General features: G+C 44.5%; 61 protein-coding genes, 1 tRNA gene and 1 pseudogene (2 of these 63 running past the window's edge). 39 read left to right on the forward strand and 24 right to left on the reverse strand.

The window, feature by feature from the left end; all coding sequences use genetic code 11:
- The 6 genes and pseudogenes from pheS to IEX60_RS06935 form a co-directional block, all read right to left on the reverse strand.
- Nucleotides 1-962 carry the 5' portion of a phenylalanine--tRNA ligase subunit alpha gene (gene pheS, locus IEX60_RS06910; RefSeq protein ID WP_188748868.1) on the reverse strand. It extends 76 nt beyond the left edge of the window, so only the first 962 of its 1038 coding nucleotides appear in the window; the start codon lies at nucleotides 960-962; its stop codon lies off the left edge, out of view.
- A 90-nt stretch (nucleotides 963-1052) separates the two neighbouring features.
- Nucleotides 1053-1502, reverse strand: a complete 450-nt coding sequence (locus IEX60_RS06915; RefSeq protein WP_188748869.1) for a single-stranded DNA-binding protein — start codon at nucleotides 1500-1502, stop codon at nucleotides 1053-1055.
- 22 nt (nucleotides 1503-1524) lie between these two features.
- Nucleotides 1525-2577: an A/G-specific adenine glycosylase gene (mutY, locus tag IEX60_RS06920; RefSeq protein WP_188748871.1), complete on the reverse strand. Its 1053-nt coding sequence runs from the start codon at nucleotides 2575-2577 to the stop codon at nucleotides 1525-1527.
- A gap of 13 nt (nucleotides 2578-2590) precedes the next feature.
- Nucleotides 2591-3442 (reverse strand): glutamate--tRNA ligase family protein, encoded by an 852-nt coding sequence (locus tag IEX60_RS06925; RefSeq protein WP_188748873.1) that lies wholly within the window; start codon nucleotides 3440-3442, stop codon nucleotides 2591-2593.
- A gap of 279 nt (nucleotides 3443-3721) precedes the next feature.
- Nucleotides 3722-4582 carry an alpha/beta hydrolase gene (locus IEX60_RS06930; protein WP_229717456.1) on the reverse strand — a complete coding sequence of 287 codons (861 nt, stop codon included), beginning with the start codon at nucleotides 4580-4582 and terminating at the stop codon, nucleotides 3722-3724.
- 64 nt (nucleotides 4583-4646) lie between these two features.
- Nucleotides 4647-5859, reverse strand: a pseudogene (locus IEX60_RS06935) (alanine dehydrogenase).
- Between the two features lie 230 nt (nucleotides 5860-6089).
- On the opposite strand from IEX60_RS06935, the gene IEX60_RS06940 reads away from it, so the two are divergent.
- The 4 genes from IEX60_RS06940 (at nucleotide 6090) to IEX60_RS06955 (ending at nucleotide 10255) form a co-directional block, all read left to right on the forward strand.
- A complete protein-coding gene (locus IEX60_RS06940) occupies nucleotides 6090-8018 on the forward strand; it encodes a polysaccharide biosynthesis protein (protein ID WP_188748877.1) in 1929 nt (642 codons plus the stop codon).
- 73 nt (nucleotides 8019-8091) lie between these two features.
- On the forward strand, nucleotides 8092-8769 hold the full coding sequence (locus IEX60_RS06945; RefSeq protein ID WP_188748879.1) for a tetratricopeptide repeat protein: 678 nt from the start codon (nucleotides 8092-8094) through the stop codon (nucleotides 8767-8769).
- Complete coding sequence (gene ribH, locus IEX60_RS06950; RefSeq protein WP_188748881.1) at nucleotides 8769-9254, forward strand: 6,7-dimethyl-8-ribityllumazine synthase; 486 nt, start codon at nucleotides 8769-8771, stop codon at nucleotides 9252-9254. The genes IEX60_RS06945 and ribH overlap by 1 nt, the downstream gene beginning before the upstream one ends.
- A 251-nt stretch (nucleotides 9255-9505) precedes the next feature.
- The gene (locus IEX60_RS06955; protein WP_188748883.1) at nucleotides 9506-10255 is read left to right on the forward strand and encodes a hypothetical protein; all 750 of its coding nucleotides are present in this window, start codon (nucleotides 9506-9508) and stop codon (nucleotides 10253-10255) included.
- Here IEX60_RS06955 and IEX60_RS06960 read toward each other — a convergent pair.
- On the reverse strand, nucleotides 10252-10650 hold the full coding sequence (locus IEX60_RS06960; protein WP_188748885.1) for an RNA-binding S4 domain-containing protein: 399 nt from the start codon (nucleotides 10648-10650) through the stop codon (nucleotides 10252-10254). The two genes, IEX60_RS06955 and IEX60_RS06960, sit on opposite strands and share 4 nt — an antisense overlap.
- Before the next feature lie 212 nt (nucleotides 10651-10862).
- Between IEX60_RS06960 and IEX60_RS06965 the strand changes: the two genes are divergently transcribed.
- Genes IEX60_RS06965 through folP form a run of 3 tightly spaced genes read left to right on the forward strand, consistent with a single transcriptional unit; the run spans nucleotide 10863 to nucleotide 13159 of the window.
- Nucleotides 10863-11681: a 2,3,4,5-tetrahydropyridine-2,6-dicarboxylate N-succinyltransferase gene (locus IEX60_RS06965; RefSeq protein ID WP_188748887.1), complete on the forward strand. Its 819-nt coding sequence runs from the start codon at nucleotides 10863-10865 to the stop codon at nucleotides 11679-11681.
- Nucleotides 11682-11724: 43 nt separating this feature from the next.
- Nucleotides 11725-12300: an L-threonylcarbamoyladenylate synthase gene (locus IEX60_RS06970; protein WP_188748890.1), complete on the forward strand. Its 576-nt coding sequence runs from the start codon at nucleotides 11725-11727 to the stop codon at nucleotides 12298-12300.
- 52 nt (nucleotides 12301-12352) lie between these two features.
- Nucleotides 12353-13159 (forward strand): dihydropteroate synthase, encoded by an 807-nt coding sequence (gene folP / locus IEX60_RS06975; RefSeq protein WP_188748891.1) that lies wholly within the window; start codon nucleotides 12353-12355, stop codon nucleotides 13157-13159.
- A 6-nt stretch (nucleotides 13160-13165) separates the two neighbouring features.
- Here folP and metG read toward each other — a convergent pair whose 3' ends face one another.
- Nucleotides 13166-15241, reverse strand: a complete 2076-nt coding sequence (gene metG, locus IEX60_RS06980) for a methionine--tRNA ligase (RefSeq protein ID WP_262892310.1) — start codon at nucleotides 15239-15241, stop codon at nucleotides 13166-13168.
- 151 nt (nucleotides 15242-15392) lie between these two features.
- On the opposite strand from metG, the gene IEX60_RS06985 reads away from it, so the two are divergent.
- The 5 genes from IEX60_RS06985 to IEX60_RS07005 all read left to right on the forward strand — a co-directional run bounded on the left by IEX60_RS06985 (nucleotide 15393) and on the right by IEX60_RS07005 (nucleotide 19123).
- Complete coding sequence (locus IEX60_RS06985) at nucleotides 15393-15800, forward strand: DoxX family protein (RefSeq protein ID WP_188748893.1); 408 nt, start codon at nucleotides 15393-15395, stop codon at nucleotides 15798-15800.
- A gap of 6 nt (nucleotides 15801-15806) precedes the next feature.
- Complete coding sequence (locus tag IEX60_RS06990) at nucleotides 15807-16460, forward strand: class I SAM-dependent methyltransferase (RefSeq protein ID WP_188748895.1); 654 nt, start codon at nucleotides 15807-15809, stop codon at nucleotides 16458-16460.
- A 111-nt stretch (nucleotides 16461-16571) separates the two neighbouring features.
- Nucleotides 16572-16643 (forward strand) — tRNA-Glu (locus IEX60_RS06995).
- A 314-nt stretch (nucleotides 16644-16957) separates the two neighbouring features.
- On the forward strand, nucleotides 16958-18178 hold the full coding sequence (locus tag IEX60_RS07000) for a site-specific integrase (RefSeq protein ID WP_188748897.1): 1221 nt from the start codon (nucleotides 16958-16960) through the stop codon (nucleotides 18176-18178).
- A gap of 60 nt (nucleotides 18179-18238) precedes the next feature.
- On the forward strand, nucleotides 18239-19123 hold the full coding sequence (locus IEX60_RS07005; protein ID WP_188748900.1) for an RpnC/YadD family protein: 885 nt from the start codon (nucleotides 18239-18241) through the stop codon (nucleotides 19121-19123).
- Nucleotides 19124-19141: 18 nt separating this feature from the next.
- On the opposite strand, the gene IEX60_RS07010 is transcribed toward IEX60_RS07005, so the two are convergent.
- From IEX60_RS07010 to IEX60_RS07040, 7 genes are all read right to left on the reverse strand, one after another.
- Nucleotides 19142-20128, reverse strand: coding sequence for a DUF5712 family protein (locus IEX60_RS07010; RefSeq protein WP_188748902.1), 987 nt, complete (start codon nucleotides 20126-20128; stop codon nucleotides 19142-19144).
- 3 nt (nucleotides 20129-20131) lie between these two features.
- Nucleotides 20132-20686 (reverse strand): BfmA/BtgA family mobilization protein, encoded by a 555-nt coding sequence (locus IEX60_RS07015; protein ID WP_188748904.1) that lies wholly within the window; start codon nucleotides 20684-20686, stop codon nucleotides 20132-20134.
- Nucleotides 20679-20930, reverse strand: coding sequence for a hypothetical protein (locus IEX60_RS07020; RefSeq protein ID WP_229717457.1), 252 nt, complete (start codon nucleotides 20928-20930; stop codon nucleotides 20679-20681). Before IEX60_RS07020 ends, IEX60_RS07015 begins: the two co-directional genes overlap by 8 nt.
- 64 nt (nucleotides 20931-20994) lie before the next feature.
- On the reverse strand, nucleotides 20995-21270 hold the full coding sequence (locus IEX60_RS07025; protein WP_188748909.1) for a helix-turn-helix domain-containing protein: 276 nt from the start codon (nucleotides 21268-21270) through the stop codon (nucleotides 20995-20997).
- 111 nt (nucleotides 21271-21381) lie between these two features.
- Nucleotides 21382-21585, reverse strand: a complete 204-nt coding sequence (locus IEX60_RS07030; RefSeq protein WP_188748911.1) for a hypothetical protein — start codon at nucleotides 21583-21585, stop codon at nucleotides 21382-21384.
- Nucleotides 21586-21674: 89 nt separating this feature from the next.
- The gene (locus IEX60_RS07035; protein ID WP_188748913.1) at nucleotides 21675-22424 is read right to left on the reverse strand and encodes a hypothetical protein; all 750 of its coding nucleotides are present in this window, start codon (nucleotides 22422-22424) and stop codon (nucleotides 21675-21677) included.
- 23 nt (nucleotides 22425-22447) lie between these two features.
- Nucleotides 22448-23521, reverse strand: coding sequence for a tyrosine-type recombinase/integrase (locus IEX60_RS07040; protein WP_188748915.1), 1074 nt, complete (start codon nucleotides 23519-23521; stop codon nucleotides 22448-22450).
- Nucleotides 23522-23774: 253 nt separating this feature from the next.
- Here IEX60_RS07040 and IEX60_RS07045 point away from each other — a divergent pair, with 253 nt between their 5' ends.
- The 9 genes from IEX60_RS07045 to IEX60_RS07085 all read left to right on the forward strand — a co-directional run bounded on the left by IEX60_RS07045 (nucleotide 23775) and on the right by IEX60_RS07085 (nucleotide 33110).
- Nucleotides 23775-25196, forward strand: coding sequence for an AAA family ATPase (locus tag IEX60_RS07045; RefSeq protein WP_188748917.1), 1422 nt, complete (start codon nucleotides 23775-23777; stop codon nucleotides 25194-25196).
- A gap of 44 nt (nucleotides 25197-25240) precedes the next feature.
- Nucleotides 25241-25540 carry a hypothetical protein gene (locus IEX60_RS07050; protein ID WP_188748919.1) on the forward strand — a complete coding sequence of 100 codons (300 nt, stop codon included), beginning with the start codon at nucleotides 25241-25243 and terminating at the stop codon, nucleotides 25538-25540.
- Nucleotides 25533-26027, forward strand: coding sequence for an exonuclease domain-containing protein (locus tag IEX60_RS07055; RefSeq protein ID WP_188748921.1), 495 nt, complete (start codon nucleotides 25533-25535; stop codon nucleotides 26025-26027). Before IEX60_RS07050 ends, IEX60_RS07055 begins: the two co-directional genes overlap by 8 nt.
- Nucleotides 26017-27708, forward strand: coding sequence for a DUF262 domain-containing protein (locus tag IEX60_RS07060; RefSeq protein WP_188748923.1), 1692 nt, complete (start codon nucleotides 26017-26019; stop codon nucleotides 27706-27708). The genes IEX60_RS07055 and IEX60_RS07060 overlap by 11 nt, the downstream gene beginning before the upstream one ends.
- Entirely contained in the window at nucleotides 27698-29893 is a 2196-nt protein-coding gene (locus IEX60_RS07065) for a DUF262 domain-containing protein (RefSeq protein ID WP_188748925.1), read from the forward strand. Before IEX60_RS07060 ends, IEX60_RS07065 begins: the two co-directional genes overlap by 11 nt.
- Entirely contained in the window at nucleotides 29893-30810 is a 918-nt protein-coding gene (locus tag IEX60_RS07070) for a helix-turn-helix transcriptional regulator (RefSeq protein WP_188748927.1), read from the forward strand. The genes IEX60_RS07065 and IEX60_RS07070 overlap by 1 nt, the downstream gene beginning before the upstream one ends.
- A complete protein-coding gene (locus IEX60_RS07075; RefSeq protein ID WP_188748928.1) occupies nucleotides 30785-31165 on the forward strand; it encodes a hypothetical protein in 381 nt (126 codons plus the stop codon). The genes IEX60_RS07070 and IEX60_RS07075 overlap by 26 nt, the downstream gene beginning before the upstream one ends.
- Nucleotides 31166-31388: 223 nt before the next feature.
- Complete coding sequence (locus IEX60_RS07080) at nucleotides 31389-32276, forward strand: SDR family NAD(P)-dependent oxidoreductase (protein WP_229717458.1); 888 nt, start codon at nucleotides 31389-31391, stop codon at nucleotides 32274-32276.
- Between the two features lie 15 nt (nucleotides 32277-32291).
- Entirely contained in the window at nucleotides 32292-33110 is an 819-nt protein-coding gene (locus IEX60_RS07085; protein WP_188748932.1) for a helix-turn-helix domain-containing protein, read from the forward strand.
- A gap of 264 nt (nucleotides 33111-33374) precedes the next feature.
- On the opposite strand, the gene IEX60_RS07090 is transcribed toward IEX60_RS07085, so the two are convergent.
- Entirely contained in the window at nucleotides 33375-33722 is a 348-nt protein-coding gene (locus IEX60_RS07090) for a winged helix-turn-helix transcriptional regulator (protein WP_090975041.1), read from the reverse strand.
- Nucleotides 33723-33818: 96 nt separating this feature from the next.
- Between IEX60_RS07090 and IEX60_RS07095 the strand changes: the two genes are divergently transcribed.
- Genes IEX60_RS07095 through IEX60_RS07105 form a run of 3 tightly spaced genes read left to right on the forward strand, consistent with a single transcriptional unit; the run spans nucleotide 33819 to nucleotide 35438 of the window.
- Nucleotides 33819-34202 (forward strand): DoxX family protein, encoded by a 384-nt coding sequence (locus IEX60_RS07095; RefSeq protein WP_188748933.1) that lies wholly within the window; start codon nucleotides 33819-33821, stop codon nucleotides 34200-34202.
- Complete coding sequence (locus tag IEX60_RS07100; protein ID WP_188748935.1) at nucleotides 34199-35086, forward strand: pirin family protein; 888 nt, start codon at nucleotides 34199-34201, stop codon at nucleotides 35084-35086. The genes IEX60_RS07095 and IEX60_RS07100 overlap by 4 nt, the downstream gene beginning before the upstream one ends.
- 13 nt (nucleotides 35087-35099) lie before the next feature.
- A complete protein-coding gene (locus IEX60_RS07105; RefSeq protein ID WP_052258987.1) occupies nucleotides 35100-35438 on the forward strand; it encodes a GNAT family N-acetyltransferase in 339 nt (112 codons plus the stop codon).
- A gap of 88 nt (nucleotides 35439-35526) precedes the next feature.
- On the opposite strand, the gene IEX60_RS07110 is transcribed toward IEX60_RS07105, so the two are convergent.
- Nucleotides 35527-35697 carry a hypothetical protein gene (locus IEX60_RS07110; RefSeq protein WP_188748937.1) on the reverse strand — a complete coding sequence of 57 codons (171 nt, stop codon included), beginning with the start codon at nucleotides 35695-35697 and terminating at the stop codon, nucleotides 35527-35529.
- A 96-nt stretch (nucleotides 35698-35793) separates the two neighbouring features.
- On the opposite strand from IEX60_RS07110, the gene IEX60_RS07115 reads away from it, so the two are divergent.
- The 5 genes from IEX60_RS07115 (at nucleotide 35794) to IEX60_RS07135 (ending at nucleotide 42245) form a co-directional block, all read left to right on the forward strand.
- Nucleotides 35794-35985, forward strand: coding sequence for a cold-shock protein (locus tag IEX60_RS07115; protein ID WP_188505341.1), 192 nt, complete (start codon nucleotides 35794-35796; stop codon nucleotides 35983-35985).
- A 306-nt stretch (nucleotides 35986-36291) separates the two neighbouring features.
- The gene (locus tag IEX60_RS07120; protein ID WP_188748939.1) at nucleotides 36292-37152 is read left to right on the forward strand and encodes a sigma-70 family RNA polymerase sigma factor; all 861 of its coding nucleotides are present in this window, start codon (nucleotides 36292-36294) and stop codon (nucleotides 37150-37152) included.
- Between the two features lie 411 nt (nucleotides 37153-37563).
- Nucleotides 37564-39792, forward strand: coding sequence for a glycosyltransferase family 4 protein (locus tag IEX60_RS07125; protein ID WP_188748942.1), 2229 nt, complete (start codon nucleotides 37564-37566; stop codon nucleotides 39790-39792).
- Between the two features lie 187 nt (nucleotides 39793-39979).
- Complete coding sequence (locus IEX60_RS07130; protein WP_188748944.1) at nucleotides 39980-40744, forward strand: acyl-CoA desaturase; 765 nt, start codon at nucleotides 39980-39982, stop codon at nucleotides 40742-40744.
- Nucleotides 40745-40757: 13 nt separating this feature from the next.
- Complete coding sequence (locus IEX60_RS07135) at nucleotides 40758-42245, forward strand: alpha-amylase (protein ID WP_188748945.1); 1488 nt, start codon at nucleotides 40758-40760, stop codon at nucleotides 42243-42245.
- Nucleotides 42246-42440: 195 nt separating this feature from the next.
- On the opposite strand, the gene IEX60_RS07140 is transcribed toward IEX60_RS07135, so the two are convergent.
- Together IEX60_RS07140 and IEX60_RS07145 are read right to left on the reverse strand one after the other, a co-directional pair.
- Complete coding sequence (locus IEX60_RS07140; RefSeq protein ID WP_188748947.1) at nucleotides 42441-42653, reverse strand: SHOCT domain-containing protein; 213 nt, start codon at nucleotides 42651-42653, stop codon at nucleotides 42441-42443.
- 88 nt (nucleotides 42654-42741) lie between these two features.
- On the reverse strand, nucleotides 42742-43278 hold the full coding sequence (locus IEX60_RS07145) for a hypothetical protein (protein WP_188748949.1): 537 nt from the start codon (nucleotides 43276-43278) through the stop codon (nucleotides 42742-42744).
- A gap of 326 nt (nucleotides 43279-43604) precedes the next feature.
- On the opposite strand from IEX60_RS07145, the gene IEX60_RS07150 reads away from it, so the two are divergent.
- From IEX60_RS07150 to IEX60_RS07160, 3 genes are all read left to right on the forward strand, one after another.
- Complete coding sequence (locus IEX60_RS07150; protein ID WP_188748951.1) at nucleotides 43605-44669, forward strand: response regulator; 1065 nt, start codon at nucleotides 43605-43607, stop codon at nucleotides 44667-44669.
- A gap of 177 nt (nucleotides 44670-44846) precedes the next feature.
- Nucleotides 44847-45356: an RNA polymerase sigma factor gene (locus IEX60_RS07155; protein WP_188748953.1), complete on the forward strand. Its 510-nt coding sequence runs from the start codon at nucleotides 44847-44849 to the stop codon at nucleotides 45354-45356.
- Nucleotides 45357-45418: 62 nt separating this feature from the next.
- Nucleotides 45419-46543, forward strand: coding sequence for a fatty acid desaturase family protein (locus IEX60_RS07160; RefSeq protein WP_229717460.1), 1125 nt, complete (start codon nucleotides 45419-45421; stop codon nucleotides 46541-46543).
- 88 nt (nucleotides 46544-46631) lie between these two features.
- On the opposite strand, the gene IEX60_RS07165 is transcribed toward IEX60_RS07160, so the two are convergent.
- The 4 genes from IEX60_RS07165 to IEX60_RS07180 form a co-directional block, all read right to left on the reverse strand.
- Nucleotides 46632-46823: a hypothetical protein gene (locus IEX60_RS07165; RefSeq protein WP_229717461.1), complete on the reverse strand. Its 192-nt coding sequence runs from the start codon at nucleotides 46821-46823 to the stop codon at nucleotides 46632-46634.
- A 290-nt stretch (nucleotides 46824-47113) separates the two neighbouring features.
- Nucleotides 47114-47317, reverse strand: a complete 204-nt coding sequence (locus tag IEX60_RS07170; protein WP_188748954.1) for a hypothetical protein — start codon at nucleotides 47315-47317, stop codon at nucleotides 47114-47116.
- Nucleotides 47318-47429: 112 nt separating this feature from the next.
- Nucleotides 47430-47972, reverse strand: a complete 543-nt coding sequence (locus IEX60_RS07175) for a helix-turn-helix domain-containing protein (protein ID WP_188748957.1) — start codon at nucleotides 47970-47972, stop codon at nucleotides 47430-47432.
- A 168-nt stretch (nucleotides 47973-48140) separates the two neighbouring features.
- Nucleotides 48141-48716: a YciE/YciF ferroxidase family protein gene (locus tag IEX60_RS07180; RefSeq protein WP_188748960.1), complete on the reverse strand. Its 576-nt coding sequence runs from the start codon at nucleotides 48714-48716 to the stop codon at nucleotides 48141-48143.
- A gap of 385 nt (nucleotides 48717-49101) precedes the next feature.
- Here IEX60_RS07180 and IEX60_RS07185 point away from each other — a divergent pair, with 385 nt between their 5' ends.
- From IEX60_RS07185 to IEX60_RS07205, 5 genes are all read left to right on the forward strand, one after another.
- Complete coding sequence (locus tag IEX60_RS07185) at nucleotides 49102-52284, forward strand: chemotaxis protein CheB (protein WP_188748962.1); 3183 nt, start codon at nucleotides 49102-49104, stop codon at nucleotides 52282-52284.
- A 3-nt stretch (nucleotides 52285-52287) separates the two neighbouring features.
- The gene (locus tag IEX60_RS07190) at nucleotides 52288-52650 is read left to right on the forward strand and encodes a response regulator (RefSeq protein WP_188748964.1); all 363 of its coding nucleotides are present in this window, start codon (nucleotides 52288-52290) and stop codon (nucleotides 52648-52650) included.
- 1094 nt (nucleotides 52651-53744) lie between these two features.
- Entirely contained in the window at nucleotides 53745-54389 is a 645-nt protein-coding gene (locus IEX60_RS07195; protein WP_188748966.1) for a hypothetical protein, read from the forward strand.
- Nucleotides 54390-54745: 356 nt separating this feature from the next.
- Nucleotides 54746-55294 (forward strand): dihydrofolate reductase family protein, encoded by a 549-nt coding sequence (locus IEX60_RS07200; RefSeq protein WP_188748968.1) that lies wholly within the window; start codon nucleotides 54746-54748, stop codon nucleotides 55292-55294.
- Nucleotides 55295-55329: 35 nt separating this feature from the next.
- A complete protein-coding gene (locus IEX60_RS07205; RefSeq protein WP_188748970.1) occupies nucleotides 55330-55776 on the forward strand; it encodes a zinc-binding dehydrogenase in 447 nt (148 codons plus the stop codon).
- Between the two features lie 29 nt (nucleotides 55777-55805).
- Here IEX60_RS07205 and IEX60_RS07210 read toward each other — a convergent pair whose 3' ends face one another.
- Nucleotides 55806-56666: a glycerophosphodiester phosphodiesterase gene (locus tag IEX60_RS07210; protein ID WP_188748972.1), complete on the reverse strand. Its 861-nt coding sequence runs from the start codon at nucleotides 56664-56666 to the stop codon at nucleotides 55806-55808.
- Nucleotides 56667-56833: 167 nt separating this feature from the next.
- On the opposite strand from IEX60_RS07210, the gene IEX60_RS07215 reads away from it, so the two are divergent.
- Nucleotides 56834-57157 (forward strand): ArsR/SmtB family transcription factor, encoded by a 324-nt coding sequence (locus IEX60_RS07215; RefSeq protein ID WP_188748974.1) that lies wholly within the window; start codon nucleotides 56834-56836, stop codon nucleotides 57155-57157.
- A 2-nt stretch (nucleotides 57158-57159) separates the two neighbouring features.
- Nucleotides 57160-57246, forward strand: partial view of an SRPBCC domain-containing protein gene (locus tag IEX60_RS07220; protein WP_188748977.1) — the beginning only. 381 nt of this gene lie beyond the right edge of the window; the window shows 87 of its 468 coding nt (coding positions 1-87); it begins with the start codon at nucleotides 57160-57162; its stop codon lies beyond the right edge, outside the window.

The raw sequence follows: 57246 nt of genomic DNA on the forward strand, positions 1-57246 counted from the left end.
TATTTGAGGTTAGTAATGCGTTCAATCCCCATCCCGAATGCGAAACCGGTGTATTTGGCACTGTCAACACCGCAGTTTTCAAGCACATTGGGATCTACCATGCCACACCCCAATATTTCCACCCATCCGGTATGTTTGCACAAGGTACATCCTTTTCCTTTGCAGATTGTACAACTGATATCCATTTCCGCAGATGGTTCTGTAAACGGGAAATAAGAAGGGCGGAAACGTACCCGGGTATCTTCGCCGAAGAGCTCCTGCACAAAATGATAAAGTGTTTGCTTGAGGTCCGCAAAGGACACCCCTTTATCGACGTACAGTCCTTCAACCTGATGGAAAAAACAATGCGCACGGGCCGAAATTGCCTCGTTCCGGTATACCCGGCCGGGCATGATTGAGCGAAAAGGAGGTGTACCGTTTTCCATCATCCGAACTTGTACGGACGACGTATGCGTACGCAATGCGATGTCATTCCCTGCTTGTTTCTTGATGAAAAAGGTATCCTGCATATCCCGTGCGGGATGCTCCGGCGGAAAATTCAATGCACTGAAATTATGCCAATCATCTTCAATCTCCGGCCCTTCGGCTACCGTAAACCCCAATTTTTTAAAGATCTCCACAATTTCCTTTCTCACCAAAGACAATGGATGACGCGATCCAACCGCGAAACCCTCTCCGGGCAATGTAAGATCCCCGATTTCCTTTTTAGAAGACTGGGTACCTGAAGCAAATTGTGCTTGAAACAATTTGTATTTCTGTTCAACCGACTGCTTAAATTCATTCAAGGTTTTGCCTAGCGCGCGTTTTTGGTCGGCCGATACCGTTTTAAACTCTTCAAAAAGATCACGAACTATGCCTTTTGCAACCAGAAACTTTAATCTAAAAGCTTCCAGCTCCTGGGCAGACTGGGGGGCAAACCGCTCAATCTCTTCTGTATACTGCTGTATTTTGTCCTGCAACATGACGCCAAAGATATGAAAATTCTCTTTAGCTTTCGGCTTTTGGGAGTCGGTGATCGATGGCCAGTGATCGGCTTTGGGAATAGCTGTACGTCAAAACAGGGAATCTTCTTCACCGTCATTCTCCTTGAAATCCACCTCGGGTTCGGAATTTGCATCGTCTACTTTCTTGGCGGCTGGATCATCGGTTGCGTTAACTGGATTTTCGAAATCGCTTTTGCGCCCCAGCAACGTAAAATTATCGGCCACCACTTCGGTGGTGTAACGCCTCACGCCTCCCTTATCTTCGTAAGTGCGCGTCCTTAACTTACCTTCTACATATACCAATTTACCTTTAAATAGGTACTTTGCAGCCACCTCCGCCAGTCCACGCCACATAACAATATTATGCCATTCGGTCTGCTCTACCCTCCGCCCGTCTTTATTGTACATCTCTGAGGTAGCTAGCGGAAAACTTGCTACCGTGACGTTACCTTCTAAATGACGGATTTCCGGATCCTTTCCCAAATGCCCTACTAAAATAACTTTATTGATGCCTGACATAATTTAGGTATATTTTGGTAATCTATTCAACCATATAATCCTTTAAAAAAGAAAAAATAAGTTTTGGTTTAGCTAATGTACCTAAATCTTTTATAAAAACATAATTCCATTTCATTTTTTTGTCCTTAAATGGTTCAGGCAAATCGACAACGATAAATTGGGCAAACAGGTTTTGGTGGCTTAATATGTGCTTCACCGGGCCTGCTACCAATTGCAACCGGGCATTCCCGCCGAACGCGTCGACCACTTCCGGCATCGCAGCCAGTTCCGACACATCTACTTGATGGGAAGTTTCAATCAATGGCAGTTCATACAGGTTTTCCCAAATATCCCCTTTTTCCCGTTTGTTTATTAATATCCGGTCGCCATCCCTTACAATAAAATAGTTGAAGTAACGGTTGCGGCTTGCTTTTCCCTTTATCTTGACCGGAAGTTGGTTCACCCGTTTCTCTGCCAGTGCCCGGCAGTCGAGCCGGAGCACACACTCCTCACAGTTCGGGCCGCTGGGCTTACATTGGATGGCGCCAAACTCCATGACCGCTTGGTTGTAAAGACCCGGATGGGTTTGGTCAAGCAGCTCGTCCGCTAACGCTGAAAAGAGCTTCTTCCCGCTGGTTGAATTAATCGGCTCATCAATCCCGAAATAACGGGCCAATACGCGGAATACATTACCATCTAAAACTGCCCGGGCTTCGTTGGCCGAAAACGAGGCGATCGCGGCGGCCGTATATGCGCCTATTCCTTTTAATTTAACAAGGTCATCGTATCGATTCGGAAACGCACCTCCATACGCTGCCACTACCGCTTTAGCAGCATGATGCATGTTGCGCGCCCGGGAATAATACCCTAACCCTTGCCAGTGCAGGAGTATTTCTTCTTCCGGTGCAGCGGCAAACGCCTCAACGTTTGGATAACGTGATAAAAACCGATGGAAATAGGGTAACCCCTGCGCTACGCGGGTTTGCTGCAAGATTACCTCTGAAAGCCAAATCACATAAGGGTCTGTGGTATGGCGCCACGGAAGGTCGCGCTTGTGCTTGTTATACCAGGCTATGATTTCTGTGGAAAATGCCATGGGGGCAAAGGTCTTAATTTTTTATCAAGCCAACAGGGATACTTGCTTCCATTTCTTCCCAACTGGATACCTGTCGCTCCAATCCTGCTAACTGTGTTATTTTGCGATAAATGTCTTCCGCAGTTTTACCTTGCTTACGGAGGTATTGTACCGAAGTAGCTCCCGAAGACTTGGATAGTTTTCCCTGGGCGAAATCTTTCAAGAGATTGTGGTGATAGAAAGTTGTGGATACAAATGAATCGTAACCGAGCAAACCGGCCAAATAAATCTGTGCTTGTGTAGACTCCCGTAGATCTTCTCCCCTCACGATCAAATCGACAGCAAAATGAACATCATCCACCACAGAGGCCAACTGATAAGCCGGAAAGCCATCGCGTTTACGTACCACAAAATACTGCATATGGGGTGGAAGCGCTGCCCCGGAGGTATCGATGCGCCAACTGCAGGTGGGATCATCCAAAGATAGTCCCCTATTGCGGCAGGTACCCGTGTAAACACCGTCTGGATGCCGAGCAAACAGCGTAGCACGGGAACATCCGCAGGCAAACACACGTCCTTGCTGCCGCAATTGCTGTAAAGCCTCTTCGTATAGGGGCAATCGATATGTTTGTGAATAAGTCTGTTTATACTCCCTGTAATTTCGCGGCCCTTCGTGCCAGGGAATTTTCAGGAATTCCAAGGTATGGAAGATGTCTTCGACATATTCCCGCTTCACCCGCGTATAATCCAAATCGTCGATCCGCAATAAAATTTGTGCTCCTGATCGCTTTGCCAAGGCAGCGGTCAATGCAAATGAAAATACATTACCCAAATGCAAGTACCCGCTGGGAGTAGGCGCAATACGTGTACGTATGAATGGATGCATAACCCCAAAGTTAGACAAACTGTACGCTTTTGGAACACCTGCTGTTCGATTCCGTACACTCCTGCATTCCAGACAAAAACCTATCTTGCTGATTTTGCAACGTTTACAATTTAGGCACACTCTTTATATTTTTTTGGCACGAATGCAACTTATTTAGAAAGCAAGCGTCTATAAAAATATAATGTGTGTTTGTGAATCACTGGTTAGCTGGTGTCGCTCCCCGCGACCATCCAGCTTCCAGCTGGTTCATTTGATCACAAACGGGATTCAGCGGACTAATCAGATACCAGCCAGCCATACAAGAAAATGGTCAAACCATTTATCCGGAGTTGTTTTATTGTGAAGACCAAACCCATGTCCTCCTTTGGGGTATCGGATCAGTTTGGAGGTCGTTCCCTGGTTCTCCAATGCTGCTACATAAGCTTCGCTATTGGCAATTGGCACTGCGGTATCATCCTCTGCATGCACTAAAAAGGCTGGAGGCGTATCTTTGGTGACCTGCAGCTCGTTAGAAAACAAGGTAACGTCTGCTGATTTAGGGTTGCTTCCAAGAAGATTACTTTTTGATCCGCCATGGGTCAATCCTTCCTGCATGCTGATCACGGGATATAATAACAACGAGAAATCGGGACGCAAGGAAGTTCCTTTCGGGTTATCGATTACTGCCTTTTGGAAGTGTGTGGAAAGTGTAGCCGCCAAATGCCCACCCGCAGAAGAGCCGGCAATTCCTATTTTGTCTTTCGCAATACCCCATTCGTCTGCATGTTCCCGCACCAACTGAATGGCACGTTGCGCATCCTGTAACGGACCGATACGTTTATCGACCATAATTTCGTCGGTCGGCAACCGGTATTTCAAGACGAAAGCAGCAATCCCATGTTCGGCGAGCAACTTTGCTATATCGTGCCCCTCATGGGAGATTGCCAATATGGCATACCCCCCACCGGGGCAGATAACGATGGCCTTGCCCGTATTAGGTGTACCCGCTTTCGGAAAATATGCCGTAAGTGTCGGTACGGTTACGCCGGAAACGCGGGTTATACCGTTGTCATCTGTCTCCGATGTTTCTTCCATGGAAGAAGGTTTGCTGTTCGGTACCGTATCGTCATATAAATTAATGACCGTTTGCCCATATGCCATATTGCAGATTAATAATCCAAGCACAGAGATTAGCTGTAAACTTCGCATTGATATGTTGTGTTTGTTAATGGTTAGAAACCACCAATAAATCCAAATCTTTCGGTGTAAGATTGAACTTATGGGCAATATCTTTATTTGTGAGGTGTCCTTGGTAGAGATAAATAGCATTCCGCACACCCGGTTTCGCCCAGATCAGGTCCATAATCCCCCCCCATCTCACCGAGATCCAACAGAATCGGGGTAAAAATATTAGTGAGGGCATATGTAGCCGTCCGCGCTACCCGGGAGGCAATATTGGGCACACAATAGTGAATAACATCGTACTTCCGGAACACGGGTTTCTCGTGATTGGTGATTTCAGATGTTTCAAAACACCCTCCCTGATCGATACTGACATCAATTAATACCGAATTAGGCTTCATTTTTGAAACCGTATCTTCACCGATAATGCACGGGCTCCGACCATTGGTGGCACGGATGGCTCCAATGACCACATCACAGCCAATGACCGCTTTTCGAAGTACAATCGGCTGGATAACAGAAGTAAACACCCGGCTCCCCACATTGTTCTGCAAACGGCGCAGGCGGTATACCGAGCTGTCAAACACCTTGACCTGTGCCCCTAATGCGATCGCCGTGCGTGCCGCAAACTCGCCTACCGTGCCCGCTCCCAGGATCACCATCTCCGTTGGTGGCACCCCTGTGATTCCCCCGAGCATTAACCCCTTGCCATCAAATACGTTACTCAGGTATTCTGCGGCAATTAACACGGAGGTTGCACCCACAATCTCGCTCATCGCCCGAACCACAGTGAGCGTATTGCCCTCATCTCTCAAGTATTCATAGGATAGTGCGGTGACTTTCTTTTTCATGAGTGCCTGCAGATGGTCAAGGCTCATCAATGAAGGTTGCTGGGATGACAGCAACACCTGCCCGCTCCGCATCATGTCAATTTCCGCCAAAGTGGGCGGGGCAATTTTGATAATAATATCGGCTTTATAAACCTCTTCTTTGTTTTGGACGATCAACGCACCTTGTTCGCTGTAATGGTGATCGAGAAAATTAGCTGCCTCTCCGGCGCCGCTCTCCAACACCACCTCGTGACCATTTTCAATCAGTAATGCAACGGACAAGGGAGTCAAAGGCACACGATTTTCCTGAAAACTGATTTCTTTGGGTATCCCAATATAGAGACTATTTTTCTTTTTATCCCTCTCAAGCATTGCTTCCTGAGGCTGTAACAATGCCTGACGCGCCAATTTCGACAGCTCACTCATGATGCGCTCACTTTATCGTAAAAATTTTGGGTTCAACATGCGAAAATAATCAAAGTTTTAATAAAATGGGGCCAATTTGTACACGATAGGATTAAATCATCTCCCCAACTGGCTTACCAATAGCGACTTAAAAATTTTATATAACTTGTTTGAAATAATAAAATAAGTATATTTGACCCGCAAACACGGTACAGCAATGACTAATTGCTTGACTACCTTAAACACTTTGGATGTTCGATAAATTTAACATCGTTCCCCGTTGGATTATTTTTACGCTCGACTTGTGCTGCAGTGCCTTTGCCCTATTTTTTGCAACACTCCTGCTAAACAGCTTCACTTACGATACCATTCATTCTGCTGACTTCAACCGTGAACTGCTGGTGGTGTTATTTGTCAGCGCCGTCGTATTTTATCGATTGAAAATGTATGCAGGTATCGTACGCTATACCAGTGCGCTTGACTCCGTACGGATTTTGTCTTCGGTAGCTCTTTGTGTCATCATTCTATTCCTGCTTAACACCGTTCTCGTCGCACTTAACCGCCCTCCTTTGCTATCTAACAGTTTGCTGATTGCCTACGGACTGATGAACTTCCTACTATTGATTACGTATCGTTCGACGGTTAAGCTGTTCTTTCTGTACATAAAGAACATGAAAGTAAACCGTAGACAAATCGTGATTTATGGTGCGGGAGACGTAGGAATTGCTGCCAAACGCACACTGGATCACGACCATACTTCCAACAAGGTAGTGGTTGGATTTATTGATGATAACTTTCAGAAAGTGGGGAAAATCATCGACGGTGTACGTATTTATCATACGGATTATTTTGAGCAGCTTGCGAAACAGGATAAGGTAGACGAAGTCATCATTTCTTCCCATAACATCCCGATCGAAAAGAAGGCCAGTATCGTTGATTTTTGCCTGGAACGGAATATTAAGGTGCTGACGATGCCCCCTGTGCATCGCCTCATCAACGGGGAAGTAACCCCTAATCAAATTCAAAAAATGCGGATTGAGGACTTACTTGAACGTGAGCCCATCAAGATCAACAACCAATCCATCCGCCAACAATTGTCGGGTAAGCGGATACTGGTAACCGGTGCTGCAGGTTCCATTGGAAGTGAAATTGCCCGGCAATTGGGAAAATATGCCCCACAAATGATCATTTTGAATGATCAGGCCGAAACGCCGCTACATGAGCTGCAGCTGGAACTGGAAGACCTGCAGAAAAACCAGGTGTACCATGCCTTCATCGGGGATATCCGCGATCAAGACCGTATGGAAGCTCTTTTTAAGACTTTCAAACCACATTACGTATATCACGCAGCTGCTTACAAACATGTACCGATGATGGAAAATCATCCGGTTGAAGCCGTCCGCACGAATATCATGGGCACCCGACTGCTTGCACGCCTGGCCGTAGCATATGGTGTAGAAAAGTTTGTGATGATCTCTACGGATAAGGCCGTGAATCCCACGAATGTTATGGGAGCTTCCAAACGGATTGCCGAAATCTATGTGCAAACGTATTTCCAGCATTTATCACAAAGGGAAGTGCTGCTTGGAAATGGGAATGACGCATATACGCGCTTTATCACTACCCGGTTTGGCAATGTACTGGGCTCCAATGGCTCGGTAATTCCCCGATTTAAGGCCCAGATTGAAAAAGGGGGGCCGGTGACCGTAACGCACCCCGAAATCACCCGGTTCTTTATGACCATTCCCGAGGCATGCCAACTGGTGTTAGAGGCTGGATCAATGGGGAACGGTGGAGAAATCTATGTGTTTGATATGGGGAAATCGGTGAAAATCGTCGAACTGGCCAACAAAATGATTAAATTATCGGGCCTTGTACCCAATAAGGACATCAACATCCAATACTCGGGATTACGACCCGGTGAAAAATTGTATGAAGAGTTGCTTAATGACCTGGAGAATACCCTGCCTACACATCATCACAAAATCATGATCGCCAAAGTACGGGAATACGATTTTGATGGGGTAGAAGCACGGATCGATCAGCTTATCAATCTTACCAAAAACCAAAACGAACGGGAGATTGTCTTGAAAATGAAAGAACTGGTTCCCGAATTCAAGAGTAACAATTCTATTTTCGAGGAGTTAGACAAAAAAACCAAAAACGGTATCAACCTGTGAGTGACTGTTGGAAAAAAGCCTTGGATATAATTTGTAAAAGTGTATTTTTGCAGTCCGAATTTTAAAAACTGAGATGTCAGACAATCAAAAACGTCATACCGCCGCTCCGGCTCACGCCAAAAAAAGTGGCAATTTCATTTTGGAAAACCAAAAGAGCCTGGTATTTATCGTCGGGGGGATCCTGGTGTTGGTGTTACTCTATATTGGTTACCAACGGTTTTATTTGGCTCCCCGTGCGGAAACCGCTGCCGACCAGCTTTTCAAAGCAGAAACTTATGCCTCGGTAGATTCCCTGCAACAACGGGCTATTGACGGCGACGGATCTTATCCGGGCTTTAAGGAAATTGCTGATGAATACGAGAACACAAAATCAGCTAACATTGCCAATGCATATTTAGGGGGCTTATACCTGCGCCAGGGCAAGTATCAGGAAGCAATAAATGCACTGGAGAAATACAGCAATACCGGCAGTGTAGTGCTTGATCCATTGGTAATCGGTCTGTTAGGTGATGCTTATTCCGAGCTCAAAGATTACAAGAAAGCAGCTTCTTACTACAAGAAAGCAGCGGAAAAAAATTCAAATACATTTACTTCTCCGTTGCTGTTAAAAAAACTGGGACTGGTTTACGAAGCGCAAAATGACTTCAAACAAGCATTGGAAGCCTATAAGCGCATTCAGTCTGATTTCCCGGAAAGCCAGGAAGCCTCTTCCATTGAAAGTTATATCGCACGGGCTGAAGCACGGCTATAATGGCAACCCACAACAAAAATTTATCCGATTTCTCCCATATGGAAGTTGCCTCGGCAAATTCCTACCGGTTCGGTATTGTGGTATCGCAATGGAACGCTGAAGTCACAGGCAAGCTGTTAGATGGGGCATACGAAACACTCACAAAGTACGGCGCCAAGGAACATTCCATCCGGATTATTCAGGTACCGGGCAGTTACGAATTGACCAGCGGCGCAGACATCCTGCTTCGGGACAAGGCATTGGATGCTGTAATCTGCTTAGGTTGCGTGATCCAGGGAGAGACCAAACATTTTGATTACATTTGCAGTGCCGTAGCGCATGGAATCAGCCACGTGGCACTGAAACACAATAAACCGGTCATTTTTGGCGTTTTAACGACAGACAACCTCCAACAGGCATTGGATAGAGCCGGTGGGAAACATGGCAATAAGGGTGCGGAGGCAGCGGTTACAGCAATTCAAATGGCCGCATTAAGTGCGATCTGATGTTTCTGTAGCGTATTGTTGGATACATTTCGGTACGATGAAAAAGAGTTTTATTGTTTGTATCATGGTAATTATAGTGGCTTCGCTATCGTTGCAGTCCTGTTCAAGAAAAACCTGTCCAGCCTATAATTCATATCCGAAAACAAAACGAGTCCGGTAGTTGTTACCATTGTTTGGCTATTTAATCTTGCATTTGTGTTTTTACGTTTTCAATATAGCTGAGCGGCTATTTGAAAAAAAGAGTTAAAGAGATGATGCGCAATTTCACAAAAATCAAACTGAACCTGTCCTTTATGCTGCTAGCCAGCACGGCGATAGCTTTCGGTCAAGACCTTCAAACGGGAATTGCCGATAAGGTCTGGGAGGCAATCGGGGGAAAAGACAATTGGCAAAATGCCCGTTATTTTATGTTCAGCTGCATTGGAGGAGGCACCTCTTCGTTTGTGCAGGGAGAGCGAAAGTATTTATGGGACAAACAGCAGGGCTATTGCCGTTTTGAAGGTATCAGCACGGATGATGAATCGGTTATCGCGTTGTTTAACATTAAAACGAACGAGGGTACTGTATATATCAATGGCGAAGAACTGTCCAACCCGAAAACCTCAGCGGATGTCATTAAGGAAGTAGCTGCCGAATTTGAGCGAGATGCTTATTTGCTTTTTCTCCCCACGGCCTTAGAAGGCAACCAGGTTTCCTTCACCGTAACCGGTGAAAAACTGGTCGGCTCGCAACGCTTTACCGTTGTGAACCTTAAAAACCACAAGACCAGTTTTGAAGCCGCTGTTGAGGGGCAGTTATATCTAGATGCACAAACCGGGCGGGTTCTGCAATGGCAGTCGCACGATGATCAAAACCGCTTTGCTGTCGGCGGATTCAAGGATATTGGAGGAGGGTTGGTTTTACCCACGCGTTTTACCGCGGATGACACCACTCACAACATTACCTATCCCATTGCCGCAGCTTTGGTGAACATTGAAGCCCAGAAATTCAATAAACCTTAATCTTCGTCCCAGGCATCGTTTTTCAGCTCGTCAATTTCCCGGCGCTCTTTTTTCGTAGGCCGGCCCGTCCCGCGGTCGCGTTTGAGTATTGGGGCGTGGTAGATGGCTTTATATCCGTAGGTTTCTTCCAGTGGTGTACGATCCTCGTAAAAGTTAACGGCTGTTTTCGCATCCACCCGCCTATCCAGCAATGCCGTTACCTCTACTATTTTCTTTTCGACACCTTTTTGTATGTGGTAAGTGTCTCCAACTTTCACTACATGGGACGGCTTAATGTTCTGCCCATTGAGTTTTACACGGCCCGCCTTACAGGCGTCTGTCGCCAAACTCCGTGTCTTGAAAATCCGGATCGCCCATAGGTACTTATCTACACGTAGCTTTTCAATTTCAGCCATGAGACAAACTTAGATAAATTATTGATATCGATCAATATTCTTTCTGGCATCAATGAGATCGCTTCACTAAGTTCACATTTATATGCAAGGCAGTTATCCATCTCCGCAGCCGTTGAGAGACGGCTTCTGTTGGGAAAATAGGAATAAAAAAGGGGGAAGTCGTCAGAATTTGTTTTCTTTGCGCCTAAGTAAAATCTGTTACGCTATTCATTATGATTAAAGAATTGAAGAAACTGATTGAAGATGCCTGGGAGAACCGGCAATTTTTGGAATATAAGGAATACCAGGAAGCCATTGAAACTGTCATCCAACAGCTGGACCAGGGTGAATTACGGGTAGCGGAACCCATTGGAACACGCTGGCATGTAAACGATTGGATAAAAAAAGCTGTTATCCTGTATTTCCCCATCCGGAAAATGGAGGTCGTAGAAACCGGACCCTTTGTTTTCCACGACAAAATGCGGCTTAAAACGAATTACAAGGAACTCGGTGTACGCGTGGTCCCCCACGGAATTGCGCGTTACGGTGCCTACCTAGCCAAGGGAGTCATCATGATGCCTTCCTATGTAAACATCGGTGCGTATGTAGACGAAGGCACGATGGTAGACACGTGGGCAACGGTAGGATCCTGCGCACAAATAGGTAAAAATGTTCACCTCAGCGGTGGGGTAGGCATCGGCGGTGTGTTGGAACCCGTACAAGCAGCTCCCGTGATTATTGAGGATAATGTCTTTGTAGGATCGCGTGCCATCGTCGTAGAAGGGGTACACGTTGAAACCGAAGCGGTATTGGGCGCCAATGTGGTTCTTACGGCCTCCACCAAAATCATCGACGTAAGCGGAGCCGAACCGGTGGAGTACAAAGGGATTGTACCGGCACGATCGGTAGTTATTCCGGGGTCTTATACTAAAAAATTTCCTGCAGGTGAATACCAGGTACCCTGTGCACTGATTATTGGCAAGCGCAAAGAATCAACCGACAAAAAGACATCGCTTAACGATGCGTTGCGCGAACACAGTGTAGCAGTGTGATTATGGAACGCAGATAAAGCTGACGGATATTCACCGATTAATTATGCATAGCCCCCAAGCATCGGATATCAACAGCGCGCTTGACGTACTGCGTGCGGGCGGGCTGATCCTCTACCCTACGGATACCATATGGGGCATTGGCTGCGACGCGACCAATCCAGCAGCGGTGGAACGCGTATACCAGCTCAAAGGGCGCGATCAAAGCAAAAGCCTGATTGTGTTGTTAGACAACGAAAACAAGTTACCCGGCTACGTAACAGAAGTACCTGAAATTGCCTATCAACTCATCGAATATACGGAACGCCCGCTTACAATTGTCTATTCGGGAGCCAAAAATTTGGCTCCCAACCTGGTTGCAGGAGACGGCAGCATTGGGATCCGCATCGTGGATCATGCTTTTTGTACCCCTTTGCTCCAACGCTTCCGGAAACCGCTTGTATCTACTTCCGCAAATATCAGTGGACAGCCTGCACCCAAAAACTTTTCAGAAATATCGCAGGAAATCATCGAAGGTGTAGACTATGTGGTCAGTTATGGCCAGGATGATCATCGGGAAAGCCAGGCTTCCATGGTAATGAAATTAGAAGCAGGAGGCAAATTCTCATTTCTCCGCAGGTAAGGGGCCGGTATTAGTTAGCTTTGCTGGCATGTTTCCATTTATTATTTGACGTATGAACGCTCAAGGCCGACTGATCGATCTCACCTCGCCCAAAGTGATGGGAATAATGAACGTAACGCCCGATTCATTTTTTGATGGCGGACGGCACAACACGATCGATGCAGCTTTGCGGCACGCCGAAAAGTTATTGGATGAGGGGGCCGATCTTTTGGATATTGGTGCCTACTCGTCGCGCCCAGGGGCAGCCAATGTAAGTATCGACGAAGAAGTAAGCAGGCTGCTTCCGGTAATTGACGCGATCACTACCCGGTTTCCGGAAGCCGTATTATCCATCGATACGTTCCGTGCCGATGTGGCGCGCGCCGCTATCGAAGCGGGGGCACATGTTATCAACGATATCTCCGGAGGCACGCTAGATGAACAAATGTTCGCCACAGTCGCTGAATTGCAGGTGCCCTATATTCTCATGCATATGCGGGGTACTCCGGACACCATGCAGCAGCTGACGGACTATACCGATTTGGTAGAGGAAGTTAATCTGTTTTTCGGAAAGCAGATCGCGGCCCTACGGCGTCTGGGTGTAAAAGACCTCATTTTGGATCCCGGCTTTGGTTTTGCCAAAACACTGCAGCAGAATTATGACCTGCTTAACCGGCTGGAGGAGCTCCACATTCATGGGTTACCCATCCTCGGTGCCATCTCACGCAAATCAATGATCTATAAAAAATTAGGCATTACTCCTGCTGAAGCATTAAATGGTACCACCGCACTCCATGCGCTGCTCTTGGCAAAGGGAGTCCAGATCCTTCGCGTGCATGATGTAAAGGCAGCAAAAGAAGTGATTACGTTATTGAAATAAAAACCGCTAGCGGATTACACTTCCGGTCTGCACCGTTGTTTGGGGGGCTACAAAATCCAGACGACCGTCGGCATCTTCCACCATCAAGATCATCCCCTGCGACAGAATGCCTTTGATTTCCCTCGGCTCCAGGTTTACCAGGATGGAGACCTGCCTTCCCACGATCTCTTCAGGACTGAAAAATTCCGCGATGCCCGACACGACGGTCCGCTCGTCAAGGCCCGTATCAATTGTTAACTTGAGCAACTTTTTGGTCTTAGCGACTTTCTCGGCTGCAAGAATTTTTCCAGCACGGATATCCATCTTCACGAAGTCCTCAAAAACAATATTATTTTTTGCCTCGGGCACATCTTTGGTTATGTTCGCATTGGCTTCCTTTGCCTGGCTGAGTTTAGCCAGCTGTGCGTTTACTTGTTCATCGGTTATTTTCTCAAACAGCAGTTGTGCCTCTCCCAGTTGGTGCCCAGCGGGCAACAAAGTATTGCTTCCCGCATCTTGCCAACCATGGGCAGAAAAGTTGAGCATATCGAACATACGTTGTGCAGTGCGCGGTAAAAAAGGCTGTGCCATAATGGCCAGGTTGGCAGCCAACTGCAAACTCACGTTTAAGACGGTTTTCACACGTTCCTCATCCGTTTTGATGAGTTTCCATGGCTCTGAATCGGCTAAATATTTATTACCCAAACGGGCAACGTTCATAAACTGCGCTAATGCCTCTCGGAAACGGAATTGGGTGATTGAACCTGCGATGTGTTTGGGATAGCGCTCCAGTTCCGAAAAAATCAGGCGATCCGTATCCGTCAAATGATTCACGGGCATTACTTTGCCATCGAAATACTTGTGCGACAATACCAAAACCCTGTTTACAAAGTTTCCGAAAATAGCCACCAGTTCATTGTTCACCCGTGCCTGGAAGTCTCTCCAGGTAAATTCACTATCGGATGTCTCAGGCAGGATCGACGTCAGTACATAACGCAATTCGTCCTGTTTGCCGGGAAATTCGTTCAGGTACTCGTGCAGCCACACGGCGTGGTTACGTGAGGTAGAAAGCTTATCCCCTTCAAGATTCAGGAACTCGTTGGCCGGCACATTTTCCGGTAATATATATTCGCCATGGGCATGCAGGATACTCGGAAAGGTAATGCAATGGAAGACAATGTTGTCTTTACCGATGAAGTGAATCAGACACGCATCATCCGCGGCATCCGGTTGTTTTTTCCAGTATTTCTCCCAGTCATTTCCGGTATCCAATGCCCATTGCTTGGTGGCTGAGATATAACCGATCGGCGCATCCAGCCAAACATACAATTTCTTGCCTTTTGCTTCTTCCAGCGGCACATCCACGCCCCAATCCAGATCGCGTGTCATGGACCGGGGCTGCAACCCCGACTTGAGCCACGAACGGCATTGCCCGTACACATTGGGCTTCAGGACGTCTTTTTTTCCTTCCAGCAGCCATTTTTCGAGCCAGGGCTGGTATTTATCCAAGGGCAGATACCAATGCTTGGTTTCCCGAAGCACGGGAGGCTTGCCACTGAGTGTCGAAATGGGATTAATTAAATCCGTTGGATTAAGTGATGTACCGCATTTTTCGCATTGGTCGCCATATGCCCCCTCACTCTTACAATTGGGGCAAGTACCCGTGATGTAGCGATCTGCTAGAAACTGATGGAATTCTTCGTCGTAATATTGCTCGGTTACCTGTTCAATAAACTCGCCTTTCTCGTACAGATTCAGAAAAAACTCCTGCGAAAGCTCGTGATGGATCTTTTCCGACGTGCGGTGATAAATATCAAAGGAAATCCCGAATTGCTCAAAGCTTTCCTTAATCTGTGCGTGATACTTGTCGATAATGGCCTGAGGTGTTGTCCCCTCCTTCTTGGCTTTGATGGTAATGGCCGCACCGTGCTCATCCGAACCGCATACATATACGACGTCTTTGGCGTTAAGGCGTAAAAAGCGTACGTAGATATCCCCAGGGATATAGGCACCTGCAAGATGCCCGATGTGCAGTGGACCGTTGGCGTAAGGCAACGCCGAGGTGATGGTATAACGTTTGAAAGGAAAAGTAATGTTACTCAATGTATTGTTGTTATTTAGTAGGCAAACTATTCAATTTTACAGAAAAATGAAGCATGCCGTTTGCATCTTTGCGCAAAGATAAGTCAATTTGCGCGGAATAAAATAACGGGAAGAAAAATTCACATATCATCATTCAAAATCACAAAACAGTATGGCTGCACTATCGTCATTGAGCAATTTTAAGAATACAGGTATCCTGCTTGTCCGGATCGGTCTGGGTGTGATGTTCATCATGCATGGGTATCCGAAATTATTAGGTGGCCCCAAACTATGGGAAGGAGTTGGTAGTGCGATGGGCGAAGTCGGTATTACTTTCCTCCCTTTGGTATGGGGATTGCTCGCTGCCTTAGCCGAGACGTTGGGTGGAATATTCTTTCTCATCGGACTCTTTTTCAGGCCTGTTGCATTAATCATGGCTTTTACCATGCTGGTTGCTTCCCTCCATCACTTAGGTGCGGGAGATGGCTTAAAAGGCGCATCACACGCAATCGAGATAGGAATCGTCTTTCTGGGTTTTGCATTTATAGGTCCGGGCAAATACAGTGTAGACAAACGATAACGTGCGATGAGCGAAGAAATCGACTTTCGGGCAATTGCAGCCCAACTGGCAAAACCAGAAGGAGAAGCGGGCATTAAAACGGCAGCTCACATGAATGTCAGTAACGCCGACATGACCCGTTACGCCGTCGATCTGCTCAAATGCAAAGACGGAGATAGCGTGCTGGAAATCGGGCCGGGGAATGGGCGCTTTGCTGAATATGTGCTCTCAAAGGGAACCAACATCCACTATACAGGTTTGGATATATCGGAGACGATGGTTTCCACTGCCAGAGAAATCAACAGTGATTACATCGCCGGAGGGCGAGTAGCATTTGAATGGACAGACGGAACACATTATCCTTTTCCTGATGCAAAATTCAATAAAATATTTACGGTTAATACGTTGTATTTTTGGAAAAATCCAGCTATACAACTAGCGGAAATCAGACGGATACTTGAACCGGGGGGAACCTTTTGCCTAGCAATTGCTACCAAAGCATTTATGGAGCAGCTTCCTTTTACCGCCTATGGATTTACGCTCTATACCTTTGAAGAAGTTCAAGATCTGCTGGTAAAAAATGGCTTCAGCTTATTGGATGCGACGAGTAGAAATCACCCAACTACCAGCGCGGCGGGACAGCATGTAATGCGTGAAGAGGCCTTTTTTGTCGTCAACTAGTGATGTTTCGTAAAGAAGTATAATTTCTGTAAAAAAATTCTTGCAACGAATGGAAATACTCCTATCTTTGCAGACCGAAAATCCATAGGGGTTTTCAAAATAATAAAAGTTGGCCCGTTCGTCTAGGGGTTAGGACGCAAGATTTTCATTCTTGAAACAGGGGTTCGATTCCCCTACGGGCTACACATCTTGAAGTCAAAACATACAAAAGCCTGCAAATTAAACGTTTGCGGGCTTTTTGTTTTTTACAGCATCCTGATTCATTCAATTATTCGCATAAAAACAGTGAGTAATTCAGTGAGTCAATTCCTGACCTACCGCTACTCACTGAAAGCACATTAAGTTGTTGAACGACAACCTGTTCAATAACTAAACATCTTGACTACCATAGGCTGCAAGGCTAATTTGCATCGGTAAAAAATTGCTTTTTAACGGCGATGCAGAGCTCGTCCCGAAAGTCGGGACTCGGTTTTGTTTCACTTAAATGATGTGTTATCATGAGTACAAATTATTCCTTGCTCTTCTACTTGAAGAAACCAAAAAATTATGTGTGCGGCCCCAAGCCGATTTACATGCGTATCACCGTGGCCGGTGAACCCAAGGAAGTGTCCACTGGCCGAGAATGCGACCCCGTACGCTGGAACGCCAAGTCCAATCGTGCCAAGGGTACCAAAGAGGATATCCGTGGCCTGAACGCCTACCTCGACACGATGGAGCGAAAGGTGGCCAATGCCCACCTGCAACTCGTAAAGGACGGCGCGGAAATCACTGCCGAAACGCTGAAACTAAAGTACCTTGGCAAAGACGTGCAGCGGCGGTATTTGATGGAAACGTTTACCGAACACAACCGGAAGATGGAAGCGTTGCTTGGGAAAGGCTTTAAACCCAACACGCTGAAAGGCTACAACACTTCTGTTGCACACCTGACCTTCTATTTGGAAAAATGCCATGGTGAAACGGACATCGACATCCGGCGCATCGACCATGCGTTCATCATAGGCTATGAGTTTTTCCTCCGCTCTGACATGGGATGCAGTGCGGTGTCGGCAGCCAAGTACATGAAACACCTGCGTAAAATCATAAACCAGTGTCTTGCGCACCGATGGATTACGGAAACCCCCTTTGCGTTCTACAAAACGAAAGCCAAGCCAAGGGAAAAGGAATTCCTAACACCGGATGAATTAGACAGGATAACCATTAGGGAATTCAGCATACTAAGGCTTGCGCACGTGCGTGATATCTTCGTGTTCTGCTGCTATACGGGGCTGTCATACGCCGATGTGCGGAAACTGCAAAAGACGGACATCGCCAAGGGTATTGACGGTAGATTGTGGGTATTGACCAGCCGGGAGAAAACGGAAACTTACTCCAACATCCCGCTGCTTCCGCAAGCCTTGGAAATCATCGGACGGTATGCGGACTATCCCCCATGCGTGGCAAAGGGGCTGGTACTTCCGGTATTGAGCAACCAAAAGATGAACAGCTACCTAAAGGAAATTGCCGACCTGTGCGGCATCACCAAAAAGCTGACATTCCATATGGCACGGCACACATTCGCCACCACCGTAACGCTGGCCAACAACGTGCCGATAGAAACTGTCTCAAAAATGCTGGGGCATACGAACATCAAGACGACCCAGCACTATGCCAAGCTGCTGGATACGCGGATCGGCAGTGATATGGAGGCCTTACAGAAGCGGTTGGCCGGAATACGTTAATGGCAACAGACGTCGCTGAAAATTATTCATACTTTTACACACGTACAACCAAGCAGAACAATGAAGCAAAAAGATGACTATCTATGGAAAGGGGTTTTGGAGGACGTTTTTGACGACTTCCTCCGTTTCCTGTATCCCGATGCGGACAGCATTTTTGATTTAAGCAGGGGTATCACATTTCTCGACAAAGAACTGGAACAATTATTCCCTCCGGAAGATGATGAGTTCGCTCTCAAAGTGGTTGATAAGCTGGCGCAGGTATACACCCATGACGGCGCAAAGGAATGGGTTTTAATCCATGTCGAGGTACAGGGCAGCTATCGCAAGGATTTTGCCTCGCGGATGTTCACCTATTACTATCGGATACTTGATAAATACCACAAACGTATCGCTGCCTTTGCCATCCTGACAGAGGCCAGTAAAAAGCCAAGGCCCAATGTCTTTGAAGAGGAATTCATGGGTACAAGCATCCAATACAGGTTCAATACCTACAAAATTGCTGAACAGGATACCGATCGTCTTTTGGCATCCGACAATCCTTTTGCTCTGGTCGTCCTAACTGCCAAGGCGGCATTTGTCGGCAAAAACGTGAATGACAAAGACGAAAGCGACAAGGCCTTGTTACAGACAAAAATACAGTTGGCGCGTGAATTGCTGGAAAGGAATATGAGCAAGGAAAAAATCAGGGGACTGATGAATTTCTTACGCTACTATGTACGTTTTGATAACTCGGGAGTAAACACTATCTTTGAACAAGAAGTCGAAAAATTGACAGAAAGGAGCCACACGATGGGTATCGAAGAATTATTATTAAACAGGGCTAAAAAGGAAGGCAAGCGTGAAAGTTTAATCTCCGTTGCCCGCGAAATGAAAAAGGACGGCATTCCCGTTGAACAGATTGTCAAATTTACTAAGCTGTCCATCAAGGAAATCGAAAAGCTCTAATAGAGTTCTTACGTAAACTCAACGCCTAATCCCTTGTGACTGCGCTTTCTTTTTCCGTTTGCGCCGCTTTTCCTCCTCCTCGATGGGGTTTTGCTGCTCACCCGCTACATCCACCGGAGCCATCAGCAATCCCAATAGGTCGGCAGCCATGCTGCCCGTGGTGGCCAGCATTTCGCCCACGCTTTCGAACATGCCTTGGGCAACATCATGTGCCAGTTCCATCGCCAACGGCTGACCCTGCGGATGCCGTCCCGTCAATTCCGTGAGCGTGTGCATCTGCGCTTTCTGGTGTGCCATGCCGTTTTTCATCGTGTTGGCGTATTGCAGGCTGTCTTTCAGGTTACGCTCGAAGTCGAACAGTTCATCGAACAGCGTCTCGCCCGACTGCTTGAACGCGGTGCGGTCGAACTGCCCCAGCTTCTGCGAATGGGTTTTGTTTTTGCCACGTGACGTATTCTGCGGGCTTAGCTTGATTTTATTGGTGATGTCCTTGCGGCTCACGATGATTTGGACATGCATCTGCCGCCCCTCCTTGCGTTCCCCTTTTCTCTTTTGCCCGCTTTTCACCTCCCTGTCGTTGTGGCCGTAATAGCGGTGGTTTTCCAGCTTGCCGAACCAAAGCAAATCGCTGTGGCTGTCGATGCCGGGGCGTTTGAAGTTACGGGCATATTCGTCCATTACCCTCGTGGCAAATTCCTTTAGCTTTTCCCTTGCCCCGTCCTCGCCGTATTTGGACACGAGGTGCGCCAGTTCCTTGTGGCTGGGGCTGACGTTAATGAGGAAGAACTTGCTGTCGTCCCTGCCCAGCTTGGCTACGTTGCGGTCTATGCCCATCCTTACTTCGTGGGGTTTGATGTCGCTGGCCGTCCCGTTGAACCAACGCTCCGGCTTATTTTCCATCCCGTTTTCGGGCTTCATCCGGTTTTCCTTTTCGAGGTAATGCACCAGCGCACCGCTGCTGCCCTTGTTGTCGCCCGTTTCCGACTTGGTGATGTTGATGTACATACGTTACAGATTATCCAGTGATTGCCTTGCACGCCCAGCCAGTTCCTCCTTTTTGGCCGCCGATACAGGCCAGCCGAGGGTTTCCCTTTGGGTAATGTAGTAATCCAGTACCTGCCGGAACCTGGACTTCAATGTTTCCCTTTCCCGCATGTTGCCAAGTATCTTTTTCAGTGTACCGTCCACCAGTTTCAGGTAGCCGATGGTTTCCCTGCCCATGATGGTTGCCTCCGACTGCCCTTTGCCGATGTTTTTTAAAAGTGGGCTTTGTGTTTTGGCAATGGCCATCAGTTCCTCCATAGCCGAGTACATCGGCGCCAGCATGTCACCCTCCTGTTTGCGGATGAACGAAAGGATGCGGTTGATACCGTTCGATAACTCCTTTTTCAGCACCTCATCGTTCAGGTCGGCGGGGTCTTTCTTGCTCTTGTAGAAATAATCCACCATCTGCATGAACAGTTCCCGCTTGGTGCGGCCAAGTTTCCGCGCAAGCAACGTGAGCCGTTCGTCCACCGCTTCGGGGAAACGGACGGATTTCTTATTCTCATCAATCCTAACCACTTACCCCTCCCTCCGTGCGGATAACAAACCTGAACCTGCTGCCCTTGGCCGGATGCCACGAGGGGCGGTACTCCACATAGCCGTAGGCCACCAGTTCCGACAGGCACTTGTGGTAGGTGGCGATGGAGCGTATCCGCGAGAAGCGCATCAGCTTCCTGCGGCTGGCGTGGAAATGATTATTGGGATTGCCGCAATCGTGGTGGTAGAACAATGCCGCCACCAATCCGATGTGCGTGGGCAGCAAACGCCCGTCATCGCCAATCCGCTCGAAGAACGCGCTGAACGCGTGCTTGGGCAATTCCATCCGTTCACCCATTGCCGTTACCTCCCTCCATCATTTTCCTGATGTCCTCCCTGCGGTAGTACATGCTGCCGCCCACCTTGCGGTACGGCAACGTGCCGCCCGCACGGAGGTTCTGCAACGTTCCAGGCGATATGCCAAGTAGCCTGCTCACCTCGGCACTTTTCAGCCACTCCCTGCCAAGATTGTCTTTTTCCCTGTTTCCGATGATTTGCTTTAACTCCTCCAGCATTTCCCGCTTGAACTGCCGGAGGTCTTCCCGTGTGACAATGTCTATTTCCATATCCCTATCATTATGTTTCCCTATCCATATATCCCGATAGCGGGATATTCATTCACGCCGTTTACATAGCGCACGGTATACCGCCAAGTATACCGGAACCTTGCGCTGGTGCTATCCCAGCGTATTGGGGTATCCCCGGAGGATACCCGAAACCCCCATGGCGATAGCGTGGGGGCAAGCAAGTAGGGCTATGCCCAACTTCCGCTTGCTCCATTCCCATCGGGAAATGGCAATTTGGTGGAACGTGCGAACCGCACGGTTTGGCTCTGCTACCAGACAGGGTGATATCCGGTGTTTCCATCGTGCGGCATCCATTCCGTTGGGGCAAAGTTGGGGGATAAAACGGGGATGTGGATGACCAACCGGGGCGGCATGGTCATGTTCGGAAATTGAACGGGTCTGGGTCAGGCTTGGTTTGCGGGAACGATACGGAACAGCTTCCTGTCTTCGGGAACCTGCGAACCCTTTATCGGGGCTTCACCCTTGCCCACGAAATAGTTGCGAGCGGTATCCAATGGGATTTCCTTGCCGCCGTGGTTGAAGTATTTCGCTACCAATTTGTAATACGGACTGTGGTGGTCGCTTTTGAGCAGCGACCTCCCATTGGGCAATCCCACTTCGCGCACTTGCTGGATGAGGTCGATGAGCGTGGGCAGGTAGCCGTCCTCAACATACACTTTCTGTGCAACCCCATATTTCGTATGCGCTTTCAACTGTTCTTCCAAATCCTGTATACGGGCTTGAAGTTCGGCTATCTTTTCGTCTTTTTCTTTCAGCAGCACATCGTTTGGCCTAATGTTCCATTTATCGCGTGTGTCGAGGTATTGCTGGAATTCGGTAAGTTTCCCGATGTTTGACTGATGTCGGGGGTGCTCGGATGAGAACGGGTCTTTCCGCTCGAAATGTTCAATCCGTTTCTGCACGATGTACCACACATAGGAAAGGAACTCCTTTTCGGATCCCTGCCCCTTGGACAGGAAATAATTCAGGTGGTAGGTGTAATAGTTCTCAAATTCGGTTTTGTCCAACCCATATATTTTGAGCAAAAAATGGTTGTTGCCATACCCCCTCTTCAAACCAAGTATGTTGCCTACATCAAACGGATGTGGGGAAAAATCGAAGCGCTTTCTGCTTTTGAAGTAATTTAGTCCCATCGTGATAATCCTTAAATTTATAGCTACAACATCCTGTCCAACGGACTTTTGATTGCATTCAGTTGCGCATTGCCGACTTTTGCATAAAGCATCGTGGTCTTGATGTCATTGTGACCAAGTAGCTGCTGTATGAATAACATGTCCGTGCCGTATTCCAGTAAATGCGTGGCGTAACTATGCCGCAAACCGTGTATCCCTATCGGCCTGTTTACCTTTGCGGCCTTCATCGCATTCTTGAACACAGCTTGGACACTGCGGACGGAATACCGCCCTCCGTACTGACCTTCAAAAAGATAAGTCTTAGGGCGATACGCTTTATAATACTCCCGTAGCAAATCCAGCACTGCGGTAGGTAGCGGTACATACCGGTCTTTCTTTCCTTTGCCCGCTTCGATGAGTACCTGCATTCGTCCACTGTCGATGTCACTCACTTTCAGATTGACAACCTCACTTACTCGCAGTCCCATTCCGTAGCACAGTTGCAACATCAGCAAATGCTTCTGGTTTCGTACCGTGTCGAATATCCGTTTTACTTCCTTTTGGCTCAACACCTTTGGCAAGGTGGACGGCTTCTTCGGCCGTGGGATTTCGGCAAAGAAATCCGGTTTATGGAGCACCTGTTCAAAATAGAATTTGATGGCGTTGAGCCTGCTGTGCAGCTGGCTTTCCGAAATCTTCAATGTATTGATGCAATAAAGGATGTAAGCACGGAGACGGTCGTAGCCCAGCGAATCAACGGGCACGTCTTTCACCACATACAGTAACTGTGCAAATTCGACCATGTATGTCTTTATGGTGGACGGGCTGTAGGCTTTCATCTGCAACACTTCTTTCATGCGTTGCAACTCCCGTGCATTCACAGGTGACAATTTGGACAATCCCCCTTTGCCAACCGGTGGGGTTTCCATCCCGAACAGTGTGCGGAAATGGGTGCTGTCCGGTACATACCAGCACTTTTCAGACCTGCTCCACCTGCCTTTCAGCGATTTGACTAAATCAATTTTTGCCCGGTCGTATTTGAAATCCACCCAAATGACCGCCGAATCATTATGCCTACCCTCCCGGAAAGCAAAATCGGAAAAATCAATAGCTTCCATACTGCGCATTTTGTATTACCTAATAAAGCAAATCTAACAAAGTTACACAAAATGCGCAAGAGATAAAATCCGACAACACCAAAGCAAGACACTTAAGAACAACTATTTATAGGGATTAATAGAAGGACGTTTGACGTCCTTGCATACATAAGATTATTGCGTATATTTGAGAGTTATAGCCAATGGTAGGACGACCGTGCAAACGACAAACGACCGACCTGAAATTTAAACGTTAAAACAAAGACAAACCATTTTGACAGGTGACCAACATAGAGACCATATTTCAATCGGACAACAGGTAAGCCGACACACCTTGCCTACGCTTCAGTATTTTTTATTTTCCCAACCGCACATTTTTTTTAATTCAATTTTAGCCAGCCGCACATTTGGCACATTTGGTTTTGCCCAACACACAAGCCGACCCTTCGCAAAACCAAAAGAGCCAAATTTTCCCACCCACAGAAAGAAAATTTTAGAGCGACACGTTTTGGCGTTTCAGGCTTTTACTTTTGTTGCAGAAATTAGAAATAAAGAAAGTATGCAAACTAATAATTTAACACTTAGCCCTACAACTGACAGACCTTTTGAACTTGCTAAGACATCAGCAAAAATGACTATTTCAGAAGTTTTTGCAGAACGGAAAGGTTCATATCTCAATGAGTTTACTTTATTTGTTGCCCACTTTAATTCAATCCCAAACTTTATTCATGAAGTTGACATTGACTGCAAAAAAGCCAATTTGTGGTTCTCTGAAAACTACAAATCAGAAATAAAAGACTTCTACTATGACAAAAGATATTTTAACAGAAGCAAGAAGGCAGAAATTGATGATATTTTTTATTTTCTATATGATGACCTAATTGTTGACTTCGACACAAACTGTTCCACAGTTCGCTTTTTATTCCGTAAAACTGAACTTTCAAAAGTTGAGGACATTATAAATTCAATCCATAAATTCAAGAAAAGAAAGCAGAAACAAAAACCTGAAATTTCATTGCTTGTAAATAGCATGACAGGCATTGAAACAAAATCATTGCAAATTACCAAACCCAAGCTGAATATAGAAGATAACTATAACGAAGACTTTAAAGAAATTCACAAAACTATTTTACGAAGGCTTTCCAGAAAGAATGATAAAGGGTTAGTTCTTCTTCATGGAAAGCCTGGAACAGGTAAAACATCATATATCCGCTATCTAATTTCTTCATTGAAAAAGGATGTAATTTTTTTACCTCCAAATATGGCAAGTGCCATTACAAATCCGAGTTTAATTTCAATTCTCATAGACAATCCAAATTCAATTTTTGTTATTGAAGATGCAGAAAATATTGTGGTTGATAGAGAGCAAGACGGGAATTCTCCAGTATCTGCTTTACTAAACATTTCAGACGGACTTCTTGCCGACTGTTTGAATGTTCAAATTATTTGCTCGTTTAACACTGACATTTCAAAAATTGATAGTGCTTTAATGCGAAAAGGACGATTAATAGCAAAATATGAATTTAAAGAATTAGAAGTTGAAAAAGCACAACAGCTTTCTAATAAATTAGGTTTTGAAACAAACATCAATAAGCCAATGACTTTGACTTCAATTTACAACCAAGACGAAAAAGATTTTCAACAATCAAGAAAAAGTAATCCAATTGGATTTCAAGCCATAAACAATAACAGGTAAGCCGAAAACTGAATAGAGTAGGCGTTAAAATAAAAATATAAAATATGATTTCAGACGTAAGAGAAAAAGGAAGCCTCATCGAAGTTTATGATGCAAACAGCAAAAGAATTTCATACATGAGTGCAGGAAACAAAGAACTTGTTGGAGTAGCAAGTAATTTCTTTGTAGTTGTCAACGGTTCATTAATTGAAGTGTATGACGAAAAATGTAAACGCATTTCATACATGAGCCAAGGAAGCAAAATGGTAAGAGGTGCAGCAGGTAATACCTTCACAGTAAAAAACGGTAGCCTTATTGAAACCTATGATGAAAAGTGCAAAAGAATAAGTTACAAAAGTGCTTAATTCTTATACCGCCATAGATTTTGAAACCGCACAAGGCAAGCGTTGGAGCATTTGTCAAGTTGGTTTAGTTCGTGTCGAAAATCAAATTATTAAAGAGCAGTTATCTATTTTGGTTCAACCACCTGACAACTATTACTGGAATAATTTCATTGATATTCATGGAATAAATCCCGAACAAACGGCAGATGCACCAACATTTGATAAAATTTGGCATCAAATTGAGCCATTCATTAAGAATCAAAATGTTGTTGCTCATAACGGTTTTGCGTTTGACTTTCATTGCTTAAAGCAAACTTTAGATTTTTATGAAATTTCAACACCTGAATTTACTGGACATTGCACCTATAAAATATACGGAGACAATTTAGCTTCACTTTGTAGGCAATACAAAATTCACTTAAATCATCATGATGCTTTGAGTGATGCTAAAGCTTGTGCAGAACTGTTTTTAATACATTTGAAGGAAAATAATGAATATGGAGCATAACAATATATCAATTAGGACTATAAACGATTTGCTGAAAAACAACTTTTTTATACCATCCTATCAAAGAGGTTATCGTTGGACAGAACAACAAGTGACAGAATTATTGAATGACATCAATGAATTTTCTCCAAAGGAAATTGAAAATTCAAATGAAAAAACATGGTATTGCTTACAGCCGATTGTGGTAAAGAAAAAAGATGATAATGAGTGGGACGTAATTGATGGACAACAAAGGCTCACGACAACTTTTTTAATCTTACATCATTTAAATCAAGGCTATGTTGAAAACCGTAGAAAGAAATTATTTGGCTTAAAATACGAAACAAGAGAAAATTCAGCCGACTATTTACAAAAAGAATTAAACGGAGAAACGATAAACGACACAAACATTGATTATTATTTTATTTCTTCTGCTTACAAAACAATTTGTGATTGGTTCAAAAACAAAGGAGAGCAATTTGATGTAAATACATTTGAATCAAAATTCAACTTTTCTACAAAAGTTATTTGGTATGAAACTTCGGCAAAAGATGATTCTATTGATATTTTCACGAGGATAAATAGCGGTAAAATTCCACTAACAAATGCTGAATTGATTAAAGCTTTGTTTTTAAATAGTTCAAATTTCGCAAAAGCAGACAGCGAAAAACTACGTTTGAAACAATTAGAAATTGCTTCAGAATGGGACAGAATTGAATATGCCTTACAAGACGATTCTTTTTGGTATTTCATCAACAAAAATGAAAATACCTTGGCAACGAGAATAGAGTTTATTTTTAATTTAATGTCAGACAAGCCAAGTGATGACAAGTATTCCACTTTCCATTTCTTTAATGAAAAATTTAAAACCAAATCAGAAAAAGAAATAAACGACAATTGGCAGGAAATTAAAAAGTATTTCCAAACTCTTGAAGAGTGGTATAATGACAGAGAATTATATCACAAAATTGGTTATCTAATTGCGATTGGAACAAACATCAAAAACATTCTTAAAGAGAAAAAAGAAAAATCAAAAACGAAGTTTTCATATTGGATAGACCAAGAAATAGAATCCAAATTTAAAAATGTGAATTTGGAAGAAGTCGAATATAACGGAAAATATGTTCGTGAAATTTTATTGCTTCACAACATACAAACTATGCTCAACAACGAAAACGAAACTAATCGTTTCCCTTTTGACCGTTACAAAAAAGAATCTTGGGACGTTGAACACATTCACGCTATCGCAACAGAAGTTAATGTGAAAATAGAAAATCAAATTGACTGGCTAAAAAACAACTTCATTAAAACAGACAATCATCACAACGAGGAGTTAAATAATCGAATTGAATTCATAAAATCAGGCAACACAATTGATGAAAATGAATTTGAAGACATTGTTGACTATGTATTGGGCGAAGAAGATAATAGCTTACGAAACCTGTGTTTATTAGATAGTGGAACTAATCGTTCTTACAAAAACGATTCTTTCAAAGAAAAAAGAAAGAAAATAATTGAAAGAGAAATTGAAGGAACTTTTATTCCCATTTGCACAAAAAATGTTTTTATGAAATATTATTCAGCAAACGTGAAAGACATTGAAGTTTGGAATGAAAACGATAGAACTTCATATTTTGAAAAAATACAAAAAGTAATAAATCAGTATTTACCTCAAATGACATTGGCAGAAAATGAGCAATAATCCGACATCAAAAAAATTAAATTTTCTGCAATTGGTTTCTAACGAAGAAGCTATTTATGAAAATGAAACATGGCAACCGCTGAGTAAAATTGAAATTCCAATTATACAACGAGATTACGCTCAGGGTAGAGAAGGAAAAGAAGAACTAAGAGAAAACTTCTTAAAGTTTTTACTTGAAGCAGTTAATGGAACACCAAAGGAATTGGATTTTGTTTATGGTAGCGTAAGAAATAAAATTTTACAACCGCTTGACGGACAACAAAGATTAACAACATTGTTTTTGTTGCATTGGTTTGTTGCAGTTAAAGAAAACAAGTTAAATGATGAATTAAAAAATCTTTTGACAAAATTCACTTACGAAACACGAACAAGTTCACGAGAATTTTGTATTGACTTAATCAATAAAGGAATTATTTACAATCCCGAACAAAATATTTCTACACTTATCATTGATAGCTCTTGGTTTTTTCTTTCGTGGAAAAGAGACCAGACAATAAAATCAATGCTGACAATGTTAGATGACATTCAGCAAACATTTAAAGATGAAACGGAAGTTTGGGACAAACTAAACAACATTAGTTTTCATTACATAGAGTTGCAAAACTTTGGACTTTCAGATGATTTGTATATCAAAATGAATGCAAGAGGTAAACCTCTTACTGATTTTGAAAATTTTAAAGCAAAGTTTGAACAACATATAAACAAAGAGGGTTGGGAAAGCAATGCAGAAGCAACCGAAACATTTTCACATCAAATTGATACACTTTGGACAGATTTATTTTGGAATTATCGTGATAAAACCGAAAATGTTTTTGACGAACAGCTTTTGAATTTTTTCAGAACAATGGCTGTAATAAATTACACACTAAAAGCTCCAAAAGACGATAAATTCAGACGGATGATTGATTTATTGAGAGGTGGTCAAAAAGTTTCATTCAATCAATATTTGGACTTAGGCTGTTTTGATGAGGATTATTTTAAAACGCTGAAATTAGTTTTAAATAAAATATCTGATAAAAGCGGATTGAAAACATTTCTTTCTGACACGACTTATGCAGATGAAAGAGACATATTCACTGGTGCAATTAAAAACAATTTAGGCTATGCAGAACTATTGAAATTATTTGCTTTATACCAATATTTAGCTTGTGAAAATGATATTGATAAAGTGAATCTGCAAAATTGGTTGAGAATAGTCCGAAATCTTGTTGAAGCACATAGATTGTATTATGACAATGCAAATACATTTGCAGATTCAATATTGTTTTTATCAAAGCTCATTCCATATAGAAATAGAATAGTTGAATATTTTAAAGATTCCGTAAACCCAGAAGATAAAGGCTTTCCAAAATTCATAATTGAAGAAGAAAAGACAAAAGCGAATCTTATTTTACAAAATGATGATTGGAAAAATGCAATTATTGAAATTGAAAATCACGGTTATTTCAACGGACAAATCGGCTTTATTTTAGATTGGTGTAAAGACGAAAACGGAATATACAATATTGATAAATTCAAAGAATACACAGAAAAAGCAAAAGCCGTATTTAGTAATGACGGATTGAAAAACTTTGACAATTTTCTTTTTGAAAGAGCCTTGTTAGCAACTGGAGATTATTTGTTGAGTATTGGTAGAAATTATAGTTTTCTAATCAGCAAAGGACGTAATGAACGTGATATTAGTTGGAAAAGGTTATTAAGAGATGATAACAAACAACGCAAAGTTTTGAAATCATTATTTGATAATATCAATCCAACGACTTTGTTTCAAGATTTAGAAAAAATCATTGCAGATTTTTCAGACAAAAATGATTGGCGTTATTATTTCGTTAAACAGTTTGAAATGATTGACAATTGCGGAAGTCAAAAACTTGCACGCTTTAATGACAACAATGAATTTGATATTCTTTTATTAGGTTCAACAATGACAAGCGGTTTTCATAAGGAGTATTATTCTTATTCTCTTTTCGTAGAATTGAAAGAAAAACTTTCATTAGACGAGAGCTCATACAAAGACCAAAAATCGGTTGATTATTGGAAATACTTTGAATTAAACGGACAGCAAATCGCATTTGACTGTAAAACAGGAAAATTCATTTGGACAATAAACAACGATTGGGACAATAAACAAGAATATGATGATAGAGAAAAAGTAATATTAGAACTCACTGGAGAAAGCTACTAATGTCAAAAAGAGGCTACATATCAAGATACTTGCTAATTCTCAAAAAGTTGAAGGTAAAACCTTACTCAACTTATGAGGAATTACAGAGCTATATAGAAAATCAGTTTGATTATCTGCAAATGCAAGACGATAATTTGCAAATAGGTTTTTCAAAACGAACCTTGCAACGTGATATAAAGGAGATCAGAAATGTTTTTGGAATTGACATAGAGTATTCAAAATTTCAAAAGGGCTATTTCATCAGCCAAAATGAAAATGAAAACATGAATTTTCAAAGAATGATGGAGGCATTTGATATGTTTAATTCTCTTAATCTTGCACAAGACTTAACACCTTTTATTCATTTGGAAAAACGCAGACCGCAAGGAACAGAGAATTTATATGGTTTGCTTCATGCCATTAAAAACAGACTTCAAATCAAATTCAATTATCAGAAATTTTGGGAAGAAGAATTAAGCCAGCGTTTTGTAGAGCCTTATGCCTTAAAGGAGTTTAAGAACCGTTGGTATATCATGGCAAAAGATAGTAAGGACAACAACATAAAGAGTTTTGCACTTGACCGTTTGACAAACCTTGAAATAACAAATCAAACATACCAGTATCCCGATAATTACAGCATTGAGCAAAGTTACCGCTACTGCTTTGGTATTATTAGCCCAAATGACGAAGAACCGCAAGACATCATTCTATCATTTGACCCATTTCAAGGTAAGTATATCAAGACACTTCCATTACACGACACTCAACAAGTATTGGTAGACAATGACGAAGAAATGAAAATTAAACTTAAACTTTGCCTGACACATGACCTTGTAATGGAACTACTATCTTTCGGTGACAACATGAAAGTTATTGAACCTAAATCGTTGGCTGACCAAATTAAACAAGCACATGAAAAAGCGTATAGACAATATTAAAAGCCATCGCACAGGTGTAAGCACATTTGCAAGCCACGCAAGCCCAAGCACAGACCAAAGCTTGCAAAAGAGCTTCCACCTTTCCCACGCAGACAAAATTGAAATAAAAAAAATCGCCTCCCCTTCTGAAAATAAAAAATACGCAACCGCACAACCCGACACGACAAAGACAGAGAAACGTAGTATTGATAATGGTTTGAAAGGACGGACGACAAGAACCACTGGCTATAACAGCGGTTTTGCAAAAAAGCGGGTTCAGTGGTTAATTGAACATTCTACCTCGCATCAACTTTTGTGGTATGTTGACAGTTTTGAGCTCCGAAATCCGCTTCTTCGCAAAGCCGCCAAACGTTAGTGGCAATGGCAGAACAACCCACACCGACAGACATATTCATGCCAAAAGACTCAGCAAAAAATAAAAAAGCCCAAGGCATAGGATAAATTTACCATACCTCCCATTACACAGTTTTATATGTGAGCCGTACAGGAAAGTAAAATGAGCCGTGCAAGAAAGTTTATCGGACGTTTTATGCGTACTTTTGTCTCTGAATTAATCCAAATTAATTATGGTTATTATAATGACAGGGGCAACCTCAGGTATTGGTGCAGAAGCCTTAAAACATTTTGTAAAATTGCCCGACACGAAAGTATATGTTGGCGCACGTGGAAGCGGACGTATTGTGCCTGAAGGAACAGATGTTCTTCCACTTGACCTTTCTTCTTTAAGAAGTGTTCGTTCTTTTGCGGATAACATAAAACAGCGACTGGGGCATACCAAAATTGATGTATTGGTATTGAATGCGGCTATTCGGGCATCAGATTACATACAAAAAAGCGAAGATGGTTTTGAACTGACATTTGCGACCAACCACCTTGCTCATTATTTGTTAGCAAGGTTATTTTTGCCAAACATGGCAAAAGACAGTAAAATAGTAATCACGACAAGCGACACACATGACCCTGCAATTGTTCCTTTTGGACCGAAGGTCTTAAATCCGTTAGAATTGGCGTACCCTAATGAAAATAGTCCGAAAGGTATGAGGTTTTATGCAGCTACAAAACTCTGTAATCTTCTTACCGCACGTTCACTTTCTGCCATAAGTTTAAAAGGTAACAGAGGTATCCGTGTGATTGCATTCAACCCTGGGCTAACTGGTGGTACTTCTCTAATGGGTAAACAATCAGTATTTATGAAAATTATGGTAACTGTTCTCATACGACCCTTACTCAATGTAGTGAGTATGTTTAAACCCTTTTTATTTGTAGGTAGGGCAGAACATGCTGGCAAAACTTTGGCAGCACTTGCATTGGGTAAAGTTACGCTACCGACAGATAAAATTTATGCGTCATTGGTAAGAGGAAAACTTACCTTTGCCAATCCTTCCCAACTTGCTCAAAACAATGACGTAAGAGATTTATTGTGGAAAGAGAGCGCAAAAATGGTAGACTTGCCTGAACAAGAGTAAAATAAAGGGATTTTCATGGAAAACCATTCAAATAAAGTAACTCCCGATGTATTTGTTTTTACTATAGATGCCGAAAAGGAAAAGGAGTCAGACCGATTTCTTTCAGAAAGCATTCTAGCGCTGCAAATATCGGGGCAACTAACGCTTAAAACGAATATCGAAAAAATTGTGATTAAACCGGGTGATATTTTATTAGTCCGTAAACATCAATTTGTAAAAGTTACCAAAACCCCAATAGACAAAGAATACCAGAAAGCCATACTTTTAATTCTTAAGGATGATATTTTGAGAAAATATGCGTTGGAAAATCAGATTGACAACAACGAAAAGTACAACGGGCCATCGAATATACTTATTCCGGAAAGCGCTTTTTTGCGGGGTTTCTTCAACTCCTTAATTCCATATACACAAAACCATAAAAATATCAACGATCAACTAAGTAGTATAAAAGTGAAAGAAGCCGTTCAGCTTTTATTACTTACAAAACCGGAACTTAAAAATTTCTTTTTCGACTTTTCAGAACCGTATAAGATTGATTTGGAAAAGTTTATGTTATCGAATTACAAATTCAATGTGCCGATTGAAAATTTTGCAAAATTGACCGGCAGGAGCCTTGCTGGGTTCAAGCGTGATTTTCAAAAAACATTTGGTGTTCCACCCCGACAATGGTTGCAGAACAAACGACTGATTGAAGCTCACTTTCAAATAGAAAAAAATAATAAAAAACCGTCAGCAATTTGTTTTGAACTTGGTTTTGAAAGTTTGGCGCATTTTTCCTACGCTTTTAAGAAGCAATTTGGTTATGCCCCAACAGAATTGACAAAGATGAGATAAAAAAAACGTTCATCCTTATTTTCTGGTTTTTCAGCAGACGCACTTCCAGACAACAGACAGCGGACGACAAAATGCCACATGCCACTAACAAGGGTTTGGCGTAATGGGGGCGAACGTTCTTCGTATCAACATTATTGCTAAATTTGAGCCGTGTGCTTCATATCAAGTGTTGTGCTGAAAAGCCCCCACTACGCCAAGCCCCGAACCGTTATGTGCAATGCTACCAAACCACCGCAGACAAGCGACCACAGAACGATTTGACAATTACTCAACCCCTTGAACAATTTTTTTCCTGTGCAGATAACCCCATTTTTCCATTGCCAATAAAACCTCGTTCAGCGTTTGGCTGTAATCAGTTAATTCATACTGAACCGTAACAGGTTTTGTATTACAAACTTCACGACTAACCAATCCGTTCATTTCCAATTCTTGCAATTCTTTCGACAAAATACGAGGGGAAATTCCCGCTTCTCTCGACAATTCATTAAACCCTTTTTTACCGCTTCGTAGCACCGAAATCAGGATTAACTTCCATTTACCGCCTACTATATCTAACGTATCTCTGATAGCCATTTTGGCTTTTGAGCAACTTTCTACCGTGTGTTTTGCCATATACTATTCTTTTTGTAAGTACTATCCTTTTTGTAACAGATAACAAAGGTATAGTATTTATTCTGAATTTTGCATCAGAATTTAAAAATTAAAATTATGTCACAAAAAACAATCAAAATCACAGGATGGACATTGACCATCATTTTAGGACTTGTGTTTACAATGAGTGCCTTTATGAAACTTACGCAAAACGAAACAGCTTTGGCTCAGGCTTCTTCGTTCGGGATTGATACCACCACTTATCAGTTCATCGGGATTATTGAAATCATCTCGCTGATACTCTTCATTGTTCCGAGAACAGGAATTTTAGGGACATTGTTGTTAGTAGCCTATTTGGGTGGAGCTATTGTCACACATTTGCAACATCAACAACCGATAGCAATGGCGGTTATTTTTCAAATGCTGCTTTGGATTACGGCGTTTATTCGTTTCCCCGAACTGAAGCAAAGGATTTTTTTAACTAAAAAAGTACAACAATGATCATACGCAGAAACATTTCAAAAATAACTCAAAACCATTGGCATAATGGTTTTTTGGGAACAGGACATCGTGCAATGGCGGTATTGGACGGTGTATCTTACAAAGACAGTGACCCTTTTATTTTGTTTATGGACGACAGCCTGAACCTTCCTGGTGGAGAACCCGTAGGAGGAGCACATCCACACGCTGGGTTTGAAACCTTGAGCTTGGTTTTGGAAGGCAATGAAAAAGATTGGAAAACGGGAAGTTTTGAACTAATGACCGCCGGAAAAGGCATTATCCACACCGAAGAAATCACTTCCAAACAAAAACTTCGTATGCTGCAAGTGTGGTTGGTACTACCGCCCGAAAAGCGATACGCTCAACCTTTCTTACAAAAGATACTATTGGAAGACGTACCCAAAATTAAAACCGATACATACGAAATTCGTGTGTATAGCGGAAGCAGTAACGGATTGATTTCGCCATTAAAAAACCATACGCCATTTACTTTGGTGGACTTCAGGTTAGACAACCGAGCTGTGGTATCACAGGAAATTCCATCGCACTATAATGGTTTGGTATATGTATTAAAAGGCAGTGTGAAAGCAGGCGACAAAATCATCAATGCCGAACAAGCGGGTTGGCTTGATAAAGCGACTGAAGACGGCGATACCGAAATACAATTTGAAGCATTGGAAAACGACACCCATTTTGTGTTGTATGCAGGACAGCCTCATAATGTTCCTGTGGTTCATCACGGACCTTTTGTAGCAGACACAATGGAAGACATCGCACAGATGTATCGAGATTTTCGTCAGGGAAAATTTCCGCATTTGAACGATTTGCCAAGTGAACAAAAAATCACTTCCTTTTCAGAATCGAGGAAACCTATTATCAATTAAAAACAAAAATAAAATGAATTTCAAACAATATGACGATGGCAAAGAAGGGAGATTCTTTGTTATCTTAGACAACGGAATGGAAGCAGGGTGGATTCAATACAAATGGTTGGACAACGGCAACCTGCTTGCCAACGGTACAAGGGTTTACGAAGAATTTAAAGACCAAAAATTGGGTATTCCGCTTTTCAACAGATTGGTGGAGTTTGCCGAAGAAAGGAAAACAAAAATTTATCCACTATGTCCGTTTGTGGTCAAAACCTTTGCCCGGCATCCCGAACTAAAACATCTTTTGGCTGACGATTATTTGCAAGACCAAGTAAGAGTAACAGAATCAACGGTTTTACTGGACTAAAGCACTTGCACATAACAAGGGTTTGGCGTAACGGGGGGCGGACGTGCTTCGTACCAACATTATTGCTAAATTGGAGGCGGGCTATCGCCTACATCGGTATGGTGCGTGGGGATATTAGGAGCAATTGGCCCCGCGCATTTGCGGCCTGCGGAACCCCTACGCTCATGGCCTCTGACGTTCCAGCGCTGTCGCTTCTACGGTGATTGTGATGTCTTGCCGCAATGCCGACCTGCATGGATATGCCTAAGGAGCATGCCATTCCTTCCGATTTTAATAAATAAAACCGCTGAATTACAATATTTTATTCTTACCTTTAAGCCAATTAATAATTCAATTAATTTTTTATTCAAAAGCCATGCAAGAAGGCGTAGTAAAATTTTTCAATGAGACTAAGGGTTTCGGTTTCATCACCCCCAAAGACGGTGGACGAGAGGTATTTGTTCACTCTTCCGGGTTGAAAGACCAGATCCGCGAAAATGATGATGTCTCATTTGAAGTCGAGCAGGGCCAAAAGGGCCTCAACGCAGTAAACGTAAAATTGAATTAATTTTCTGTTTTTCAGATATTGTATGAAAACCACCAGGGCTAATCCTTGGTGGTTTTTTTTGTTCTTTCCACACCGCGCTTGCAGGGTGCAACCAGATCTTAGTTATTTACTATTTACAGTTGATGAAATTGAATGATGTAAATTGCAGTGACTTCTTTTAAAAGTGTTAGCACATGACAACACTCACACCTGGTGAGCACGGGTATTCAGAAGGGATGGCGCAACGGTAGGGTATTATCGGGGTTTCTCCAATTTGTCCGACTTAATTGCCTACATTTACAGCATACTTTCACACGAAAGCAGCACATGAGACAACTGAAAATATCCGAATCGATTACCAACCGCGAAAATCGATCCCTGAACAGCTATTTGCATGATATAAGTAAATATGACATGCTTACCGGCGAGGAAGAAGTTGCGCTGGCCGTCCGGATACGTACGGGAGATACTGCTGCGCTGAACCGGTTGGTCAATGGGAACCTTAGGTTTGTGATTTCGGTGGCCAAGCAATTCCAGCATCAAGGCGTGGTGCTCGAAGATCTGATCAACGAGGGAAACCTTGGGCTGGTCACAGCGGCGAAACGGTTTGACGAGACACGCGGTTTCAAATTTATATCCTACGCCGTCTGGTGGATCAGGCAGAGCATTATGTCGGCCATTTCCGTGCAGTCGCGCACGGTCCGTCTGCCATTAAACCAGATTACTGATTTAGTCAAAGTGAAGCGGTCGCAATCCGAGCTGGAGCAGCGGTTGGAGCGTGAACCCACCGTGGAGGAGCTGGCCGGGGTGCTTGGCGTTTCGCCTGAGCGATTGGCCCGCATATTGTTAAACGGCAATAAGCAGGTTTCGGTAGATGCTCCCTCCCTTCATTCGCCCGAAATGAGCTTATTGGATTCGTTGCCGGACGGCGGGGTGCCGACGGACCATCGGGCGATGAGCGACTCACTGGAAATCGTTGTCGGAGATGCAATACGCAGGCTCCCCCAACGGGAGCAACTGGTGCTGAAACTATTTTTCGGACTCGGCGGGGCTGAACCGAAAAACCTTGAAGAAATCAGCCGGCAGCTCGGGTTAACCACCGAACGTGTGAGGCAGATCAAAACCAAGGCATTGGCTTGGTTGCAGCATTCTACGGAAGGGAAAAAACTGATCCACTTCAGGAGTTAATCTTTCCTGCGCTTCTCTGCCTGTTTTTCCTTCTTGCCTGCCCGTTTTTCCTTTAAACTCTTAACGGCGGCCTTTTTGCCGCCTTCTTTCTTTGATCCTTTATCTTTTGTCATGATCGTATAGTTTATTTCTTGTAAGATAAGGTATTTAAATGAAATACCAGATATGTAGCCAAAAATGACTACATTTAGCAACTTCGTATTGATCGACTGGTTCTTCCCCGCTTCCGTACCAATCCAGTCATCACATCCAGGGAACAATTCATGCTAGCGTTTTCGACCGTTAAATAATTACACCCAAGAGACGTGTATAAATTGCCATAAATAAAAGGCAATAAATTAAAGCAATCGCTTGAGTGCGGTTGAAAGCAAACAAACGGTGAAAACCTACACTCATAAATAATTTAATCAGATGAAAATCGCTTTTATAGGCACTTACGCCCCCCGCCAATGCGGTATCGGGTCATTTACACAGCACCTCTTCCAATCTACCGGCGACGGTTCCGGGACATCAGGCAATTTTGTCGTCGCCATCAATGATCCCGGCAGTACTTATATGTATCCTCCGGAAGTGAAATTTATCATCGACCAGGACGACCATGGCACGTACCTCAAAGCGGCTGAGTTCATTAACCAAAACCAGGTGGATGTATGTGTTGTCCAGCACGAATTTGGAATTTTCGGCGGGCAGAACGGCATATTCATCCTGACGTTGCTGCATAGTCTGGAGGTTCCCGTGATGGCTACGTTCCACACCGTGCTCAATAAGCCATCCTACAATCAGCTGGCGGTGATGAAAGAAATCACCAGGGTAGCCAGCAAATTAATCGTCATGGCCCACAAGGCAGCGGAGATACTGCGGCAAACGTACGGGGTACCGGCAGAAAAAATCGAACTGGTGCCCCACGGTGTGCCGCCCATCCGGTACGATCGAACAGCAGCCCGGCTGGAGTTGGGGCTGGAGACGAAAAGGGTATTGCTGACATTTGGTTTTCTTGGCCGAAACAAAGGGATCGAAACCGCTATATGCGCTTTGCCGAGGGTCGTATCGAAATACCCCGACGTCGTGTACGTTGTACTTGGAAAAACACATCCCAATGTGGTCAAGCACGCGGGCGAAGAATACCGGTTGTTTTTGCACCGGTTGGTCAAGAAACTGGGCCTCGAAGACCACGTGGTATTCCTCAACCAGTACGCGTCGGAAGACGATTTGTTCAAATACCTCGCCGCTTCCGACATTTACCTCACACCCTACCTCAATGAGGCGCAGATTACCAGCGGCACCCTGTCCTATGCAGTCGGTGTCGGTTCAGCCGTCATATCCACTCCCTATTGGCACGCGGCCGAGCTGTTGGCCGAAGGACGGGGAGCGTTATTTAACTTTGCTGATGAGGAGCAACTGACCAACCTATTGGTAGATTTACTTGCACATCCCGATAAATTAGAAGCTTTGCGGGATAAGGCGGGAGAATACGGAAAAACCATCACCTGGCCGAAAACGGGCGCAAGATACCATGAACTTACCAGAGATCTCATGGCCAACGTCCCCAAAGCGATCCTCAAAAAGGATCCGGCATTGGACCGCAGCATACTGCCTCCATTGCGCTTCGACCACATCGAACGGCTCACGGACCGTGTGGGCATATTCCAGCATGCCAACTTCGGGATTCCGAATTACAACGAAGGGTATTGCCTTGATGACAATGCACGAGCACTGCTCATGATGCTGATGGCTTATAGGAGGACCAACAGCGAGCAGGCGCTCAAATATATCGCTGTTTACCTTGGCTACCTGAATTATGCGCAGAACACGGATGGCACCTTCCGGAACTTTATGGGGTTCAATCGGAGTTTCCTCGATGATGTGAGCTCGGAGGATGCCTTTGGAAGGGCTATCTGGGCGCTCGGCTATGCCATTGCCTATTCGCCGATGGATGCCTATTATCAGGTTGTGCAACGGCTGTTCTCTAATGCAACACCCCATTTTGAACGCCTGAAGTCCATCCGGAGCATTGCCAATACGCTTATCGGCCTCTATTATTATTTGAAAGACAATCCGTCAAACGAAGAGATGTCCGAACTAACGCGGAAGCTGGCCCAACGTCTTTATGATGCCTATCAGCTACACCGGACAGACACCTGGCATTGGTATGAATCTCTTTTGGCCTACGACAATGGGCTGCTGCCCATGGCCATGCTGTGTGCCGCAGAGGTGACAAACAATGCGTCGTTCAGGGATGTGGCATTTGAAAGCCTGGAATTCCTGGAATCGCATACGCTTTCCAAAGGACACCTGAGCCTCATCGGCAATGAGAATTGGTACAGGCAAACCGGCGTTCCCTCGCCATTTGCCCAACAGCCTGTTGATGCCATGGCTATGGTGCTGCTTTACTTCCAGGCCTACAGCTATGCGGGAGATCCCCGTTACCTCAGCCGGCTGTATACGTCATTCATGTGGTTCTTGGGCGAGAACGATCTCCGCGTGAGCATGTATGATTTTGACACCCACGGTTGCTGCGATGGATTGCAACGCGACGGCGTAAATCGTAACCAGGGTGCAGAAAGCACGCTGGCGTATCTTATTTCGTATCTGGCGCTGCAACATACCTTTGAAAAGCCCTACGGCAGCATCGTATCATGACTGGGCGCGATCAGAAAATAAATACAGGCATTAGTTTGGTGTTTTTCCAACTAAATAACCTACCTTTATGATAATTAATAAGATACAGATACACGTCTCCGGGTTACCACTTTCCTCTTACCGCAACCAAAGTGGGCTTTAATATTCGATCTCTGCATCCTCCGTTTACATTTTAAAGCCCATTATCATGGTCATTTTGTTTTTTTTCGTCGGGATATGGTATCTCTCGTTATTTTCCCAGACCTTTTTCCAGCATCGGTATGCAGCGCATGGCTCATTTACGATGAGCCGGTTCTGGGAGCGTTTTTTCTTCGTGTTTTCATATATTACGCAGGGCTCTTCCTACATGAGCCCACGGGCCTACGCCATTATGCACCGTATGCATCACGCGTATACCGATACCGAGCGGGATCCGCATTCGCCTAACTTCTCATCAAATATCTTTGCCATGATGTGGCGTACACGGAACATCTACCTCGACATTGACAGAAGGCGTATGCAAGTGGAGGAGCGATTTACAAAAAACCTGCCCAATTGGGAGCGGCTTGACCGGTGGGGCAATGCCCCGCTTTCGAGGGTGCTGTGGGTAGCCGCCTATATTGCCTTTTTTCTGCTGTTTGCCAACAGCTTGTGGTGGTTCCTGCTGCTTCCCATCGTCATTACCATGGGTGCCTTCCACGGGGCCGTGGTCAATTGGTTTGCGCATAAATACGGTTACATCAATTTCAGGCTTAAAAACACTTCACGCAACCTGCTGGTGGTTGACGTACTGATGCTCGGCGAGTCTTATCACAACAATCACCATAAACATCCTTCTTCGGCTAACTTCGGTAGGCGCTGGCACGAAATCGATCCGGTATACCCCATTGTCCTGTTATTGAAGTGGCTACGGGTTATCAATTTCCCGAGGGCAAACACGTTGGCACCGGAGGTTCGACCGGCAACCCATTGAGGCCCGCACGATAATGGAAAATGGCACCATGTTCCAGTTCTTCGAGTGGTATTATCCGGCGGATGGTACGCTTTGGAACCACCTGAAGGCAGAAGCCAGCCGGCTCAAAGCCTTAGGTATCGACGCCGTATGGCTACCGCCGGCCGGCAAAGGCATGGAGGGACCGTCTTCATCTGGCTATGATTCTTATGACCTCTATGACCTGGGGGAATTTGACCAGAAAGGCTCCATACGGACAAAATACGGGACAAAGGAAGAACTGCTTAGCGCCGTGCATGCCAGCAAGCTAGCCGGGCTTCAGGTGTACTGCGACATCGTGCTGAACCACATGGGGGGCGGAGACGAAAAGGAAACCATCGCGGTAAGGCGGGTAAATCCGCATAGCCGCAACGATTTCTTAGATGGGTCGCACTTCATCGAGGCATATACCAAATTCACGTTCCCGGGCCGGAACGGGCAGCATTCGGCATTTATCTGGGACTACCAATGTTTCAGCGGACTGGATCACAACGCCCTACCTAGCGAAGCCGCCATTTACTGCATCCAAAACCAATATGGATCAGGTTGGCAGGATGTAGCAGGGCAGGATGACGGCAACGCCGATTACCTGATGCTCACGGATATTGATTTCCGTAACCCAGCTGTGGTACAAGAGCTTACGGCTTGGGGGAACTGGTTTTGCAACTCCGTCGGTTGCGATGGATTTCGGCTGGATGCCGTGAAACACATCAATCCGGAATTCCTTAACCAATGGCTGGATACCCTTAGGGATACATTCAAGCGGGAGTTTTTCACCGTCGGCGAATACTGGGCTCCGGAAGATCCCGATGCGCTGTTGCAATTTATCGAAACCACGGGTGGCCGCATGTCGTTGTTCGACGCACCGCTGCAACGCCATTTTTCGGATGCTTCCAAATGTCCTGAAATGGTTGATCTACGGCGGTTGTTTGACGGCACGTTGGTGCTCAATCGCCCGCAGTTGGCCGTCACACTGGTCGAAAACCATGATACCCAACCGCTGCAGGCGTCAGAGAGCACCGTTGAACGTTGGTTCCGGCCAATTGCCTACACGATTATCCTATTGAGGAAAGATGGGTACCCCTGTATATTCTATCCCGATCTTTATGGCAGTGCTTACCGAGACACCGGGGGCGACGGCCATCTGCATGACATTGTCCAGCAGCCCGTGGATGAACTTGCCGTATTGCTGTATGTAAGGAAACAGCTCGCCTACGGTACGCAACATGATTACATTGACAATGCACGGTCTATCGGTTGGACAAGGGAGGGAGAACGCAATCGGTCGGGCTCGTCATGCGCCGTGCTGATTTCAACTGATGCAGCGGTGTCCAAAACGATGTACATTGGCAAGCAACACGCCCGCCGGCGTTATGTGGATTGCCTTGGGCATGTATCTGGCGAAGTGGTTGTTCATTTGGACGGCACAGCAGCATTCCATGTAGCCGGTAAATCAGTGAGTGTTTGGATTCTTGCGGAATAAAAACGCGTTATGGATAGATGGGATATTTTGGTTGAAAAGATTGTCAATGGATTGGCTATATGGTGCATGATCTAAACGAGCGTCCAAGAGGCGGTTGTCCCGAGCAGATCAGCCAGCATGTGGGCTATTGCCCACATGCTGAATAAACACCCTTTCTTATAGAATGACACACAACTTGAGGCAGTAGGCGGCGAATTATCCTTCCAGGATTTTCCTCTTTTCCAGGTATTCTTCTTTGGTTATTTGGCCTGAGGCAAAGCGCTTTTTTAAAAGATCGAGCGGTGTACCTTTCGTCGTTCTTTGGCCAGGAATATCGTAAGGAATGGCAAAAATCCAAAAGAGCAACACAATCCAAATCAACCACCATACGAGGTGCATTCCCCAGAAATAATATTCGTAATTCATCATTTCAATTCTTTAAATGTTATCTTCATCTTCACTAAAATATGTCTCACTGGTCGTCCAATTCCGACCCCGGAACATCCAAAGTAGTTGTTTACTTTACATTATCCTTAAACAAGGCTTTTATCGACTTTCCAAGCTCATCCGTATCGTGTTTGAATTCACGTTTAAAGGATTCGGTTTTTTCGGAAACCGTATTGTCAAATGCTTTGATGTCACTTTCAAATGCGACATTTCGCTGATGGAGTTTGTCTTTGAGTACGGTTATTTCATCCTTAACTTTACTATATTCAGCATACAGGTTTTGTTTTTCATTCTTTTTCGCCGTTTCTAATGTGACCTCCATCTTTCTTAAGTCATTTTCCAAACTTGCTATGGAACTATCAGATTCTGCTTTAAACTGCTTCCACGCTGCTTCAGCATTTGCCCTTGCTGCTTCAATTTCATTTATGGTATCCAGCGATGTACGGTCCGCTTCTCCTAAATCTTCGCTGGCTTCTTGTGCGTTTCTGTCGGGTGCCGGGTTGCAACTGAACATCAACGTTGACATTGCAATAACAACTACGGGCAGTAACCGTTCCCATTTGAGGGTGTGCCATATATCTCTTAATAATTTTTCGTTCGTTTTCATTTCGTTTTTCTTTATCCAAAGCACGAAGGTCGCTATAAAACCAGTCAACGATCGATGATCCCCGTCATACCTATGTATGATCCTTCACCGGGTTGCAGGTACCGGCGGTGCACTTGCCAAAAATGTTGATTGTGCGTTGACCCAGTTGAATTGGTAAGATTGGGCACACATTTATTCAATAATTATTGTCATCTTTATAAGAAGGAAAACATGTCCGCTGCTTGAATGCTTCAAGCAGCGCGTACGGCTACAATTCTTGTAACATGTAACCTTTTGCTGCTTAGCACATTGCTTCAGTTTAGGTTCATCAAAAAAAGTAAATCCGCATGGACACTGACAAGAAAACCATCCTACTTATTGATGATGACCCGGAGACCCGACAATTGATATCGGAAATACTCGAAATGGCCGACTATGTGGTCCATTCAGCAACTGATGGCAAGCAAGGTATCAACTTGGCAATCGAAAATCCTCCCGACCTCATCCTATGTGACGTGATGATGCCGGTGTTGGATGGTTTGGGTGTGTTGCATATCGTCCGAAAAAACCATGTGCTCCGCCATATCCCATTCATTTTTTTGACGAGCTTGACAGATGAGGCTGAAATGCGGAAGGGCATGGACTTGGGGGCGGATGATTACATCCCGAAACCCACCAACAGCACCGTGTTACTGGGTGCCATTGAAAGCCGGCTTAAGAAGTCTGGGCTATTTCAGCACGACATGCAAAGCAACGTAGGGGCTAAGGGCGCCGGCATTGCTTCAGGCACGGATCATCTGGAGGAACTGAAAAGGGGTAGGGACATCAACCATTATGTAAAGAAGCAGTTGATCTACTCGGAGGGCAACCACCCGTCTAAGCTCTATTATATCACCAAAGGTCGCGTAAAAGCTTCAAAGCGGGGTGCTGATGGCCGGGAACTTATTGTACAGCTCTATCGCCAAGGGGATTTTCTGGGGTACAAGGCCGTATTTGAAAACGGCATCTATCATGAAACAGCAGAGGCATTGGAGGACACTTTCCTAACCATTATCCCTATCTCCGAATTCAACGACCTCCTGTGGCGGCATCCTGAAGTCATGAAAAACTTCCTGAAAATACTCGCAAAACAAATTCACTACAGCGAGGAGCGGCTGGTAAGTATGGCGTATCACTCGTTAAGGAAAAAGGTAGCGGACACCTTATTGGCAGTATGCAAAATGTATGACATTGATCGGTCAGATTCCTTTCGTATCGACATGTCACGCGAAACCTTGGCTTCCATGGCCGGGGTGGCAAAAGAGTCATTGATACGGACACTCAGCGACTTTAGGTCGCAGGGATTGGTCAGGATAGACGGAGGCGAAATTTATATCCTGGATTATTCCGGCCTGGAGCATTTGTACAATTAACTGGTCGCCCTTTCACGCGCATCGCGGTTACCCACCAACTTGACACCCAACATCGGCATTCTTAGAAGACGAAGATCATGTTGCGCGCTGATCACGGTCATCAATACCGACCGGATTATACCCTACCTTTACTTACCGATAGATCAAGAATCACGGATTGCAAGGAGGAGAAGACACATGGATAACACCGAATTCGACACCCGACTAGTAGGCGAAATCAATTCGCTTAACCGGTATGCCCGCCGATATGTGCCCGATGACGAAAGTGCACGTGACCTCGTGCAGGAAACATTGAACAAAGCGATTAGGCATCGGGGAAAATTCAAGGTGGGGACCAATCTAAAGGCATGGCTCTATGCAATCCTTAAAAACACCTTCATCAACGATTACCGTAAGGTCAGAAGAACTTATGCGATATTCCGCGACGATGGTGACGAAACAGCATACAAAGGCACTTCTTTCCATGCACAAAACAATGGATCCGAAAGCAAGTTTATGATGGAGGATATAAGCCATGCCCTGAATAAACTTCCTGAAAATCATTACACGCCTTTCATTATGCATTTCGAAGGATTCAAATACCTAGAAATAGCTGAACATTTAAAAATACCTATTGGCACGGTTAAGACCCGAATCCACGGAGCAAGGATATTGCTTCGGAAACTGCTAAACTGCTATGCGCCATAGGCTGCCACCAAGGGATGATTCGCCGGCAAATTGCTCTTATTGGCCCATAAACACAGAAAAAGATGAACATGAAAAAATTGGATATCGTACGCTTCCCCCCCAAGGGTGAAAACAGCTTCTACGATACCGTGGTATCCGGGGTAAAGGGCTATTTTAAAACCAATGCAATTTCGCCCTATGCCAATACCGCGATGTGGGTCAAAACATTTGTGATGCTCCTGTTATATGTTGTGCCCTACGTGCTGATGGTCTCGGGCGTTGCGGGAAATAGTGTCTGGCTGTTTTGGGGATTTTGGTTCCTGATGGGGCTGGGTATGGTGGGCATAGGTGCCTCGGTGATGCACGATGCCAACCATGGCACCTATTCGCCGAATAAAAAAGTAAACAGCACCATCGGATCCATTCTGGAAATCATTGGCGGGTATTCGGTCACCTGGAAAATCCAGCATAATCTGCTGCACCACACGTATACCAACATTGCAGGCCTCGATGACGACATTAATAGCGTTGTTTTTCTGCGTTTCTCACCACGACAGCCGCGCTACTGGTTCCACCGCTACCAATATTGGTATGCCTGGTTCTTTTACATGATCATGACCTTGTACTGGATGACCGCAAAGGATTACCTTCAGGCAATCCGGTATAAAAAGCACGGCCTGCTGAACAAGCAGAAGATTTCGCTGAAAAAGGCGCTTTTTCGCATCACGCTATACAAACTGTTTTATTATGGTTACATCCTGGCGTTGCCCCTTTTATTTTCGGATATGCCTTGGTATGCGGTATTGACGGGCTTTGTTATCATGCATTTTACGGCTGGGCTTTTCCTTGCCTGCATCTTCCAGCCTTCGCACATCATGGAAGAATCTGCATTTGCAGAACCTGTAACGAAAGACAGCGCCCTGTATATGGCAGACTCTTGGGCCTTACACGAGGTGGGAAATACCACCAATTTCGCGCCCAAGAACCGATTCCTTTCCTGGTTTATCGGAGGCCTCAATTATCAGATCGAGCACCACCTGTTTACCTGGGTATGCCACGTGCACTATCCAAAGATTGCTCCCATAGTCAGGTCGGCCGCTACGGCCTTTGGGCTGCCCTATCACGAACAACCCACCTTCCTGAAGGCATTGCTGCAACACGCGAAAATGCTGAAAAAACTGGGCCGCAAAGATTTCCTACCAGCGTAATACCCTGTTCCAAGGGCAACAAGCCTCGCTGACCATGTGTGAGTAAAGTTGAGAGAAAAGGGCATTACGCCCCTGTTATTTATGCCCGTCATGGTTGGTGTCTCTTCAGTATATTGATAATATCCGCTGTATTTTTATTCAGGCGCATTCCCATGCGCATGATCAGTTCCTTTTCCTTGCCGTCTTCAAACCTCAAGTCCAATGTTGTCAGCCGCGGATGTTGATTCCGAATCGACTTGGTCTGCATATCCCAGTCTCCCGCCATTTTAAAATTTCCCATATTGCTATACCTTTCCGAGGGATTCATATCCTTCATTGACAAAGATGGTGTTTTAGAAATGGTAATCGTTATACATTCCGGGGAAAGCGTTGCATCAATCCCACTTTTTCTCCTGCATCGGCCAGCAGGGCCCTTTCGCTTCCTGGAGGTTCGCAGGCCAACAACTTCCAAGCGAGACACTAAAGTTGTCACGTTTTTATGCAGGAAAACACCATGCATTACCATGGTGTTTCCGAATCATCACTATTTGGTTTTCATCTGTTGCCTTTAACGGTTCAAGAAAGGCAGGACTACAACATGTATTTGGTTTCCATTTGGATACCGTCAGGCGATGCAGGGCCTAATCTCGGTCGCCCTTCGGGTATTGCCTGTTTTTTGCTTTTGTTCCCCGCTCCCACATTCGGGGCCTTCCTATGGTATCGTTTATTTTCGACCACCTGTGGGTTGGTTTCTATTCCATGAGTACCGTGTACTGATTTTGTTATCGCTAACATAGCTATTCGATTTTATCACCTGTTTGTCAGGGTGTAATTGAATTATTACCCTACAAAGATGCGGTTTCGGAATGCATAAACGTTACATCATCGCGGAAATAAGTTGCACCATTCACACATTTTCCAAAGCGATCCGTTTCTTTTGATGTTTCAGCTTCTTATAAAATGTCGGGGTTAACCCGGTGATCCTCTTAAACTGATTGGAAAGATGGGATACGCTGCTGTAATCCAATTTATAGGAAATCTCGGTTAGGGATAGTTCGTCGTACAGTAGCAATTCCTTTACTTTTTCAATCTTGTGCAGGATGATGAATTGCTGTATGGTCATGCCTTTCACTTCTGAAAAGACATTGGCCAGATAGGTATAGTCGTAGCCGAGCAGTTTGCTGATGTGTTTGGAATAATTTTCCTTTGGCCATTCGTCGATATGGTGTACCATGGTGACGATGGCATTCTTAATCTTTTCAATCAAGATGCTTCTTTTGTCGTCAAGTAATTGCAGGCCGATCAATAGTAACCTTTCCTTCAGTTGCTGAAGTTGTTCATCTGTGAGGTCCTGGCGAATCTCTACCATTCCCAAATCCACCGAAACATCGTGTAGGCCAAGCTTGCTTAGTGCCTCCCTGACCATCAGCCTGCACCTGTGGCTGACCATGTATTTGATATACAGTACCACTAAGATATGGGGATGAAACGTTGCATGGAAGCTATTTTATGATGCAAATAGGTGTTGGAACCTGTCACATGGGCAAACAAAAAAGAAGCTGTCCCGCCATTAACTGGGACAGCTTTTTCTGCAATAAGCACTAGACCTGTCCGGATTTTACTCGCTTGCGGCCTGTTTGTTGACAAAGTTTTCAGCAATCGCTGTCAGTGCCATATCCGTTGCCTTCTCGTTGTCCAAGGTATCCTGCAACAACTGTTCCACGTCGGAATGCCCCATGACATGGGCAAATGTCCGTAAACTACCATAAGTCGCGATCTCGTAGTGTTCCACTTTCTGGGCAGCGATGATGAGTGCCGCATCACGTACAAGCGTACCCTTATCCGTGTCGTCAATGATACTCTCCGCCTCTTCCAGCAAACCCGCCATGGCCTCGCATTTTTTAGCGGCCGCCCGTTCATCGAGCAGTCCAAATACCTGCTCCAATGCCGTGATATGGGTTTCTGTTTCGCCGGTATGCTTTTCAAATGCCGCTACCAATTCCTTGCTCGTGGCCGCTTTCTTCATTTTGGGCAAGGCTTTCATCAGGTGCTTTTCGGCCCAGTAAATGTCTTTGAGTTCATCCACAAAAAACTTATGAAAATCAGAGTCTTCCATCTTGCCCGTCTTTCCAGTAGGTTTAGCTGATTTGCGGGCAGCCTCTAGGGTGCCCGTTGCTTTTCCATTCGTTTGCATGTTCTTTTATTTTAATCATCTTTATTAATGATCGTACATTTAAATAACTGTCCGCAACGCCATTTGTTTACCGCCAGTCAATATATATTTTTCATCATCGTTGGCACGATACCACCAGCAGCAGATTACCCTAACAGACCTATCCATTGGGTCTTGGTTGTCGAAATAAAATTTTGATTTCCAGTTAATTTACACTATTTTTACATAAAGGGAAGCACAAAAAGGCAACTATCTCCACACTTCCCGTTTGGTTATTCTTGAAAGTCATCCAAATGAAAGGCCTCGCTGTAGAACTAGCGGCCATGACTCACCTCGAAAACGCGAACACGCCCCACTTTTGATTCACGAAATAGGTTGCTTTATTGCACCCTGATCACCAATGAATATGGCAACAACAATCCCCGATTACATCATTGCCATTGGCGCGTCCGCCGGTGGACTGGAGGAAATCAATACATTCTTCGACCATACGCCCCTTGACGGGGTTGCGTATGTCATCGTCCAGCATTTATCCGCAAACTTCAAAAGCCGCATGGTCGAAGTGCTGTCGAAGCACAGCAAGCTGGCCGTCATGGAAGCCGAAAATGGAATGATGGTAAAAACCAATGAGGTATACCTCATTCCCAACAACAAGTTCATGACCATCCGTGGTGGACGTTTGTATTTGGAGGGCAAAGAAGATATCGCCGGGCCGCACCTCACCATCGATACGTTCTTCGGCTCCCTCGGGGCGGATATTGGCCCCAGGGCAATCGGTGTCGTCCTGTCGGGGTTGGGTTCTGATGGCACCCAAGGCAGTATGACCATCAAGAAATCCGGGGGGATGGTCCTCGCCCGCAATCCGGAAAACTCCAAATTCGGCAGCATGCCTTCCAATGTAATTGCCACCGGGTTGGTCGATCAGGTACTGGATCCCGAAAAAATGCCGAAAGCCATCGAGCAATACGTAACACATCAGCTCAGCAAAAAAACAGACCATCAGGCGAATGAAAAACATCTCATCGACATCGCCGACCTAATCAAGGAACACTCCTCGCTGGATTTTACTGATTACAAAAGGACCACACTCATGAGGCGGGCACTGAGGAGGGCCGCGCAGAACAACTTCGAGTCCCTGGAAAACTATGTGGAATTCCTGCGGAAAACACCGCAAGAGGTGGAAATCCTGGCCAAGGATTTCCTGATCAGCGTGACCTCGTTTTTCCGGAACATGGAGGCATTTGCTTTCATAAAAAGCCAGGTATTGCCCGATATCCTGGAACGGCTGCCACCAGGGGAACCGTTGAAAATGTGGGTAGCGGGTTGCGCTACCGGCGAGGAAGCCTATTCCCTGGCCGTATTGATCGCTGAGCAAGATACATGGGATCCCGAGCGAAACCCCGTGAAAATTTTTGCCACGGATATTGACGAAGAGGCATTGCTGCGCGCCGGGAATGGCGAATATCCCCAGGATATCGAAAAAGATGTGTCCGCGGACCGATTGGAAAAATTTTTTATAAAAAAAGACGACCATTACAGGGTCTCTCCAGCGATACGGAAGATGGTCATCTTCGCGAAGCACGATCTGAGCAAAAATCCACCCTACTGCAACATGGATTTCATCAGTTGCCGTAACCTCTTGATCTACATGAACCCATCCTTGCAGGAAAGGGTGTTCAACATGTTCCTATTTGGCCTTAAAATGCAGGGTTATCTATTTTTGGGCGCCAGCGAAACCCCCGTCCCCATTAGCTCTTCCTTGGAGGAGACACATAAAAAATGGCGGATATACAGAAACCTCAAGGCCCGGAAATCAGTATCCCTTGACATGCTTGTTTTGCCCGAAATGCCCGGGCAACAACGGACAAATGGTCTGGTCAGGGAAGAAAACCCCATCAATTCCAACCAAGGCCTGCTTGAGCTCATGCACCACGAATTGGCGTCCCAAATGGACTACCTCGTTGTCTGCCTCGATGACGAACATCGGGTGCTGAAATCCTATGGCGATTCGTCCAAATTCCTGCACCAGGAGAATTTCAACTCGGATATCCTCACGCTCATGCCAAAACCACTTGCATTGGCATTCGGCACGTTGCATGCACGTGTCATGCAAACCAACCAGCGAGCTTCCGTAGACGGCATCGTCATCCATCATGGGGATGCACCGACGACCGTGAGCCTGTCCATCAGTCCGCTTACCCGTATTCTAGACAAGCAACGGTTTGTGGTGGCTACGTTCTGTGAAGACCGATCCAATGCATCCCTCCCTGGTAAGCGTCCGGTATTTGATGAGAAAGCGTATTACGACCAATACCTGCTGGACCTTGAAGCGCAGCTGAAAGAAGCCAAAGAAAAGCTCAAAACTGTCTACGAATTGTTGGATACCTCCAATGAAAACCTGCAATCATACAATGAAGAGCTGATTTCGGCCAACGAGGAAATGCAGAGCACCAATGAGGAAATGCAATCGGTAAACGAAGAACTCCATACCATCAATTCGGATTACGAACTGAAGAACAGGGAATTGCTCGAACTCAATGATGACCTGAATAATTATTTCCGTAGCAACATCGCTGGCCAGCTATTCGTAAATAGGGATTTATTGTTGATGAAATTTTCACCCGGTGCCATCGACCAAATGAATTTACGTGAAACCGACATTGGCCGGCCACTCCACCATATTTCAAATAACATCAAATTTGATACGATCATAGGTGATATCAAAGCGGTGATTGCCAAGGGAAACGTGTTGACCAAGGAAGTCGAAACAGCAGACAGCAAATGGTACCAAGTGATGACGATGCCGTATTTGCAGACACACAACCAGATTGCTGGGGCCATCGTTACATTCAACGACATCACCGAATTGAAAATACTGCAGCTGGAGCTGGATGAAAGGAATGAGCGTCTACAGCGCATCAATGCAGACCTGGAAAACTTCGTGCATATCGCTTCGCATGACCTCTTAGGTCCGTTGGGAAATGTCGAACTGGGCATCACCATCATGAATCAAAAAATCACCGATCCGGCACTGAACGACTATCTGGAGGTTATCAACCGATCCATAAAAAAATTCAGTTCGCTTATCAAGGATATCGGTTATGTCGCTAAAATTGAAAGTGAACCCATCACTGCCGAACATGTCGAATTGGATGAGATCATCGATCATATCGAATGGAGCTTGGAAAATAAAATCAAGCCATCAGGGGCGGTCATCCTACGGGATTTTGAAGTCAGCCGTTTCTTTTTCTCAAAAAACAACCTAAGGAGTGTGTTGTACAACCTGATTTCGAATGCGATCAAATTCAGAAGTGCACAATCCCCCATCGTCCGGATTAATACCCGTGAGGACGCTGGATACATGGTGTTGACGGTTTCCGACAACGGAATCGGGATCGCGAAAACGAATACCGAAAGAATATTCGACGTCCATGGGAGGGTCAACCAGGAGATCGAAGGTAATGGCATTGGCCTCTACCTGACCAAACGGATCGTAACCGCGGCAAAGGGGCGGATTACCGTGGAAAGTGCACCGGGAAAAGGGAGCACGTTTACCATATACCTTAAAGCTTCGGATCAACAGGATTAAACTATGGGAAAGAAAATATTGATTGTGGATGATGATGCCGAGCTGCAATTTCTGCTCGTCCAAATCCTGGGGGACGCCGGTTATGAAACCTGTAATCTCCTTCATGGCGAATCGGTGCTTGAAACCACCACCCAATTTGCCCCCGATCTGATTTTGCTTGATGTGAAGATAGGGAATATGGACGGCCGTAGCCTCTGCAAGCACATCAAACAAACCCCTGGCATGGAGGCAATCCCGATTATACTGGTATCTGCAGCTGATGGCCTTTATGTGTCGTTGGACCAAGAGGGAGGCCCCGATGACATCATCCTGAAACCTTTCGACCTTGATAATTTTTTGAAAAAGATCGCGTTTTTCTTAACGTGAAACCTTACCAGAAACCGTAGCGGGTTATCGCATGAAACCGCTTCCTCGGTGAGGTGGTCCCTAAAGATGCGACTGAAGAAAGGATGTACGTGGTGCACAACAATTAAAATAAAATATCCTGTTGTTGATAAGCGAAAAGTTCAGGGATAAGCGTAGCCTTAGTAATCTTTGCAAGGTTGAGGATGGGATGTAGGTTCAACCTTCAACTTTTCCGTGGTAACGGGAGACCTCGCCGTCGGGCAAATAACTCTTGCTAAAAAAATCTGGAGAAGTTTTATCCAATGGAGACATAAACAGGGGAGAAATCAAAAGACTAGAAAGAACTTACCTCGCTCCCAATGGCTTTGGATTATGCTTTATTTCACTTTTACTGAATTACTGAATCGTTACTCAGAAAAGAACCCCGAAAAGAACCCCCGATTTCCAAAAAACAGCCTTTATGTCACGTTAAAGCCATATTTTCAATCCCCCTACGGGCTACTTCAGGAGACACCGCATGCCGGTTGTCTCCTTTTTTATGTTAATAAAAGTCTGTGACCCAAAAACTCGCTTCGGGGTGTCTTCACGGTATTTTTGTATGGCTTTGTTATATTTGTTAAAAAGTCTGTCTTGCACTAATAAACTTGGAGATTTTGGCCGATTTAGAAAAAAATAAAAATTGAAACAGCGAGATATTTTGCAGTTTTGGAGGGATGTTGAAATCTTTGATCTCCCGATTTTAATGATGATGCTTCGGCTTTGGAAAGCAGCGACCAATTACCCTGGGTGGCACAGCACAGCCCTGCAAAAAATACTATAAATGGCGCTATACACTGATCTTTGGAAAGATCGAAAAGAAACAGATCATTGACCATCTCAACACGCTACTAAAAGTAGATGTTACTATCGTATAAATTAAATGGACATATTTTTAGTATTTGTTCATTTATTGGAAAAACATGAACATGTTTAGCTTTCCTGTCCATCTCATCGATATCGCGCACGAATCGCTAAAAACAGCTTGTTCTTTTTTGTAAGCGAAAGATTGATTATCTTTCCACCGAATTACAACCGCGACGGCTACCATTAAGATATTAGATACGAAACAGCAACATATGAAACCTATAGGCTGCCTTTTATTGCTATTAGTGGCATTTTCAATGCCCAGCTACACGCAGGAATCCCTGTCGCCCTTTCTTTTTGACGACTACCACGATGCGGTGGTACATTTTCATGGCGGACAAACATCGACTGAAAAAGTGAACTATAACCTGGTGGAAAGTGCACTTTATTTCATCGATCAGCGGGATGGGCAAGTAAAGGTAGTGGCTGATTATCGGGGTATCGACTCACTTGTCATCGTCGGGCGCACGTTTCTTCTCGACGGTAAAAATGCATTGGAAAAAGTATCGAGCAGCCCCACCATGTACATCCGATTCAACGCAAACAGTACGCTCAAACCACCTCCCGTCGCCTACGGCGGCACCAGCAAGCTTGCCTCGGTCGACGTTTATTCGACTGCCTTTTTTCAAGGTTTGGGATCGGACCGCAAAGCCAAGGAGCATGAAGTATCTGAAATTTACCACGATTACGTTATCGAGCATGGCGGAAAGCAGAAGAAGTTCTCCAACTTCAAGCAGCTCTACCGGATATATCGTGACCACAGCGAAATATTGGAGAAATACGTAGCTGATCACGAGCTGGACTTCAATGATGTAAAGGGCATCCTTGCATTATGCCGTTATGCCGAAAGCCTGTGACACGGCTATCGTTCAGCTATCTTTGGTCAAAAAAGGCCGATAGTTTAAACTGTTACTTCCCCTTTATTTTCCTCAAATACCCCTAGCTCATCTTTAATCCAGAGCAGGATGAAAACGAGGGTTACTGCAAAATTACGACAAGTATCGGATGTTTCTATGAATCGCTACATTAGAACCGAACTGTCTTAGCTTCCAATTCGGCGAGGTGTTGAACTTCACCGATGGCATTGGACTTGGCAACTGGATTGCCGGGCGCAAGCAATGGAGTACAACCTTATTTACTGAATAAAAGCGGTGCCAAGCGATTATAGACGAATTATCAACTAATTTTACGGAAACATTAAAATTTAGGACAAATGCGAAAAATATCACTTTTCATTGCAATGAGTTTAGACGGTTACATTGCAAAACCTAATGATGACCTCAGTTTCCTAAAACTTGTAGAAAAAGAAGGCGAAGATTATGGCTATGCCGAGTTTACGGATACAATAGACACCTTAATTATTGGCAGAAAAACCTATGATTATGTACTTAAAGAAATTGGTTCTTCTCATTACGATAACGGACAAAGAGATGTATATGTCATAACCAGAAATCAACGACCAAATATAGGTAGAACAACTTTTTATACCGGAAATTTGGCCGGGTTGGCTAAAAGACTAAAATCTGAAAACGGTAAAAACATTTATTGTGATGGTGGAGCAGAAGTAATCAATGAATTATTAAAGCACGATTTAATAGACGAGTTTATAATTTCGGTCATACCGGTTTTATTGGGTAATGGAACAAGACTTTTTAAGGACGGAAGACCTGAACAAACACTTGAACTCATCGCTGCAAAAACATACGATACGGGATTGACACAATTACATTATAAACAAAAAAATAAACAACAAACCCATTAACAAGGTATGGTAAAAAACAAACTAATAATGCGGGCTTGCAGAAAATACGGCACCTGGGAGCGGACGCGGTTATTGATCTAAAGCAATCCGATGAACAAATAAAAGACGCTTTTGAAGCAGAAGCAGGGAAAGGGTATGACGTTGTTCTTGACTTTCTCTGGGGGCATCCAACCGAATTGCTATTGAAAACCCTTGTTCCCAAGAAAGCAGGGTTTGCCACACACCGAACGCGATTTGTTCAGATAGGTCAATCTGCAGGCGAAAGTATTACGTTAACTGCCGAGACCCTTCGGACTTCGGGACCGGAGTTGATGGGCGTTGGTAATGTTTCTCCCGATGTTATCCCCGTAGCGGTGCAACAGGTCTGGGATTGGATACGGGAAAACAGGCTGACTATCGATATCGAAAAAATACCCTTAACAAACATTTCGGAAGCATGGCAGCGGAAGACCGAAGGAAAAAGACTGGTCATTGTGCCTTAAATACGGATAGAACAGGCGCGGACGCGCTTTCAGTTCCGAGCGATTGATTCCGGGCGACAATGCGTGGTGAGGATGCCGCCGGCTTTTCGCGCCCTATTCGTTTGAATAGCGTCTATTCCCCATCGCTGAGCACTAAGGTAATTTTTCTTTCGATCGCTTATAAACAGCAGATCCGTATATATTTTTACGTTCTTCGATTGGATTCGTTTGGCAGTGTTAGCATCCAATACTTTCCATTTCACATCGAATCCATAAGGAGCCAAATCTGCTACCTTTTTCTCCAAATCTTCCAAATTTCTCAATGCTGGTATGATACGTGCATGAGGCAATACGCTTCTCAGCCTTTTCAGGTAATCATCGCCGCCATAGAATACAGCCTCCCTATCCAAATCATAGCTTTTAAGAATACGGGCGAGTGTCTCGGGCGCAATATCCTTGCAATCTACGTATAGGTTTACACTTTTCTCGTTAGCACTATTGTATTCTGATAATAGTGTACATACCTGCTCTAATGTCGGGATGTGTTCACTTTTCGGGCTGTTCCTTTTCTTTTTCAGCCATACATCCGCTAAACTACGTATTGTATATTCCTTGAGCTTTCCATGTGCATTGGTTGTCCTTTTCAAGTCACCATCGTGTAACACCACGGGTATTCCATCTGATGTGGTCCGCACGTCTACTTCGATATAGTCAATGTCGGCACGCAGCATGCTGGCGAAGCCACTTAGTGAATTCTCCGGGTAGCCACTCGCCTTGCCGCGATGTGCCACCACCTTAGGCGACTCACATGGTATCTGCGCATGCAAGCAGGTAACACAGGCGGCAAATATTACCCAAAGAACAACTGGTTTAAAGCGGAAATAATTCTTTCTCGCAAAATCTTTTCGCACAATTTCGTTTATGGATCTATGATTACGGTTATTTTAAATACACACAAACTTACAAAAAGCTTCTCTATCTTTTAAACCGACTTAACACTTTTACAATTGCCAAAAAAATCAAAAAAATTTGCGCAGCTATTTGACTACATGTATATTTGCAGTCAAATAGCTGCGCAATGGAATTACGAAGAGATGTATTTCAGGCCATCGCCGACCCCACCCGGAGGGCAATTATCACCTTAGTTGCCTTTCAGGCCATGACACCCAGTGCAATCGCCGAGAATTTTACATCTTCCCGCCAAACGATTTCTAAACACATACAAATCCTTGCAGAATGCGAAATACTCCAGCAGGAGCAAAACGGGCGGGAGATTTATTATCAATTAAACCCCAAAAAACTAAAGGCAATTGCAGATTTTATTGAGCCATTCCGCAATTTGTGGGACGATCGATTCAACAAATTAGAAGCCGTGATGAAAAAATACCAATCAGAACAATAAGTATGGAACGAAAAACGAAAATCCATGCCGAAGAAGGCAAACAGGAATTATTTATAACCCGGGAATTTGATCTGCCCGTGGAGTTACTC

This window comes from Parapedobacter defluvii (assembly GCF_014642075.1).
Taxonomy (GTDB): Bacteria; Bacteroidota; Bacteroidia; order Sphingobacteriales; family Sphingobacteriaceae; genus Parapedobacter; species Parapedobacter defluvii.

Excerpts from the sequence above, each read along its gene's own strand:
- IEX60_RS06915 (WP_188748869.1), bottom strand. The coding sequence starts at position 1,502 with ATGTCAGGCATCAATAAAGTTATTTTAGTAGGGCATTTGGGAAAGGAT.
- mutY (WP_188748871.1), bottom strand. The coding sequence starts at position 2,577 with ATGGCATTTTCCACAGAAATCATAGCCTGGTATAACAAGCACAAGCGC.
- IEX60_RS06925 (WP_188748873.1), bottom strand. The coding sequence starts at position 3,442 with ATGCATCCATTCATACGTACACGTATTGCGCCTACTCCCAGCGGGTAC.
- IEX60_RS06930 (WP_229717456.1), bottom strand. The coding sequence starts at position 4,582 with ATGGCATATGGGCAAACGGTCATTAATTTATATGACGATACGGTACCG.
- IEX60_RS06940 (WP_188748877.1), top strand. The coding sequence starts at position 6,090 with ATGTTCGATAAATTTAACATCGTTCCCCGTTGGATTATTTTTACGCTC.
- IEX60_RS06945 (WP_188748879.1), top strand. The coding sequence starts at position 8,092 with ATGTCAGACAATCAAAAACGTCATACCGCCGCTCCGGCTCACGCCAAA.
- ribH (WP_188748881.1), top strand. The coding sequence starts at position 8,769 with ATGGCAACCCACAACAAAAATTTATCCGATTTCTCCCATATGGAAGTT.
- IEX60_RS06955 (WP_188748883.1), top strand. The coding sequence starts at position 9,506 with ATGATGCGCAATTTCACAAAAATCAAACTGAACCTGTCCTTTATGCTG.
- IEX60_RS06960 (WP_188748885.1), bottom strand. The coding sequence starts at position 10,650 with ATGGCTGAAATTGAAAAGCTACGTGTAGATAAGTACCTATGGGCGATC.
- IEX60_RS06965 (WP_188748887.1), top strand. The coding sequence starts at position 10,863 with ATGATTAAAGAATTGAAGAAACTGATTGAAGATGCCTGGGAGAACCGG.
- IEX60_RS06970 (WP_188748890.1), top strand. The coding sequence starts at position 11,725 with ATGCATAGCCCCCAAGCATCGGATATCAACAGCGCGCTTGACGTACTG.
- folP (WP_188748891.1), top strand. The coding sequence starts at position 12,353 with ATGAACGCTCAAGGCCGACTGATCGATCTCACCTCGCCCAAAGTGATG.
- IEX60_RS06985 (WP_188748893.1), top strand. The coding sequence starts at position 15,393 with ATGGCTGCACTATCGTCATTGAGCAATTTTAAGAATACAGGTATCCTG.
- IEX60_RS06990 (WP_188748895.1), top strand. The coding sequence starts at position 15,807 with ATGAGCGAAGAAATCGACTTTCGGGCAATTGCAGCCCAACTGGCAAAA.
- IEX60_RS07000 (WP_188748897.1), top strand. The coding sequence starts at position 16,958 with ATGAGTACAAATTATTCCTTGCTCTTCTACTTGAAGAAACCAAAAAAT.
- IEX60_RS07005 (WP_188748900.1), top strand. The coding sequence starts at position 18,239 with ATGAAGCAAAAAGATGACTATCTATGGAAAGGGGTTTTGGAGGACGTT.
- IEX60_RS07010 (WP_188748902.1), bottom strand. The coding sequence starts at position 20,128 with ATGTACATCAACATCACCAAGTCGGAAACGGGCGACAACAAGGGCAGC.
- IEX60_RS07025 (WP_188748909.1), bottom strand. The coding sequence starts at position 21,270 with ATGGAAATAGACATTGTCACACGGGAAGACCTCCGGCAGTTCAAGCGG.
- IEX60_RS07030 (WP_188748911.1), bottom strand. The coding sequence starts at position 21,585 with ATGGATGCCGCACGATGGAAACACCGGATATCACCCTGTCTGGTAGCA.
- IEX60_RS07035 (WP_188748913.1), bottom strand. The coding sequence starts at position 22,424 with ATGGGACTAAATTACTTCAAAAGCAGAAAGCGCTTCGATTTTTCCCCA.
- IEX60_RS07040 (WP_188748915.1), bottom strand. The coding sequence starts at position 23,521 with ATGGAAGCTATTGATTTTTCCGATTTTGCTTTCCGGGAGGGTAGGCAT.
- IEX60_RS07050 (WP_188748919.1), top strand. The coding sequence starts at position 25,241 with ATGATTTCAGACGTAAGAGAAAAAGGAAGCCTCATCGAAGTTTATGAT.
- IEX60_RS07060 (WP_188748923.1), top strand. The coding sequence starts at position 26,017 with ATGGAGCATAACAATATATCAATTAGGACTATAAACGATTTGCTGAAA.
- IEX60_RS07065 (WP_188748925.1), top strand. The coding sequence starts at position 27,698 with ATGAGCAATAATCCGACATCAAAAAAATTAAATTTTCTGCAATTGGTT.
- IEX60_RS07070 (WP_188748927.1), top strand. The coding sequence starts at position 29,893 with ATGTCAAAAAGAGGCTACATATCAAGATACTTGCTAATTCTCAAAAAG.
- IEX60_RS07075 (WP_188748928.1), top strand. The coding sequence starts at position 30,785 with ATGAAAAAGCGTATAGACAATATTAAAAGCCATCGCACAGGTGTAAGC.
- IEX60_RS07080 (WP_229717458.1), top strand. The coding sequence starts at position 31,389 with ATGACAGGGGCAACCTCAGGTATTGGTGCAGAAGCCTTAAAACATTTT.
- IEX60_RS07085 (WP_188748932.1), top strand. The coding sequence starts at position 32,292 with ATGGAAAACCATTCAAATAAAGTAACTCCCGATGTATTTGTTTTTACT.
- IEX60_RS07090 (WP_090975041.1), bottom strand. The coding sequence starts at position 33,722 with ATGGCAAAACACACGGTAGAAAGTTGCTCAAAAGCCAAAATGGCTATC.
- IEX60_RS07095 (WP_188748933.1), top strand. The coding sequence starts at position 33,819 with ATGTCACAAAAAACAATCAAAATCACAGGATGGACATTGACCATCATT.
- IEX60_RS07100 (WP_188748935.1), top strand. The coding sequence starts at position 34,199 with ATGATCATACGCAGAAACATTTCAAAAATAACTCAAAACCATTGGCAT.
- IEX60_RS07105 (WP_052258987.1), top strand. The coding sequence starts at position 35,100 with ATGAATTTCAAACAATATGACGATGGCAAAGAAGGGAGATTCTTTGTT.
- IEX60_RS07110 (WP_188748937.1), bottom strand. The coding sequence starts at position 35,697 with ATGGCATGCTCCTTAGGCATATCCATGCAGGTCGGCATTGCGGCAAGA.
- IEX60_RS07115 (WP_188505341.1), top strand. The coding sequence starts at position 35,794 with ATGCAAGAAGGCGTAGTAAAATTTTTCAATGAGACTAAGGGTTTCGGT.
- IEX60_RS07120 (WP_188748939.1), top strand. The coding sequence starts at position 36,292 with ATGAGACAACTGAAAATATCCGAATCGATTACCAACCGCGAAAATCGA.
- IEX60_RS07125 (WP_188748942.1), top strand. The coding sequence starts at position 37,564 with ATGAAAATCGCTTTTATAGGCACTTACGCCCCCCGCCAATGCGGTATC.
- IEX60_RS07130 (WP_188748944.1), top strand. The coding sequence starts at position 39,980 with ATGGTCATTTTGTTTTTTTTCGTCGGGATATGGTATCTCTCGTTATTT.
- IEX60_RS07135 (WP_188748945.1), top strand. The coding sequence starts at position 40,758 with ATGGAAAATGGCACCATGTTCCAGTTCTTCGAGTGGTATTATCCGGCG.
- IEX60_RS07140 (WP_188748947.1), bottom strand. The coding sequence starts at position 42,653 with ATGATGAATTACGAATATTATTTCTGGGGAATGCACCTCGTATGGTGG.
- IEX60_RS07145 (WP_188748949.1), bottom strand. The coding sequence starts at position 43,278 with ATGAAAACGAACGAAAAATTATTAAGAGATATATGGCACACCCTCAAA.
- IEX60_RS07150 (WP_188748951.1), top strand. The coding sequence starts at position 43,605 with ATGGACACTGACAAGAAAACCATCCTACTTATTGATGATGACCCGGAG.
- IEX60_RS07155 (WP_188748953.1), top strand. The coding sequence starts at position 44,847 with ATGGATAACACCGAATTCGACACCCGACTAGTAGGCGAAATCAATTCG.
- IEX60_RS07160 (WP_229717460.1), top strand. The coding sequence starts at position 45,419 with ATGAACATGAAAAAATTGGATATCGTACGCTTCCCCCCCAAGGGTGAA.
- IEX60_RS07165 (WP_229717461.1), bottom strand. The coding sequence starts at position 46,823 with ATGGGAAATTTTAAAATGGCGGGAGACTGGGATATGCAGACCAAGTCG.
- IEX60_RS07170 (WP_188748954.1), bottom strand. The coding sequence starts at position 47,317 with ATGTTAGCGATAACAAAATCAGTACACGGTACTCATGGAATAGAAACC.
- IEX60_RS07175 (WP_188748957.1), bottom strand. The coding sequence starts at position 47,972 with ATGGTCAGCCACAGGTGCAGGCTGATGGTCAGGGAGGCACTAAGCAAG.
- IEX60_RS07180 (WP_188748960.1), bottom strand. The coding sequence starts at position 48,716 with ATGCAAACGAATGGAAAAGCAACGGGCACCCTAGAGGCTGCCCGCAAA.
- IEX60_RS07185 (WP_188748962.1), top strand. The coding sequence starts at position 49,102 with ATGGCAACAACAATCCCCGATTACATCATTGCCATTGGCGCGTCCGCC.
- IEX60_RS07190 (WP_188748964.1), top strand. The coding sequence starts at position 52,288 with ATGGGAAAGAAAATATTGATTGTGGATGATGATGCCGAGCTGCAATTT.
- IEX60_RS07195 (WP_188748966.1), top strand. The coding sequence starts at position 53,745 with ATGAAACCTATAGGCTGCCTTTTATTGCTATTAGTGGCATTTTCAATG.
- IEX60_RS07200 (WP_188748968.1), top strand. The coding sequence starts at position 54,746 with ATGCGAAAAATATCACTTTTCATTGCAATGAGTTTAGACGGTTACATT.
- IEX60_RS07215 (WP_188748974.1), top strand. The coding sequence starts at position 56,834 with ATGGAATTACGAAGAGATGTATTTCAGGCCATCGCCGACCCCACCCGG.